68 protein-coding genes and 1 tRNA gene (2 of these 69 only partly in view) are annotated in these 50,873 nt (G+C 61.7%); 23 read left to right on the forward strand and 46 right to left on the reverse strand.

Annotation, left to right across the window (positions count from 1 at the left end):
• On the forward strand, window positions 1-662 hold the 3' portion of the coding sequence (locus HHL22_RS20385) for a TPR end-of-group domain-containing protein (protein WP_169533223.1). It extends 595 nt beyond the left edge of the window; only the last 662 of its 1,257 coding nucleotides appear in the window; its start codon lies off the left edge, out of view; the stop codon is at window positions 660-662.
• A 51-nt stretch (window positions 663-713) separates the two neighbouring features.
• Here the strand turns inward: HHL22_RS20385 and HHL22_RS20390 are convergent, their stop codons facing one another.
• The 5 genes from HHL22_RS20390 to rocD form a co-directional block, all read right to left on the reverse strand.
• Window positions 714-1,436, reverse strand: a complete 723-nt coding sequence (locus tag HHL22_RS20390; RefSeq protein ID WP_169533224.1) for a DUF92 domain-containing protein — start codon at window positions 1,434-1,436, stop codon at window positions 714-716.
• A 20-nt stretch (window positions 1,437-1,456) separates the two neighbouring features.
• Window positions 1,457-1,972, reverse strand: coding sequence for a GNAT family N-acetyltransferase (locus HHL22_RS20395; protein WP_241738190.1), 516 nt, complete (start codon window positions 1,970-1,972; stop codon window positions 1,457-1,459).
• Window positions 1,973-2,029: 57 nt separating this feature from the next.
• Window positions 2,030-3,022: a porphobilinogen synthase gene (gene hemB, locus HHL22_RS20400; RefSeq protein WP_195809340.1), complete on the reverse strand. Its 993-nt coding sequence runs from the start codon at window positions 3,020-3,022 to the stop codon at window positions 2,030-2,032.
• Window positions 3,023-3,104: 82 nt separating this feature from the next.
• Window positions 3,105-3,446, reverse strand: a complete 342-nt coding sequence (locus HHL22_RS20405; RefSeq protein ID WP_169533225.1) for a hypothetical protein — start codon at window positions 3,444-3,446, stop codon at window positions 3,105-3,107.
• A 344-nt stretch (window positions 3,447-3,790) separates the two neighbouring features.
• On the reverse strand, window positions 3,791-5,038 hold the full coding sequence (rocD, locus tag HHL22_RS20410; RefSeq protein WP_169533226.1) for an ornithine--oxo-acid transaminase: 1,248 nt from the start codon (window positions 5,036-5,038) through the stop codon (window positions 3,791-3,793).
• A gap of 141 nt (window positions 5,039-5,179) precedes the next feature.
• Here rocD and HHL22_RS20415 point away from each other — a divergent pair, with 141 nt between their 5' ends.
• The 10 genes from HHL22_RS20415 to HHL22_RS20460 all read left to right on the forward strand — a co-directional run bounded on the left by HHL22_RS20415 (window position 5,180) and on the right by HHL22_RS20460 (window position 10,685).
• Window positions 5,180-5,362, forward strand: coding sequence for a DUF5522 domain-containing protein (locus tag HHL22_RS20415; RefSeq protein ID WP_169533227.1), 183 nt, complete (start codon window positions 5,180-5,182; stop codon window positions 5,360-5,362).
• A 190-nt stretch (window positions 5,363-5,552) separates the two neighbouring features.
• Window positions 5,553-5,792 carry a 50S ribosomal protein L28 gene (rpmB, locus tag HHL22_RS20420; RefSeq protein ID WP_169533228.1) on the forward strand — a complete coding sequence of 80 codons (240 nt, stop codon included), beginning with the start codon at window positions 5,553-5,555 and terminating at the stop codon, window positions 5,790-5,792.
• 202 nt (window positions 5,793-5,994) lie between these two features.
• Window positions 5,995-6,177, forward strand: a complete 183-nt coding sequence (rpmG, locus tag HHL22_RS20425; protein WP_133659579.1) for a 50S ribosomal protein L33 — start codon at window positions 5,995-5,997, stop codon at window positions 6,175-6,177.
• An 8-nt stretch (window positions 6,178-6,185) separates the two neighbouring features.
• On the forward strand, window positions 6,186-6,338 hold the full coding sequence (locus tag HHL22_RS20430) for a DUF4295 domain-containing protein (protein ID WP_169533229.1): 153 nt from the start codon (window positions 6,186-6,188) through the stop codon (window positions 6,336-6,338).
• Window positions 6,339-6,449: 111 nt separating this feature from the next.
• Window positions 6,450-7,427: a signal recognition particle-docking protein FtsY gene (gene ftsY, locus HHL22_RS20435; protein ID WP_169533230.1), complete on the forward strand. Its 978-nt coding sequence runs from the start codon at window positions 6,450-6,452 to the stop codon at window positions 7,425-7,427.
• Window positions 7,428-7,488: 61 nt separating this feature from the next.
• The gene (locus HHL22_RS20440; RefSeq protein ID WP_241738191.1) at window positions 7,489-7,932 is read left to right on the forward strand and encodes a Rieske (2Fe-2S) protein; all 444 of its coding nucleotides are present in this window, start codon (window positions 7,489-7,491) and stop codon (window positions 7,930-7,932) included.
• Between the two features lie 95 nt (window positions 7,933-8,027).
• Window positions 8,028-8,101: transfer RNA gene (locus tag HHL22_RS20445), tRNA-Asn, on the forward strand.
• Window positions 8,102-8,257: 156 nt separating this feature from the next.
• On the forward strand, window positions 8,258-9,577 hold the full coding sequence (locus HHL22_RS20450) for a tyrosine-type recombinase/integrase (RefSeq protein ID WP_169533231.1): 1,320 nt from the start codon (window positions 8,258-8,260) through the stop codon (window positions 9,575-9,577).
• Window positions 9,578-9,642: 65 nt separating this feature from the next.
• Entirely contained in the window at window positions 9,643-10,434 is a 792-nt protein-coding gene (locus HHL22_RS20455) for a hypothetical protein (protein ID WP_169533232.1), read from the forward strand.
• 59 nt (window positions 10,435-10,493) lie between these two features.
• Window positions 10,494-10,685 carry a hypothetical protein gene (locus HHL22_RS20460; RefSeq protein WP_169533233.1) on the forward strand — a complete coding sequence of 64 codons (192 nt, stop codon included), beginning with the start codon at window positions 10,494-10,496 and terminating at the stop codon, window positions 10,683-10,685.
• On the opposite strand, the gene HHL22_RS20465 is transcribed toward HHL22_RS20460, so the two are convergent.
• Window positions 10,682-10,933 carry a hypothetical protein gene (locus HHL22_RS20465; RefSeq protein WP_169533234.1) on the reverse strand — a complete coding sequence of 84 codons (252 nt, stop codon included), beginning with the start codon at window positions 10,931-10,933 and terminating at the stop codon, window positions 10,682-10,684. The genes HHL22_RS20460 and HHL22_RS20465 overlap by 4 nt on opposite strands.
• A gap of 99 nt (window positions 10,934-11,032) precedes the next feature.
• On the opposite strand from HHL22_RS20465, the gene HHL22_RS20470 reads away from it, so the two are divergent.
• The 4 genes from HHL22_RS20470 (at window position 11,033) to HHL22_RS20485 (ending at window position 12,967) form a co-directional block, all read left to right on the forward strand.
• The gene (locus tag HHL22_RS20470; RefSeq protein ID WP_169533235.1) at window positions 11,033-11,788 is read left to right on the forward strand and encodes an NUMOD4 domain-containing protein; all 756 of its coding nucleotides are present in this window, start codon (window positions 11,033-11,035) and stop codon (window positions 11,786-11,788) included.
• Window positions 11,789-11,968: 180 nt separating this feature from the next.
• Complete coding sequence (locus HHL22_RS20475) at window positions 11,969-12,178, forward strand: hypothetical protein (protein WP_169533236.1); 210 nt, start codon at window positions 11,969-11,971, stop codon at window positions 12,176-12,178.
• Window positions 12,179-12,232: 54 nt separating this feature from the next.
• Entirely contained in the window at window positions 12,233-12,769 is a 537-nt protein-coding gene (locus HHL22_RS20480) for a hypothetical protein (protein WP_169533237.1), read from the forward strand.
• A 12-nt stretch (window positions 12,770-12,781) separates the two neighbouring features.
• Complete coding sequence (locus HHL22_RS20485; protein ID WP_169533238.1) at window positions 12,782-12,967, forward strand: hypothetical protein; 186 nt, start codon at window positions 12,782-12,784, stop codon at window positions 12,965-12,967.
• On the opposite strand, the gene HHL22_RS20490 is transcribed toward HHL22_RS20485, so the two are convergent.
• The 7 genes from HHL22_RS20490 to HHL22_RS20520 all read right to left on the reverse strand — a co-directional run bounded on the left by HHL22_RS20490 (window position 12,957) and on the right by HHL22_RS20520 (window position 21,257).
• Complete coding sequence (locus HHL22_RS20490; protein ID WP_169533239.1) at window positions 12,957-17,339, reverse strand: phage tail tape measure protein; 4,383 nt, start codon at window positions 17,337-17,339, stop codon at window positions 12,957-12,959. The two genes, HHL22_RS20485 and HHL22_RS20490, sit on opposite strands and share 11 nt — an antisense overlap.
• A 103-nt stretch (window positions 17,340-17,442) precedes the next feature.
• Entirely contained in the window at window positions 17,443-17,868 is a 426-nt protein-coding gene (locus HHL22_RS20495; RefSeq protein ID WP_169533240.1) for a hypothetical protein, read from the reverse strand.
• Window positions 17,792-18,163 (reverse strand): hypothetical protein, encoded by a 372-nt coding sequence (locus HHL22_RS20500; RefSeq protein WP_169533241.1) that lies wholly within the window; start codon window positions 18,161-18,163, stop codon window positions 17,792-17,794. The genes HHL22_RS20495 and HHL22_RS20500 overlap by 77 nt, the downstream gene beginning before the upstream one ends.
• Before the next feature lie 36 nt (window positions 18,164-18,199).
• A complete protein-coding gene (locus HHL22_RS20505; RefSeq protein WP_169533242.1) occupies window positions 18,200-18,793 on the reverse strand; it encodes a hypothetical protein in 594 nt (197 codons plus the stop codon).
• 2 nt (window positions 18,794-18,795) lie between these two features.
• Complete coding sequence (locus HHL22_RS20510; RefSeq protein WP_169533243.1) at window positions 18,796-19,500, reverse strand: hypothetical protein; 705 nt, start codon at window positions 19,498-19,500, stop codon at window positions 18,796-18,798.
• A gap of 81 nt (window positions 19,501-19,581) precedes the next feature.
• Window positions 19,582-20,304: a hypothetical protein gene (locus tag HHL22_RS20515; RefSeq protein ID WP_169533244.1), complete on the reverse strand. Its 723-nt coding sequence runs from the start codon at window positions 20,302-20,304 to the stop codon at window positions 19,582-19,584.
• A 62-nt stretch (window positions 20,305-20,366) separates the two neighbouring features.
• Window positions 20,367-21,257 (reverse strand): hypothetical protein, encoded by an 891-nt coding sequence (locus HHL22_RS20520; RefSeq protein ID WP_169533245.1) that lies wholly within the window; start codon window positions 21,255-21,257, stop codon window positions 20,367-20,369.
• Window positions 21,258-21,715: 458 nt separating this feature from the next.
• Between HHL22_RS20520 and HHL22_RS20525 the strand changes: the two genes are divergently transcribed.
• Window positions 21,716-22,864 (forward strand): acyltransferase family protein, encoded by a 1,149-nt coding sequence (locus tag HHL22_RS20525; protein WP_169533246.1) that lies wholly within the window; start codon window positions 21,716-21,718, stop codon window positions 22,862-22,864.
• Between the two features lies 1 nt (window position 22,865).
• Here HHL22_RS20525 and HHL22_RS20530 read toward each other — a convergent pair whose 3' ends face one another.
• Genes HHL22_RS20530 through HHL22_RS20545 form a run of 4 tightly spaced genes read right to left on the reverse strand, consistent with a single transcriptional unit; the run spans window position 22,866 to window position 30,437 of the window.
• The gene (locus HHL22_RS20530; RefSeq protein ID WP_169533247.1) at window positions 22,866-25,493 is read right to left on the reverse strand and encodes a hypothetical protein; all 2,628 of its coding nucleotides are present in this window, start codon (window positions 25,491-25,493) and stop codon (window positions 22,866-22,868) included.
• A gap of 1 nt (window position 25,494) precedes the next feature.
• On the reverse strand, window positions 25,495-26,619 hold the full coding sequence (locus tag HHL22_RS20535) for a hypothetical protein (RefSeq protein WP_169533248.1): 1,125 nt from the start codon (window positions 26,617-26,619) through the stop codon (window positions 25,495-25,497).
• Between the two features lie 49 nt (window positions 26,620-26,668).
• Window positions 26,669-28,213 carry a hypothetical protein gene (locus HHL22_RS20540; protein WP_169533249.1) on the reverse strand — a complete coding sequence of 515 codons (1,545 nt, stop codon included), beginning with the start codon at window positions 28,211-28,213 and terminating at the stop codon, window positions 26,669-26,671.
• 4 nt (window positions 28,214-28,217) lie between these two features.
• Window positions 28,218-30,437 carry a hypothetical protein gene (locus HHL22_RS20545; protein ID WP_169533250.1) on the reverse strand — a complete coding sequence of 740 codons (2,220 nt, stop codon included), beginning with the start codon at window positions 30,435-30,437 and terminating at the stop codon, window positions 28,218-28,220.
• 52 nt (window positions 30,438-30,489) lie between these two features.
• On the opposite strand from HHL22_RS20545, the gene HHL22_RS20550 reads away from it, so the two are divergent.
• From HHL22_RS20550 to HHL22_RS20570, 5 genes are read left to right on the forward strand one after another with little or no spacing between them, the layout of a single operon-like run.
• Window positions 30,490-30,915, forward strand: coding sequence for a hypothetical protein (locus tag HHL22_RS20550; RefSeq protein ID WP_169533251.1), 426 nt, complete (start codon window positions 30,490-30,492; stop codon window positions 30,913-30,915).
• The gene (locus HHL22_RS20555) at window positions 30,912-31,256 is read left to right on the forward strand and encodes a hypothetical protein (RefSeq protein ID WP_169533252.1); all 345 of its coding nucleotides are present in this window, start codon (window positions 30,912-30,914) and stop codon (window positions 31,254-31,256) included. Before HHL22_RS20550 ends, HHL22_RS20555 begins: the two co-directional genes overlap by 4 nt.
• Before the next feature lie 25 nt (window positions 31,257-31,281).
• A complete protein-coding gene (locus HHL22_RS20560; RefSeq protein WP_169533253.1) occupies window positions 31,282-31,452 on the forward strand; it encodes a hypothetical protein in 171 nt (56 codons plus the stop codon).
• A 1-nt stretch (window position 31,453) separates the two neighbouring features.
• Window positions 31,454-31,936, forward strand: coding sequence for a hypothetical protein (locus HHL22_RS20565; RefSeq protein ID WP_169533254.1), 483 nt, complete (start codon window positions 31,454-31,456; stop codon window positions 31,934-31,936).
• 4 nt (window positions 31,937-31,940) lie between these two features.
• The gene (locus HHL22_RS20570) at window positions 31,941-32,132 is read left to right on the forward strand and encodes a histone H1 (RefSeq protein ID WP_169533255.1); all 192 of its coding nucleotides are present in this window, start codon (window positions 31,941-31,943) and stop codon (window positions 32,130-32,132) included.
• A gap of 139 nt (window positions 32,133-32,271) precedes the next feature.
• Here the strand turns inward: HHL22_RS20570 and HHL22_RS20575 are convergent, their stop codons facing one another.
• The 22 genes from HHL22_RS20575 to HHL22_RS20680 all read right to left on the reverse strand — a co-directional run bounded on the left by HHL22_RS20575 (window position 32,272) and on the right by HHL22_RS20680 (window position 46,384).
• Window positions 32,272-32,565, reverse strand: coding sequence for a hypothetical protein (locus tag HHL22_RS20575; RefSeq protein WP_169533256.1), 294 nt, complete (start codon window positions 32,563-32,565; stop codon window positions 32,272-32,274).
• Between the two features lie 40 nt (window positions 32,566-32,605).
• Entirely contained in the window at window positions 32,606-33,247 is a 642-nt protein-coding gene (locus HHL22_RS20580) for a hypothetical protein (RefSeq protein WP_169533257.1), read from the reverse strand.
• 3 nt (window positions 33,248-33,250) lie between these two features.
• Entirely contained in the window at window positions 33,251-33,559 is a 309-nt protein-coding gene (locus HHL22_RS20585) for a hypothetical protein (RefSeq protein ID WP_169533258.1), read from the reverse strand.
• On the reverse strand, window positions 33,556-33,993 hold the full coding sequence (locus HHL22_RS20590; RefSeq protein WP_169533259.1) for a hypothetical protein: 438 nt from the start codon (window positions 33,991-33,993) through the stop codon (window positions 33,556-33,558). Before HHL22_RS20590 ends, HHL22_RS20585 begins: the two co-directional genes overlap by 4 nt.
• Window positions 33,990-34,358, reverse strand: a complete 369-nt coding sequence (locus HHL22_RS20595) for a GNAT family N-acetyltransferase (protein ID WP_169533260.1) — start codon at window positions 34,356-34,358, stop codon at window positions 33,990-33,992. Before HHL22_RS20595 ends, HHL22_RS20590 begins: the two co-directional genes overlap by 4 nt.
• The gene (locus HHL22_RS20600; protein WP_169533261.1) at window positions 34,359-35,501 is read right to left on the reverse strand and encodes a hypothetical protein; all 1,143 of its coding nucleotides are present in this window, start codon (window positions 35,499-35,501) and stop codon (window positions 34,359-34,361) included.
• Window positions 35,502-35,599: 98 nt separating this feature from the next.
• Window positions 35,600-36,664, reverse strand: coding sequence for a hypothetical protein (locus HHL22_RS20605; RefSeq protein ID WP_169533262.1), 1,065 nt, complete (start codon window positions 36,662-36,664; stop codon window positions 35,600-35,602).
• Between the two features lie 143 nt (window positions 36,665-36,807).
• Window positions 36,808-37,710 carry a hypothetical protein gene (locus HHL22_RS20610; RefSeq protein ID WP_169533263.1) on the reverse strand — a complete coding sequence of 301 codons (903 nt, stop codon included), beginning with the start codon at window positions 37,708-37,710 and terminating at the stop codon, window positions 36,808-36,810.
• A gap of 44 nt (window positions 37,711-37,754) precedes the next feature.
• Window positions 37,755-38,312, reverse strand: coding sequence for a hypothetical protein (locus tag HHL22_RS20615; protein ID WP_169533264.1), 558 nt, complete (start codon window positions 38,310-38,312; stop codon window positions 37,755-37,757).
• 72 nt (window positions 38,313-38,384) lie between these two features.
• A complete protein-coding gene (locus tag HHL22_RS20620) occupies window positions 38,385-39,074 on the reverse strand; it encodes a hypothetical protein (RefSeq protein WP_169533265.1) in 690 nt (229 codons plus the stop codon).
• The gene (locus tag HHL22_RS20625) at window positions 39,043-40,839 is read right to left on the reverse strand and encodes a hypothetical protein (RefSeq protein ID WP_169533266.1); all 1,797 of its coding nucleotides are present in this window, start codon (window positions 40,837-40,839) and stop codon (window positions 39,043-39,045) included. Before HHL22_RS20625 ends, HHL22_RS20620 begins: the two co-directional genes overlap by 32 nt.
• 11 nt (window positions 40,840-40,850) lie before the next feature.
• Window positions 40,851-41,042, reverse strand: coding sequence for a hypothetical protein (locus HHL22_RS20630; RefSeq protein WP_169533267.1), 192 nt, complete (start codon window positions 41,040-41,042; stop codon window positions 40,851-40,853).
• 45 nt (window positions 41,043-41,087) lie between these two features.
• Window positions 41,088-41,717 (reverse strand): hypothetical protein, encoded by a 630-nt coding sequence (locus tag HHL22_RS20635; protein ID WP_169533268.1) that lies wholly within the window; start codon window positions 41,715-41,717, stop codon window positions 41,088-41,090.
• Window positions 41,718-41,826: 109 nt separating this feature from the next.
• Window positions 41,827-43,389 (reverse strand): terminase large subunit domain-containing protein, encoded by a 1,563-nt coding sequence (locus HHL22_RS20640; protein ID WP_169533269.1) that lies wholly within the window; start codon window positions 43,387-43,389, stop codon window positions 41,827-41,829.
• Window positions 43,390-43,392: 3 nt separating this feature from the next.
• Complete coding sequence (locus tag HHL22_RS20645; RefSeq protein WP_169533270.1) at window positions 43,393-43,689, reverse strand: hypothetical protein; 297 nt, start codon at window positions 43,687-43,689, stop codon at window positions 43,393-43,395.
• The gene (locus tag HHL22_RS20650) at window positions 43,679-44,239 is read right to left on the reverse strand and encodes a terminase small subunit (protein ID WP_169533271.1); all 561 of its coding nucleotides are present in this window, start codon (window positions 44,237-44,239) and stop codon (window positions 43,679-43,681) included. Before HHL22_RS20650 ends, HHL22_RS20645 begins: the two co-directional genes overlap by 11 nt.
• Window positions 44,240-44,311: 72 nt before the next feature.
• A complete protein-coding gene (locus tag HHL22_RS20655) occupies window positions 44,312-44,530 on the reverse strand; it encodes a hypothetical protein (RefSeq protein ID WP_169533272.1) in 219 nt (72 codons plus the stop codon).
• Window positions 44,530-44,925 carry a hypothetical protein gene (locus HHL22_RS20660; protein ID WP_169533273.1) on the reverse strand — a complete coding sequence of 132 codons (396 nt, stop codon included), beginning with the start codon at window positions 44,923-44,925 and terminating at the stop codon, window positions 44,530-44,532. Before HHL22_RS20660 ends, HHL22_RS20655 begins: the two co-directional genes overlap by 1 nt.
• 62 nt (window positions 44,926-44,987) lie before the next feature.
• The gene (locus tag HHL22_RS20665; RefSeq protein WP_169533274.1) at window positions 44,988-45,431 is read right to left on the reverse strand and encodes a hypothetical protein; all 444 of its coding nucleotides are present in this window, start codon (window positions 45,429-45,431) and stop codon (window positions 44,988-44,990) included.
• Window positions 45,432-45,474: 43 nt separating this feature from the next.
• A complete protein-coding gene (locus HHL22_RS20670) occupies window positions 45,475-45,660 on the reverse strand; it encodes a hypothetical protein (protein WP_169533275.1) in 186 nt (61 codons plus the stop codon).
• Window positions 45,661-45,665: 5 nt separating this feature from the next.
• Entirely contained in the window at window positions 45,666-46,109 is a 444-nt protein-coding gene (locus HHL22_RS20675) for an ASCH domain-containing protein (protein WP_169533276.1), read from the reverse strand.
• A gap of 14 nt (window positions 46,110-46,123) precedes the next feature.
• Window positions 46,124-46,384, reverse strand: a complete 261-nt coding sequence (locus HHL22_RS20680) for a hypothetical protein (RefSeq protein WP_169533277.1) — start codon at window positions 46,382-46,384, stop codon at window positions 46,124-46,126.
• Between the two features lie 20 nt (window positions 46,385-46,404).
• Here HHL22_RS20680 and HHL22_RS20685 point away from each other — a divergent pair, with 20 nt between their 5' ends.
• On the forward strand, window positions 46,405-46,572 hold the full coding sequence (locus tag HHL22_RS20685; protein WP_169533278.1) for a hypothetical protein: 168 nt from the start codon (window positions 46,405-46,407) through the stop codon (window positions 46,570-46,572).
• Here the strand turns inward: HHL22_RS20685 and HHL22_RS20690 are convergent.
• From HHL22_RS20690 to HHL22_RS20700, 3 genes are read right to left on the reverse strand one after another with little or no spacing between them, the layout of a single operon-like run.
• A complete protein-coding gene (locus tag HHL22_RS20690) occupies window positions 46,569-46,832 on the reverse strand; it encodes a hypothetical protein (protein ID WP_169533279.1) in 264 nt (87 codons plus the stop codon). The two genes, HHL22_RS20685 and HHL22_RS20690, sit on opposite strands and share 4 nt — an antisense overlap.
• Complete coding sequence (locus tag HHL22_RS20695; protein WP_169533280.1) at window positions 46,822-47,040, reverse strand: hypothetical protein; 219 nt, start codon at window positions 47,038-47,040, stop codon at window positions 46,822-46,824. The genes HHL22_RS20690 and HHL22_RS20695 overlap by 11 nt, the downstream gene beginning before the upstream one ends.
• Complete coding sequence (locus HHL22_RS20700; protein ID WP_169533281.1) at window positions 47,037-48,083, reverse strand: phage Gp37/Gp68 family protein; 1,047 nt, start codon at window positions 48,081-48,083, stop codon at window positions 47,037-47,039. Before HHL22_RS20700 ends, HHL22_RS20695 begins: the two co-directional genes overlap by 4 nt.
• A 35-nt stretch (window positions 48,084-48,118) precedes the next feature.
• On the opposite strand from HHL22_RS20700, the gene HHL22_RS20705 reads away from it, so the two are divergent.
• A complete protein-coding gene (locus HHL22_RS20705; RefSeq protein ID WP_169533282.1) occupies window positions 48,119-48,646 on the forward strand; it encodes an NUMOD3 domain-containing DNA-binding protein in 528 nt (175 codons plus the stop codon).
• A 61-nt stretch (window positions 48,647-48,707) separates the two neighbouring features.
• On the opposite strand, the gene HHL22_RS20710 is transcribed toward HHL22_RS20705, so the two are convergent.
• The 4 genes in view from HHL22_RS20710 to HHL22_RS20720 are tightly spaced (at most 2 nt apart) and all read right to left on the reverse strand, a layout consistent with a single transcriptional unit that may run on beyond the window.
• Window positions 48,708-49,655, reverse strand: a complete 948-nt coding sequence (locus HHL22_RS20710) for a hypothetical protein (protein WP_169533283.1) — start codon at window positions 49,653-49,655, stop codon at window positions 48,708-48,710.
• Window positions 49,588-50,562: a DUF4373 domain-containing protein gene (locus HHL22_RS20715; protein WP_169533284.1), complete on the reverse strand. Its 975-nt coding sequence runs from the start codon at window positions 50,560-50,562 to the stop codon at window positions 49,588-49,590. The genes HHL22_RS20710 and HHL22_RS20715 overlap by 68 nt, the downstream gene beginning before the upstream one ends.
• Window positions 50,563-50,564: 2 nt before the next feature.
• Window positions 50,565-50,690 carry a hypothetical protein gene (locus tag HHL22_RS24290; protein ID WP_262888398.1) on the reverse strand — a complete coding sequence of 42 codons (126 nt, stop codon included), beginning with the start codon at window positions 50,688-50,690 and terminating at the stop codon, window positions 50,565-50,567.
• On the reverse strand, window positions 50,683-50,873 hold the final stretch of the coding sequence (locus HHL22_RS20720; protein WP_169533285.1) for a phosphoadenosine phosphosulfate reductase domain-containing protein. It continues 1,036 nt past the right edge of the window; the window shows 191 of its 1,227 coding nt (coding positions 1,037-1,227); its start codon lies off the right edge, out of view — the gene reads right to left on this strand; it ends in the stop codon at window positions 50,683-50,685. The genes HHL22_RS24290 and HHL22_RS20720 overlap by 8 nt, the downstream gene beginning before the upstream one ends.

A 50,873-nucleotide genomic window follows, 5' to 3' on the forward strand; every position in this document is an offset into this window, starting at 1 on the left:
ATTTGCTGCACTGGGTGCACAACCAGGTGCCGCACGACGGCCAGCACGGCAACCCCGCCTCGCGCAATGCCCAGGATTTGCTGACCGTGTGCCAGCGCGACAAGCGCGGCCTCAACTGCCGGGGCCTGGCCACGGTGCTCAACGAGGTGTACCTGGCCATGGGCTACCAGTCGCACTTCGTAACCTGCCTGCCCAAGGACACGCTTGACCCCGACTGCCACGTTATCAACGTGGTATACGCCCCCAGTCTGCGCAAATGGGTATGGATGGACCCCACCAACGATGCCTACGTGATGAACGAGCAAGGCACGCTGCTGGGCATTGAGGAGGTGCGCGCCCGCCTGCTCGACGGCCGCCCCCTGCTGCTCAACCCCGACGCCAACTGGAACCACCGCCAAAGCGCCACCAAGGAGCAATACCTCTACTCGTACATGGCCAAAAACCTCTATAAGCTGGAGATTCCGGTGGCCAGCCAGTACGACTTTGAAACCCGCCAGCCCGGCCGCACCTACGAGTACCTGCAGCTGCTGCCCCAGGCGGCCCTAGGGAGCGGGCCCGCCACCCGTACCCACCACTACCCCAAGGAGGACGTCACCTTCACCACGCACACCACCAGCGACCCAGCCGCCTTCTGGCAGGTGCCGCCGGTGGCAGTCCCCTAGGGGTTCCCCGGCCGCTGTCAGCCCGCTGGTGCTTTAGCCAGCACCTACCCCCTAGGGCAGCCAGTGCCCCAGCGCCCCCGCTACCAGCGCGCCGGTTAGGGTATTGAGAAAGTTGACCGCGTTGTTGCTTAGGTAACCCCGCCGCTCCAGCGTGGCGCCCAGCACCGAGTCGGCCAGGTTGCCGGCCGTGCCCGCCACCAGCAGCCACCCAAAAGCCGGCCCCCAGCCAGCGCCTAGGCAGTACGCCGCCGCCAGCACGGCGCTGCCCGCCAGCCCCAGCGCCGTGCCTTCCAGGCTCACCACGCCGTTGAGGCCGCGCGCATCGGGCCGCAGGGTGAGGATATTATAGTAGCGGCGGCCATACACGTTGCCCAGCTCCGAGGCCAGGGTATCGGCGGTGGCGGCGGCAAAGCTGCTGGCCAGCATAAAGCAGGCCAGTGGCGCGGCGGGCGGCCACTGCCACGCCAGCAAACCCAGCACGCCCGCCACGCCCGCATTGGCCACTACCTGGCCGGCCGTGCGGCGGCCCCGGTTTTCCTCAGCTAGCCCCAGGCGGCGCTTATCGGCCACGCGCCAGCCGGAAGCGGCCGTGCCCAAGCCAAAAAACAGAGCCAGCTGCGCCAGCCCCCCGAAGCCGCTGCCCAGGTAGATGAGCAGCCCTAGGGCGCCGCCCACCCACACGGCGGCCGTAGTCAGCTTGCCCGCCCGCGCGCTGTAGCCCATGCCCAGGCCGAGCAGCAGCACTACCAGGCCTAAGCGGAGCAAATCAGTCATGAAGTAAAATATGGGCTTGGCTAGTCCACCCGCTTCTCGTAGCAGAAGAATCGTAGCCCCGGCCGAAATGCCAGTTTTATTTCGCCCGCGAAGCGGTAGCCGAGCTTGGGAAACAGCCGCTGCGTGGCCGCGTTTTCCGAGTTGGTATCTACGCGCAGGGTGTGCAGCCCTAGGCGGCGCGCTTCGGCTTCGGCCTCCGCCAGTAGCGCCTGAGCCACCCCTAGGCCCTGCGCGGCGGGCGACACGGCCAGCCGGTGCGTCACCACGGCCGGCTCGGCGGCGTCCCAGTCGGCGTCGGCATACTCGGGGTCCTGGTCCTGGGTAATAGCGGCAATGCCCACTACGGTGCCGGTCTGCTCGGCTACCCACAACTGCCCTAGGGCAATATCCTGCTGAAAAACCGCTTCGTTAGGATACTCGCTAGTCCATTGGTAATTGCCGGCGGCGTTCATTAGCGGCACCACGGCTTGCACTAACGCTACTACGGCGGGTAGGTCGGCGGGCGTAGCGCGGCGAATGGTCAAGTCGTGGGTCATTTGGCGGATATGGTAGAGTTCACCGTCCACATTCCCTATATTTTCACAGTCAACGCTCTAGCCCCGGCGCAGCACCTCGGCCGCTTCCTTGGCGAAGTAGGTGAGGATGGCATCGGCGCCGGCGCGCTTGATGCTCAGCAGCACCTCCATCATGGTTTTTTCGCCATCAACCCAACCGTTTTGGGCGGCGGCTTTTATCATCGCGTACTCGCCGCTCACGTTGTAGGCCGTCACGGGCAGGGTGGTGTGGTCTTTCACTTCCCGAATGATGTCGAGGTAGCTCAGGGCGGGCTTAATCATCACCATATCCGCGCCTTCCAGCTCGTCGAGGGCCAGCTCGCGCAGGGCTTCGCGGCGGTTGGCGGGGTTCATCTGGTAGCTTTTCTTATCGCCTTTTTTGGGGGCCGAGTCCAGTGCGTCGCGGAACGGGCCGTAGAAGGCCGACGCGTACTTAGCCGTGTAGCTCATGATGCTCACGTGCTGAAACGCGTTGCTGTCGAGCACATCCCGAATCCAGGCCACGCGCCCATCCATCATGTCGCTGGGCCCGATGATGTCGGCGCCGGCGCGGGCCTGGGCCAGGGCCATCTGGCCTAGTATTTCCAGCGAGGCATCGTTGAGAATTTCACCCGTTTCCTGGTTCACCACCCCGTCGTGCCCGTCCGAGCTATAAGGGTCCATCGCCACGTCGGTCATCAGCACCACGTCCGGAAACTGGCGCTTGATGTCGGCCACTGCCCGCAGGTACAGCCCATCCAGGTTGGCCGATTCGCGGGCCAGCGGGTCCTTCAGCGCATCGCTGATGCTCGGAAACGGCGCAAACGTGTGGATGCCTAGGGCCACGGCCGCCCCTACCTCGTCGATAACGCGGTCGGCCGAGTGGCGGTAAATGCCCGGCATCGACTTGACTTCCAAACGTTGATTCTGCCCTTCGATAAGGAAGAGCGGGTAGATAAAATCGTGGGCCGTGAGGCGCGTTTCCTGCACTAGGTCGCGGATTACCTGGTTTTTGCGGTTGCGGCGCGGGCGGTTCGTGGGAATAATCGGCATAAGGCGAAAGCAAAAAGGCAGTCAAAGCTAAAGCTAGGCTAACCGCCCTGGGGCCGAAAAGATTTAGACCCCGCGCCGCGCCTTACTTCGCCGGCTTGCTTTTCTTCTTGCCCCCGCTTAGCAGGCTATACAGCAGAAACAGCACCAGCAGCCCCGCTGCCGCAAAGCCCACGCCCGTGAAAAAGCCCGTGCCGAAGATGACGCTCACCAGCGCCCCTAGGCCCGCCAGCAGCCCCAGCACGACGGCAAGAAAAAACAGCGCAATTCCCCCGAGGCCGTTTTCGGTGGTGTGGGCCGGGCCGGCCGTGGCGCGCTGGCGCAGCAGCGGCCGCAGCACCCACCGGCCAGCCCCGGCCAGGCGGCTGGGCGCGGCGGCTGGGCTAAGCGTAGGCAGTGTTTCGGGGGCTAGAGGCTGCGGAGCCATCGCGGTGCGGGCAGCTGCCGGGTGCCTGGGCTGCGGCGCTGGACTAGGCGCCGACGAACCCGCTAGACGTTCGGCTAGAACTGGCTGGCTGAGCGCCGCCGGTGCTTCAATTGGTGCCGGAGCGGCACTGGTAGCCACTGCTGCCTGGGTAGCTCGCGGGCCCGGGGTAGCAGTGGGCGCTACTGGCTGAAACTGAAATGCTACGCGTTCGGCCTGGCAGCCGGCGAGCAAAAAGGGAAGGGCAAGGAAGAGTTTTTTCATGAGCAAAAAGCGCGGCGCCCCGGCCAGCCGGCCAGCGCGCTGCGCCTAGTACGTGCCCGCCGGCCCGGTGGGTACGCCCGCGCTTAAAACCCGCGCAAAACCTCGCTAATCAGCGCGCAGGCCGCGCGCAGCTCACTTTCCGAAATCACCAGCGGCGGGGCAAACCGGATGATGTCGCCGTGGGTGGGCTTGGCCAGCAGGCCGCGCTCGGCCAGGGCCAGGCATACGTCCCAGGCGGTGCGCCCGTCGGGCGTGGGGCGGATAACCACCGCGTTGAGTAGGCCCCGGCCGCGCACTAGCTCAACCAGTTCGGGCCGCTCGGCCTGCACATGGCGCATTTCAGCCCGGAAAATCTCGCCCAACTGAAATGCCTGCTCGGCCAAATGTTCCTCCTCTAATACATCGAGCGCCGCTTGCAGCACGGCACAGGCCAGCGGGTTGCCGCCAAAAGTGGAGCCGTGCTGGCCGGGCTGAATGGTGAGCATTATCTCGTCGTCGGCCAGCACCGCCGACACGGGCAGCACCCCGCCGCTGAGAGCTTTGCCCAGTATCAGCACGTCACCCCGCACGCCCTCGTAGTCGGCGGCCAGCCGGCGGCCGGTGCGCCCCAGCCCGGTTTGAATCTCGTCGGTAATGAGCAGCACGCGGTGCTGGCGGCACAGCGCGGCCGCCTGCGCCAGGTAGCCCGCGCGGGGCACCACCACGCCCGCCTCGCCCTGGATGGGCTCAACCAAAAAGGCGCACACGCGGGGGTCGGCCAGGGCGGCGCCTAGGGCCTCCAGGTCATCGTAAGGCACCACTTGGTAGCCCGGCACGAAGGGCCCGAAACCGCCTGTGCTTTCCCCGTCGGTGCTGAAGGAAATGATGCCGGTGGTACGGCCGTGGAAGTTGTGCTCGGCCACCACAATGCGCGCCTGGTTGGGCGCAATACCCTTTTCCTGGTAGCCCCACTTGCGGGCTAGCTTGAGGGCCGTTTCTACGGCCTCAGCCCCCGAATTCATTAGCAGCGCCTTGTCGTAGCCAAACAGCTCGCAAAGCTGCTGCTCGGCCGGCCCCAGCCGGTCGTTGAAGAAAGCCCGCGACGTGAGCGTAAGCCGCTGGGCCTGCTCGGTGAGCGCCGCAATAATGCGCGGGTGGCAATGCCCTTGGTTCACAGCCGAATAGGCCGATAAGAAATCGAAGTAGCGCTTGCCGTCCACATCCCACAGGTAGGGCCCTAGGCCCCGGCTCAGCACCACCGGCAGCGGGTGGTAGTTGTGGGCACCGTACTGGTCTTCGAGCTGCATCAGGTGCTCGGCGCGGGTCGAGAGGGTAGGAGCGAGGGCAGACATAGGCGGGTGGAGCAAGGAATAAAGACCAAGAATAAAGCCGGGCGGCGCGAGCTTTGCAGCTGGGCGGGCGCAAGCGCTGCCACCGCCTTAACGAAAACGGCTGCCCTAGGGTGCCACCGCCCCCAGTCTAGCCCGCCGCCCATGCCCGCCCCCGACCCGCGCTTCGCCGCCTTCGCTAAGCTGCCCCTGCAGCCCGGCGATACCTACCACACGCCTGAGGGCTACCTCGTCTTCACCGAGCAGTACCACCTGCGCCGCGGCTTTTGCTGCGGCAGCGGCTGTCGGCACTGCCCCTGGAAAAATGGTCGGAATGTAAAAATGTGAGAATGTGAAAGATGGAGAAGTGTATAAAAGGAGCTAAACGTAGGCTGCTTCGCAGGGGGTGGCTGTTGCTTACATCCGCACATTTCACACATTCCCACATCTTTCACATTCTCACGTTTTTTACATTCCGACCATTTTTCCCTATCTTTGCGGCCCGTTTCGTAGTAGCATCATCTAACCCAACGATATCATGGCTCGAGTTTGTGATTTGACCGGCAAGCGTACCCGCGTAGGCAACAACGTATCGCACGCCAACAACAAGACCAAGCGCAAGTTTTACCCCAACTTGCAAAAGAAGCGCTTCTACATCCCGGAGCAAGACGCCTGGGTAACGCTGCGCGTAGCTGCCTCCACCATCCGCACCATCAACAAGAATGGCATCATGGCCACCTTGAAGAAGGCCAAGGAGCAGGGCTTCATCGTTTACTAAATTTACCAAGGGTAACTTTTTCGGGCCTGCCACAGCGCCGAAACCTGACTTTCTACCCGAAAGCCGGGTTCCGGCGCTGCTGCTGAAAGCTGGTGCCACCCGCCCTAGGGGCGTAGTAGGCAGGCTAGCAGCGTTTTGCGGTTCGCTGAAAAAGCCGTACCTTTGCAGTCCTAAATTCGAAAACTAATTCCCCCTACCCGCCATGGCCAAGAAAGGAAACCGGGTGCAGGTTATCATGGAGTGCACCGAGCACAAAAACTCGGGAATGCCGGGTACCTCGCGCTACATCACCACCAAGAACCGTAAGAACACCCCCGAGCGCATCGAGTTGAAGAAATTCAACCCGATTCTGCGTAAAATGACCGTTCACAAAGAGATTAAATAACCTGCGCTATGGCTAAGAAAGTAGTTGCTACGCTGAAAACTGCCACCGGCAAAGACTGGGCGAAGGTGATTCGCGCCGTGAAATCGGAGAAAACCGGTGCCTATACCTTCCGCGAGGAAATGGTGCCCGTTGACAAGGTGCAGGACGCCCTCAAGGGCTAGGCCCTAGCCTTCCTTGATGTTTAATAATGAAAAAGTCCCGCCTTCGTGGGACTTTTTTCGTGTGGTACGGCCAGCCAACGGCCGAACGTTCTTCTTTATTAACCAGCAGCTATGGGACTTTTCGACTTTTTTAAGAAGGACAAGGAAAATAAGGAGCAGCAGCAGGCGCTTGATGCTGGCCTGCAAAAAACCAAAACCAATTTCTTCGACCAGCTTAGCAAAGCGGTGGTGGGCAAGAGCACCGTGGATGAGGCCGTGCTCGACGACCTCGAAACCCTGCTGGTGCACGCCGACGTGGGCATTGATACCACGGTGAAGGTTATCAACCGCATTGAGCAGCGCGTAGCCCGCGATAAGTACGTGAACACCACCGAGCTGGACCGCATTCTGCGCGAAGAAATTGCCGACCTGCTCGACCGCAACGCTGGCACCACCGGCTCGCGCGCCATCCTGGACCGGCCCGATACCCCCGGCCACCCCTTCGTCATCATGGTGGTGGGCGTGAATGGAGTGGGCAAAACCACGACCATCGGCAAGCTGGCGCACCGCTTCCACAGCGCTGGCAAGAAGGTAGTGCTGGGGGCGGCCGATACGTTCAGGGCCGCCGCCGTTGACCAGCTCATCGTGTGGGGCCAGCGCGTGGGCGTGCCCGTTATCAGCCACGGCATGAACACCGACCCTGCGTCGGTGGCCTACGACGCTGTGCGGAAGGGTGTGGAGCTGGGCGCCGACGTGGTGATAATTGACACCGCCGGCCGCCTGCACAACAAAGTGAACTTGATGAATGAGCTAAGCAAAATCAAGCGCGTGATGCAGAAGGTTATCCCCGATGCGCCGCAGGAAGTGCTGCTGGTGCTCGACGGCAGCACCGGCCAGAATGCTTTTTTGCAAGCCAAGGAATTTACCCGCGCCACGGAGGTAACGGCGCTGGCCATCACCAAACTCGACGGCACGGCCAAGGGCGGCGTAGTTATCGGCATCTCCGACCAGTTCAGCATCCCGGTGCGCTACATCGGGGTAGGGGAGAAGATGACCGACCTGCAATTATTTGACCGCCACACCTTTGTTAATTCGCTGTTCAAGAAATAACGGCCCGGCAAACTACGACGGCGCGGCGCGCGTTGGAGCAGCGTACTTACGATACTTGCGTATGCGCTTTAGTTGGCTAGGGGTGCTAGCAGCGGGAATGCTGGCTGCCTGCAATTCGGGAACGGGTACGCAGCCGCTCATCCCTACGGTGCCCGTTAATGTGCAGCTCGACTTGCTGGACCAGCAAAACAAGGCCCTGCGCTTCGACAACGGCGTGGTGGCCATTCCGCCCGGTAGTGCCAACGGCCACGGTGGCATTAAGGGCATTTACGTGGTGCGCCAGAATGCTACCACGTACACGGCATTCGAGCGCAACTGTCCCTACCAGCCGCTTGATGCTTGCGCCACCGTTACGCTCGACCGGTCGTCGCGGCTGTTTTTTCGCGACTCCTGCTGCACCTCCCAGTTCAACCTGCAAGGCCAGGTAACAGGTGGCCCCTCGGCCCGCCCCCTGCGCCAATACGCTACCAGCCTCAGCGGTAGCCTGCTGACAATCACGAACTAAGCAGTATTTATGCAAAAAAATGCGGCCTAGGCTTGTTTTATCAAAAAAGCTATTCCTATCTTTGCAGCCCGAAAGCGCCGGTTTCGGACTTATTAGCTTCCTTAGCTCAGCCGGTTAGAGCATCTGACTGTTAATCAGAGGGTCCCTGGTTCGAGCCCAGGAGGGAGCGCTTAAACAAGACTCTACCCGCCCTAAACAGGCGGGTATTGTTGTTTCTAAGCCACTTGCGGGCTCTTTTTCAGGGCCGAAGTGTGATGAAGTAGGAAGAAGTCTAGTAGAAAACCGACCCCAAAAGCGGCCACCCGGCCGTCCACCCACCCGCCCCGTGTACGCCCCTGCCGCCTACAAGCGCAAAATCACGGTCAGCTTTAAGCCCCGGCGCGAGAAGCAGAACAAGCAAGGGCTGTGCCCCGTGCGGGCCATCGTGCGCTGGCACGGGCAGGAGTTTCTCTTTGCCACGGGCGAGATGGTGCCGCTCAGCCGGCCGGGTAAGGCGGGTAAGATGGAAGTACTCTGGACCGATGAGGGTTGGGTACAGCGGGGCAACGACCAGGCGGCCGCTATCAACGCCCGGCTCTCGGCCTGGGAGCTGCGCATCACCACCGTTTTTAACGGCTTGTTCGACGCGGCCCCGTTCACGCCCGTGCCGAAGGTCGAGCTACTGGCCGCCCTCTTCCCCGAGGGGACTACGGAGGCCGGCGGCAAGCCCGCCCAGCTGCGCACCTTCCGCGAAGTGCTGGAGGAATGGAAGAAGCTCAACCGCAACCTAGGGGTGGCTTCGCTGCGCAAGTACGACCAGATGGCCACCCGGATGGAGCAGTGGCGGCCCGAGCTGCGGCCGGCGGCCGTCACTCAAGGTGTGGCCCTCGAATACGTGCAGCACCTACTGGACCTGCAAAAGGCCGACGCGACCATCAAGGTGCACCTGCGCGCCATCAAATTCTGCCTCGAAACCCTCGGGTTGCCTAGCGAGCACAAGTGGCTGGAGTACTCGGCCAAGAACGCGCCGCAGCTGGACCTGGAGGTGCCCGAGCTGTGGGCCCTGCTGGCCCTGCGCCCGCCGAGTGAAGCGCACCGCATCGAGCGCGACCGCTGGGTGCTGCAGCTGCTCTGCGGCCGGCGCTACGAGGACATGGCCAAGCTAGACCCTCGCCAGCGCACGCCGCTCTACTTGGCCGACGGAAAGGTGGTGCCGGCGCTCAACCACGCGCAGGGCAAGACAGCCAGCGATACGCTCGTGCCCCTGCCGCCGCTGGCCGTGCGCCTAGGGGAGCGTTACAACTGGCAGTTCCCGGCGGCTACGCACATCGTGCGCAACCAGCTGATGAAGGAGGTGGCGCGCGCCGCTGGCCTCACCCGTGAGTTCGACGACCGCACCATCTCGGGCGGCAAGGCCATTAGCCACTGGCGGCTGGTCTGGCAGGTCATCGGCACCCACACAGCGCGCCACACGGGCGCTACGCTCATCAAGCAGGCCAGCGGCAACAAGTCGCTGGCGAAGCTGCTGCTAGGCCACGCTGACGAGGATGTGACCGATGTGTATGCCAAGGACCACGCCCGGCAGCTGGCGCCGGCGCTACTGGCGGCTTGGCAGCAGGTGCTAGGGCAGTGGTATGATGCAGAATTGCCTCTCGAAAAGCAATAAATTATTGCTCTAAAGTAGAAGTAAACTTAAAACCCTTAGCAATGTCGCTGCGATTTAATTTTAATATGGACTCGGCATTCGTGCGAGCAACCTATTCATTTGTTACTAAAGAAAATTCAATAGCTAACGAAAGATTTATAATTCTTGCATTGGATTTACAAAAAACTTCTCATGAATTGGAGCGTGTAATGATAAAATTAGGTCAAGGCACTGAAACTGAAATGGAAGACGTTTATTCAGCTATTATTAATATTTGGAATGTTATAAACATTTCTCATAAGATGTTTAATCTGAACGCATCTATGGGCATTATATTCAAAGATAATGCTTTAAAAAGGGTCGAACGCGTCACTAGATTTGCACATGCTTATGAAAACTTGGATAAATTGGTAGCAAGCCTTTTTTTAAAGGATGAAAATGGAGAATCTGTATTAGGAGATTTTACTTGGCGATACAAAGAGAAGAATGAAGATACTGTTATTACCTTTTTCCATAAGGGAGGCTCTATGAGAGGAGAAGGTCGTGGCATTATAATAAATATTAATCAAGATATTACTGATATGTACTACGGTCGCACGGGTATTCACAATTTAACATTGTTAGCTTATGAGCAAAGTGGCAATGGCGACTTCGTGCTTTCAAGTATTGATATTGATGATATTATTTATGGATTAACTGAATTGATTCATTCTATGAATACTGCATACAGTAAACTTGAAAACCAGCTTATGAGAACTGAGGTTGAAGGTGAATCCTTGATGCAAAGCATTGGCATGTTTAGATTCGTTGGTCCAGCTAGAAAGTTAGACGGCGGAGCAATTGCATATCCAGTAGTAGTTACTCACGTAAATGATTAAGCTACAAAATAATTCTAATTTCTCGGGTTCAGTTAAGCTATGATACTCTTGTATATTTCATGCCCACCCCAGTCGAGAACCCGCGCCGTGCCGAACTGCTAACTGCCCTTTCGGCCCTAGGCCTGGAGGAGCAGCGCGACTTCTGGCTCATCTACAACGGCACAAGCTGGAAGCTGCGCTGGTTTGCGCACGCCACGCCTGAGCAGCACGTGCAGGGCGACCAGCTGGTAAACTCGCTACTCAATAATTAAGGCAGGTCCGGCAGCCGCACATAGTGGCTATAATCCTCCAGCGGCACCGCACTCACGAAGCTGCGCAGCACCATCGGCTTATCATCCTCAATGCCCACCTCCACAAAGAAGCCGCGCCCCTCGTCGGCGCAGTGGTAGAGGTTGACGCCACCCTGGCTTTCCCAGCGCTGGGCCAGAAAGGTGCCGTACTTGAGCACCCAGTACACTTGCACCACGGGCGAGAGCAGGCGGAAGGCGTAGAAGCTCATGGGTGCTTAGTCGTTAGGAAAGGTTTGGCAGTATACTGCCTACTGCGCTTACCGACACCGGTAGGGTCGTCGGCAACTAGCCCTTCATACGCTATCCTAGTGGAACAGCACAGAATCCTTACGCCCTGGCTTGATACGGACCTGGCCGACATCGACGGGGAGGAGTGGCGCGACATTCGGGGCTACGAGGGGGCCTACCAGGTGTCCAGTTACGGTCGCATCAAGTCACTCGCCCGCCACGACCGGCTGGGTCGCTTCGTGCGCGCCCGCATCCGGCGCCTGAGTTTTCATCCGCAGGGCTTTACGACGGTGGGGCTGCGGCAAGACGGCCTGGAGAACTCCTACGCCATCATGCTGCTGGTGGGCAACGCCTTTCTGACCAAGCAGCACCCCGACCAGATTTATATGCACCGCAATAAAAACCAGCTGGATAATCGCGTGGCCAATATCCAGGTGGGCACCTGGGCCGAAAGCCACTCGCTGGACCTGGCGCTGGGCAAAAAGACGAGCCGCACCCCGACGCTGGTGGCCTACCAGCAGCAGCGCGCCGCGCAGCACCTGGAGCAGTTCGGCATACGCCAGCAGGGGCAGCTCAGCGCCAAAACCTGCCCGGTTTGCTTGGTGGCCCAGCCGCTCACGGCCTACTATAAAAACCATCACCGCTGCAAGGCGTGCTACCTGCAAAAACTAGGTATCAAATCCGTGGGTAAGCTGGCGGCCAGCCAGGCCCTAGGGGAGCAAGGCTTACGAAAATGCAGCAAGTGCAAGCAGATTAAGCCCTTCGCTGATTTTGGGAACAGCAAGCGAAACGCCTTTGGCAAACAGTACGCGTGCAAAGCCTGCCAAAAGGTCTAGCAGCTAGGGGCAATGAAAAGCCCCGGCCGGTTGGTCGGGGCTTTGGAGTTTGTTTAATAGAGCACGGAAAGCCTATAGCGCCCGACCTACGGTTAAGCTTACCTATCTGGATTGCTGCCCGCTAGTTTGCCAATATTATTGGGACTACTTAAATTAGCAGAAACAAGTCTCTTTTCCGCTATGGCCAAGCCCGACCGCAAACCCGACCCCGACTTTGAACCTGACTACGATACGGCCGACCCTGACTACGACGAGGGCGCGCAAGCCGAGTACAGCGACAGTAGCGAGCCCGACTATGATGAGGGAGCCCAGCCTGATTACGACGCTGATTTCCGCGACCCCGATGCGCAGGAGGGTAGCCAGGAATATTACAAGCGTAGCCAGAAATAAGCAAGCCCCGGCCATTTGGTCGGGGCTTTTGGCTTGTCACCTATCTTGGCAGGCATGAAAAAGCTATTATTCATGCTGCTACTGCCATTTCTTTCCTGGGGCCAAGCCCAAAAGATGGCTACCACCCATAGGCAAGTGCCAAGCTTATTGGGTATAGGACCATTCCTGATTAACGAAACCACCGAAGCAGACCTATCTAAAATTTGCCTTAGGGCCGGTATTTCACTGCAGGAAAGCTACAGTTTGCACCCTGAACGCGAGGCTGGAGATAGCATAATTGCTTTTAGAATTCCTTATGAATCGGAAGACACATATTCAGACGCCTCCTATTTAGCAAGTCCATCTAAACATGCTATCGTTTATTACTTGCCAGAGTTTACTGTTGGTGACATTAAAATAAACGAATTGTCACTTACTATCTATAATGGTAAGCTTGTTAAAATCTACACATCAAGGCTAGATGATTTGCCCGAGCTATTTAAAGCGAAATACGGCGTTCCAGTTGTGTCAAGCCTGAAAAGTGCAACCAAATGTGTTTATAAACTATCTGGGCGTACCGTGGCATATAATGATGAAAGTTTTTTTGAGTGATGGTTTAATGGGTTGATTGAAGCAGAGATATATTTTGGCAATACACGTGATAAAAATTGCCAGAAAACATTATTTTCTTCCCTTACTATTTCTGATAAAATAAAAACGAAGCAGCTTGAGCAAGAAGAAATATTAGTCAAGAAAGCAGAAGCAGCGGCAGCAAGTGATGCGCTTCGTCGTAGAGCATCTAAGCTTTAGAATTAGGCCGGTGCCTTTTATTAATAATATCACGGCGCTGTCTGTCAGCCTCTATCCGACGCACAAGGTCTCCTTGCTCATTCAGTCGGTTATACTCTTGTTCCTGAATGGCCCGGCGCACCTGCTGTAGTTCGATAAGCAGCGCGTTCGTATCAGCCCGTTGCATCAGCAGCGCTGCGGCCTGCTGCTGAGCGGCCCCGCGCTGGATGCGCTCGGTAGTGCGCTGCAAGTCGGTCTGCTGGGTGCGGTACTGGATACGCTCGACCGCCTGCGCCTGTTGAGCCAGGATGTTCCGGGTTTCGGGTGCAGTGTATACCACGTCGTGCTGTTGGAGCTGCACCACAGTTGGCTTGGTAGCCAGCTTCAGGCCAGTGCGGGCCTGGCCGTAGAGTTCGGGCCCCCGGTCGCCAACGATGGCCAGTTCGGCCGGGCCGCCCTCGCGCCCCTTGAAGTACTGGGGTAGGGGCTTACTTAATACGACAGCCGCCTGCACTGCCCCTAGGGCCAAGTCGGCCGCAATGAATGGCAGGGCAGCCGCAAACGTGTAGGTCGCAATTTCCTTTGCCACCGCCGCGGCCGTGTTGATAGCGATGCTGAAAAGAGCCCCATCCCGTTCGGCTTTCGCTTTATCGTAATTGAGTTTAGCCAGGCGCTTCTGGTGGTCCTTTTCAATTTTCTCTTTTAGCTCCGCATTGTCGCCTGCGACTTTGATGCTATTCTCATAGGCTGCGTTCTCGTCCTGAATCTGCTTATCAATAAGATTGCCCTTGATTTGGAAGAAACTCTGCTCGGCAAACTGCGCATATTCCGCTACCTTATCGATAATAGCTCTGGTGCGCTCTGCCGATTGCTTGCGTTGCTCTAAGCTTTGGCTATCGGATTCCTTTTGTCGTTCCAGAATGTCTTTATTCGCAGCAATCTGGTCTTCAATCGTGGTTTGGTGAAAGCTTTTGTCCAGCGCAAGAATCTCGTCGGTGTGCTTTTTCTTATTTGCCAGACTACGCCTGTCATATTGATTCTGCGTGATTTCACCACGCACCAACTGGCCCGAGAGTAGCGATTCTTGCGCGTCGCCAGCATGTAGAATTTCGTCTACCTTGTCTTTATAAGTTTTGACGCGAGGAATGAGGTCGGCCGTAAGTTGGTCGATATCAATCTTGGGCGCCTTAAACTCCAGCGGTTTCACTTCCAGCTTATCCTGCAAAGCCTGCTGCTCTTTAAGTACGTCACGGCCATACTGCTGCTGTACCGTTAGGCGCTTGATGGCGGCGGCCTGCTCAATGTCCGTAAGTTCGGCCGCGCTCACGCCCTTGGCCCGCTTTGCCTTAATCGCTTCGTCGTTAATGGCAATCAACTTCTCATCGCGCTCCGTGCGCAGAATGGCGATGCGCGTAGCCGCAGCTTGCCGCTCCAGCGCCGTAATCTGGTTCTGCGTCGTGGCCACCGAAACCCGAAATACTTCTGGCGAGAGTTGCTTATCATCGAAAAGCTTGCCCTGCTCAGTTTGCAGTTTTTTCAGGTCGTCAATGCGCTTTTGGGTATCGGATAGCTGGCCGGCCAGGCTAGTCCGGCGCTGCTCAGCCTGGGCCTTCGCCGCGCGGTCGAGAATGACTTCCGCGCCACCCGCCGCCGCACCCAGCCCGGTTTGTGCCTGCGCTGCCTGATTGGTAACGCCCGCGAAAAGGCCCGTTTCGTAGGCCGCGCGCGCATTGAGCTTGGCCAGGCCATCGAGCTTGGTATTATAGTCGGCTGTCAGCTGGGCCAGCTTGCCGCGCGTGGCGCCTAGCTCAATCTGGGCCCGGCTCAGCTGCTCGACGCCCGCGCTGAGTTCGCCGTAGCCCATGTTGTTGGCGAAGTCGTCGGCCTGGGCCCGCGCCTGCTCGGCTGTAATGCCAAGTAGCTTCTCGCGGGTACTGATTTGCTGCTCCAGGGCTTTAATGTTCAACTGCTCCTGCTGCTGCTGCGCCTTCAGGGCATCAGCTTCCAACACCAGCGTCGACACGGCTTGGTTGCTGAGCAACAGCTTCTGCGAAATCAGCCGTTTGGTCGCGGCTTCGTTGAGTACCAGCTGGCCCGTTTCCTTGTCGATAGCCGCCGCGCTCTCCCCTAGGCTGTCGCGCAGCTGCAAGGTGATGAGGTTCAGTTCGCCCTTCCCATCCTTAGCCGGCTTCACGCCCTTGGCCGTGAGGTCCTGGTAGCGCTCCAGCAGGGCCTGGGCCGTGCTGGCCGCCTGCTGGTTGGCCAGGCCGTTAGCTGCCGTGGCCGCCGTATTCTCCTGCACCGACTTGGTGTTGCCAGTGAGCTTGCTGAGCAGGGCGGAAAACTGGTTCAGGGTAGCGCCCAGCGACCGGCTCAACCCGTCCAGGTTGTTGATGATGATATTCTTTACCACCGCCCCAAAGCGGCTGCCGGCGGTACTGATGTTGTCGAGCTGCTTGGCCGCTTGCTCGTTGGCGGCACTCGTGCCCGTCACGGCCACCGTCAGGCGCTCCACCTCGGCCCGGTTGGCCACGAGCAGCTTGGCGCTGTTGGCATTCTCCAGCCCGAAGAGCTTAGTATACTGCGCCGTCGTCAGGTTTTGCTTGGCCAAATTATCCAGTGCCGTACTCAGGCCCACCACCTCCGGGTTGGTGTCCTTGGCGCCGGCGGCCAGCTTGGCCAGCACGGCGCGCAGTTGGGTGCCGGCCTGCTCGCCCTTGATGCTACGTTCGGCTAGCAGCTGAATAAGGGCCACCGACTTCTCCACCGAGATATTGGCGCTGGCTGCGTTTACCCCGAAGTAGCGCAGCGATTCGGCCGTCTGGGGAATGGTCGCCGCCCCTTCCTTGGCCCCGGCGGCCAGTGCGTTCACGTAGCGCCCGGCTTCCTGGGCCGAGGCAGAATACTGGTTCATTACGCCCGTGAGGGCTTCGGCGGCCGCGGGCAGCTCTTCCTTTGAGGCCGCGGCCAGCAGCAGCGCCTGCTCGGTGACGGCTGCCAGGTTCTCCTTGCTGTCGAGCAGCGCCGGCTGGGCCGAGCCTACTAACTCAAACGCCTTGAGAACTTCTGCGGCGCTCTTGCCGACTTTGGGCCCTAGGTCCTCGGCCCGGTCGGCCATGAACTGCAAGTCTTCGCCCACGGCGCCGGTAAGGGCCGAGAGGCTGCTCAGCGCCGATTGAAACTCCGCATCCGTGCTGAAGGCCGCCGACACGCCCCCCAGGATGGCCTGCACCCCAATCAGGCCCACGCCGAGTTGCGTGATAGCGCCCGTAAGGCCCTGCTTGCTGAAGCCTAACTGCTCGGCTACTTGCTTGAAGCCACCGCCCGCCTTCTCGGTGCTGGCCGGGATGCTGTCGAGTTCCTTCTTCGTGCTGGCAATTTGAAAGCCGAGCTTGCGGTACTCTTCCGAATCGGTGCCGGCCGATTTGGCTACGTCCTGCTGGGCTTTCTCCAGCCGCACTAGGTTGCTGACGGTCGGGTTGATAGCGGCCGTGTACTGTTCGATTTGACTGTTGGCCTGCTCGTAGCTCAACCCCGCCTGGGCAGCCGCTTTCTGGGCAGCCGTCAGAAAGCCGATGCGTTTTTGCTCCAATTGCTGGTAGCGTTGAGAATCCGCATTGAGGCCATTTTGCTGGGCCTGCACCTTGGCTAGTTCCTGCACTAAACTTGCAAACCCCCCTTTGTAGTCGCCCACCGACCGGGTGAAGATGCCTATTTGGGCATCGTAGGCCTTCAGCTTGGCCGTATTCTGGGCAATCTGGTTTTGCAGCGCCGCCACCCGCTGCTCGTTGCCCCCTAGGCCCCCGTCGAGCGCCTTGAGCGTGGCAATGAGGCGCTTGTTCTGGGCATCGAGCGCGTCGTAGCTGCCGCGGGCGGCGGTGAGTTCCGAGTTGGTACCGCGCAGGGCCTGCGAGAGGGCGGTGGTTTCGGTCTTGGCCGTGCGAATGGCGGTGGCCGCGGCCGTGATGCGGGCCGTGTCGCCGCTCTTGTAGGCTTCGCGCAGCTCGTTTTGCAGGGCCCGGCTGGCGCTCTGCGCCTGCTTGGTGGCGTCGTTGACCACCTGCTGCGCTTTGGCCTGCTCGGCCAGCTGCTGCTGCAGGCGCTGCTGCTCCCCGCGCAGGGCCACGATTTGGGCGTTCAGGGCCGCGAATACGACGCGCTCCTGCTCGCTGGCCATGTTGATGGCCCCAATCTGCCCGGCCAGCTGCCCACCCTGAGTGGAGATGTCGGCCAGCGCCGCCTTCACCCGCCCGCCGTCGGCCTCCAGGTTCTTGGCAAAATTGCGGTAGTTGCGCGAAAGGCCCTGGATGCTGGCCGTGAACTCGGCCAGCAGCTGGGCCCCCGAGCCCAAATTGGGGTCGAAGAACTCTTCGAGTGAGATTGGCTTTCCCATAATTATGCGTAAAGTACGCTACTAAAAGCACGAAAAAGGGCGGGCCATACGCCCGCCCTTTCGGGAAGTGAGTAGGGGCAGAGCCTGCCCCCGCCCAAGGGCCTTATCTGCTGCTGAAGCGGCTGTAGAGCAGCCCGGCCAGCAGCGCGCTCAGCAGCGCGTTGACGACGCCCTTGCGGTGGGCGCGGGCGCGGTACATGGCCGTTTTCTGGGTCTGGCTGGCGAGCTGCCGCTGGCTGCCGTCGTAGGCCACCCGTAGGCTGTCTGCCCCGCGCTGGCTGGCCCGGTAGGCTACATCTAGTGAATCCAGTGCCCAGTTGTAGAGGTGGCTGGCGTTGCGCCAAGCGCCCTGCTGCTGGTGGATGGATACGCGCAGCGCCCCGAGGGTTAGCAGGCTGTCGCGCACCTGGTTTTGCTGCGGCACGGTCAGGCAAACGGGGCGGGTCGGCAGCTTATCGACCAAAGAGCGTTGCCCAAAACTGGGCCAGGCCGCTAGAGTCAGCAGCAGGAGTAGATACAGGGTGCGCATGGCGGGCGTAGTAAGTGGCGGAATCGTCGTAGGCCCGGGCGGCGGCGCGTAGCGTGCTGGCGGCGTGCTCTGCGCTAGTGGCCCGCTGGTGGTAAGCGGCGGCGGCGGCCAGGGCCTTGTCCTGCTGGGCCTGCTGCTGGCGCTGCTCGCGCTTGGTCAGCATGCCGGCGGGCCGGGTGTGGCAGGTGGTCACGGCCTGGCTGGAAGCGATGATGAGCCCGGCGAGTAGGAGCGGAATCCAGGTACTGGGGCGGCGAAGCCAGCTTGTAAAGCCGGTGAGTAAGAGCTGAAGCATAGGGCAGGGTAGGGCGGTAGAGATGCTTCGGCAAGGCTATTTGTAGTCCCAGCGGGCGGCGGCCGTGACGGCGGTGGCGAAGTAGAAGGTGCGGTGCAGGCCCGCCTTGGCGCCGCGGCCCTCATTGCCCCCTAGGCAGTAGAAGCCCCTAGGGGGCCGGCCCTTGCGCAGCGGTGCTACTCGCTCGTCGGCGCGGGTGACGTGGTGAATAATGACCGAGGGCCGCCAGGCAAAGCCTACTAGGTCGCCGGGCTGAATGCTGTCGAGCACTCCACGCCGCCCCACATGGTAGAAGGTGCGAGGTAGCAGCACCTTGCCCGTGGCATCGGTAAACCAGCACCGCGCGGCTCCCTGCATGCCGGCGGCCGGAATGGGCAGGCCGTGGGCACGCTGGTTGGCCGCCTGTGTAAAGCCACACCACTCCGGGCGCTGAGCGGGTACCCCGCCGCCGGCCTTGATGATGGCGGCCACGGCCGGCCCATCATTGCGGCCGCTTGCTTCCCGCACACCCAGGCGGGCGCGCAGCCAGTCGAGAGTAGCCGCTTGCACCCTAGGGTCGCGGCGCGGCTGGGCTTGGCCTGTGAAGCAGAGTAGCAATGGCAGCCAGGCTAGTAGCAAGAGCTTTTTCATGGCTACTGCACGCTAAAGCCTGCCCACACGCTGATGCCCGCCGCTAGCACAAATAGGCCGAAGAAGCCCAGCAGCAGCTTTACCCGGTCGAGGTCACCCTGCCGCAGGAAGCTGCGCTTAAAGCCGGCCACCGGCGTCTCCAGCCCCACGGCGGCGGCGCGGGCCGGGTCGCTGTAGTCGCCTTTGGCCCAATCGGGCACCACCGGCATAGCAGCGTTGAGTGCGCCCCACCCGAGGCCCATAATCAGGCAGAATACCACCACGGCCACGGCTAGCTTGAGCAGCACCAGCGAGGGGTCAACCACCTTGGCGCTTTCCGCCGCGGCCGCGCCGGCGGCCTCCTTGGCAATTTCGGAGAGGCTGCTGCCCGCCGCGGCGGCCTTGCGGGCGGCACGCTCGGCGGCGGAGGTCACCAGCCAATTGAAGAGGGCTACGAAGCCGTAGAGCGCGCCGGCGCCCAAGTAGACCCAGTTCCAGCGCCGTAGCACCTGGCGCACGCGGCCCCAGGGCGTGCAGGGCGCAGGGCTGGCCGAATCGAGCTCGGCTGGCGTCGGCTCGGGGGCTAGGTAGGCGCGGGCGGCCTGGGCGGGGCTCGGGTCTACGCGGGCCTTGAGTTGGCCCAGGCGGTAGTAGAGGTGCCATACCAGCACGGCTAGCACGCCGATAATGGCCAGCAGGCCCAGGGCAATGTCGCGAAAATCCATCATACAGAAAAAGAGGGGGTTAGAATTAGCCAAAAAGAAAGTAGAGCACGTCGCCGCCGAGGGCCAGCACCAGCAGCCAGAAGGTTACCTGGCCGAGCCGGTCAAGGTGGCTTTCAGCTGCTGGGCTTGCGAGCGCGTCAAAAGCACGGTGGCACAGGTGACGCCAGAGTTGTGTAAGTCGTGCAGGTCGGCGGCCGTGAGCGCGTGCTGGGTCTGCCAGCTCAGGGCCAGCATCGTGAACTTTTGGTATTCCCCCTTCGGGTCGGGCATCACCTGGTAGTAGGCCGACCAGGCTCCCGAGGCGAGCAAGGCAGCCTGCACTGCTGCACTGTCGGCGGTGCGGGCATCCGGCACATACAGGGCCCTGCCAGGCAAGTAGGGTATGCGGCTTATTTCCAGCCACAGGGGCTTGGGCAGCGGCGTGGCCTGCAGGTCGGTCACGCTCTGCATCTCCGCTTCCCGTACCTCCACCACGCACGTCACGTGGGCGGAACCATCGGAGCACACCTCGTACTCGGTGATGCTCACCCGGTCGGGCTTGTAGTCCTTCTGAATGAGCAGCAGCAAAGTGGTAAGCCCGCGCATATTGGCCGTGAGCATGGCCTCTACTTCCTTGAGGGCGGCCTCCTGCCCGGCCCCGCGGTGCACCAACCGCCTGAGCCAGCCCAGCAAGCCAGTCCAGCACCAGGCGAAAAAGGCTTTGAAGCCCTCCTGGGCTTCTTTTTTGTAAATGCCCAGCAGCACCAGCACCGCCCCAATGGCTGTGTCTAGCAGCCCCTCGGGCGTAAGCAGTTTGTTCCAGTTCATTCGCCATGAGCGGGCGTTGGGGCTAGGTGAGCACGTAGCGGGTAGGGGGAAGGAGAAAGGGCTTACTGGCCGACGTACTTCTTGCGCTCGATGGCCGCGTTGTCGTACTCGGCGACCTCCACGTAAAAGCCGGGGCCGGGACCGGCCAACCGCTGGCCGAGCTGGTTGTAGTAGCTGCGCCGCACCAGGGCCGGGCCGGCCAGGGCGACAACTGGCGAGTAAGCCGCCTGGCCATCCGTGTCCACGCTGCGCAGGCGGTAGTAGACGGCAGCAGGGCTGGCCTGGTCGGGGTAGGAGTAGGCCGTGGCCCCGCGCGCGGTCACTTGCCCGATGGGCGCGAACTGCCGCCCATCCGCGCTGCGCTCCACCTCGTAGCGGGCGGCGTTGAGCTCGGAGGCCACGCGCCACTCCAGCAGCACCCCGTGGCCCACGGCGCGGGCCGTGAAGGCGAGCAGCGTGACGGGCAAGGGCACCTGGGTGCAGGGAATCTCTACGCCGTCGTAGTAGTAGCCGAAGTTGCGCGCCTGCAACTGCCCGCAGTTCTGCAGCTGCCCGGCCACCTGCAAGAGGTTGGTAACGACCAGCGTGCCCGTGGTGGTGTTGGTCAGGCGGCCCTTGGCGGCGACCGGCACGTCCTGGAAGGTAGCCTGGCCCTGGTTGACAAACAGCCCCTCGTTGATTTGGAGGAAGGTGGCCTCCAGCGTGCCGGCATTGAGCAGCTGCGCCCCGTACTCCAGGGCGCCCTGGGAGGGGTGCCAGGTGCCCTCGTTGACGATGCGCACGCCGGGGCCCACTACCTGAAACGTACAGTACGCCGTCACCCCCTTGGGAATGAGCAGGGACTCGCCCGCGCGCAGCTGCCGGCCCTCGAACAGGCCCAGGTTCTGGCCGGCGACGTAGGTGTAGTCCTGCCCGAGGGCCAGGTGGCCCGCCAGCAGCAACAGGGCGAGCAAACACGGGAACAGGGGACGCCCGTGCCGGGGGCGCCTAGCGTTGCAGTCGAGCGGGAGCATGCAGGAAAGCGAATGACTAAAATAATGCTTAAAATAAGCACATAAAAGTCATTCCTGCCGAGCTGATTTTGCTCAAATCGCCCTAGGGTGCTAATAGGCAGTAAAAAGCCCCGCCGGGTGGGGCGAAGCTTTTCTAGTGCCGACCTTTATGCCATGAGCACATTGGGTATTATCAGCCGCACGCGGCGCCGGAAGAAGCGCAGAAATCCAAACAAGGTCAAAGACAGCAATTTTTTGCCTTGGCTATTATTGGGCATACTAGCAGTATTTGTCTTGCTTGTCAAGTGCTTTGGCTAGGGATTTGACGCAAGCAAAAAGACGGATTATATAAAGCAGCCGCAAACAGATTTACCCCTTTAAAAACATTTAAGGGTAAGTTTGCAGCTTACTTTATATATATGGAGCCTGAAATTCGCAAATTGCCCGTACGTTTTTACGAAATTGATTTATTGCGTTTTTTGGCAGCGCTGAGCGTAGTATTCTACCATTACACTTACCGCAGCTATCACCAAGGGAATTTTAGCCCTGTTAATTATCCTGCCTTAGGGCCGATTACGAAATACGGCTTTTTGGGAGTACAGCTGTTTTTTATCATCAGCGGCTACGTGGTACTCATGTCTGCGCAGGGCAAAACAGTACGACAATTCTTTATCTCGCGGGTGACGAGGCTGTACCCTGCCTTCTGGGTGGCCTGCACGTTAACATTCGTGGTAGTACGCATCTGGGGACCAGCGCCGGGGTCGGTGGGTTGGTCTAGCTCACTCGATGTTTCCGTGCGCGAGTATGCGCTGAATATGACTATGCTACACGGATTTGTAGGGGTCGAGGACCTGGATTCGGCGTATTGGTCGCTGACAGTAGAAATCGGCTTTTATTTCCTGATAGCGGTGCTAGCCGGCTGGCGGCTGTTCTCCTACTTGCCCTGGGTGCTGGCTATTTGGCTGGCGTACTGTGCATTCAATGGGCCGGCCGGCAACGTGGACTCGCCGTTTTTCCAACTATTTTTCCCTAAGTACGCACCGTATTTCATTGCCGGCATGGTATTCTACTTGCTGCAAACCAAGGCTTTTCGCGCTAGTGTGCTTTACGCACTACTAGCAGGCGCCTATTTGCTAACCTTGCGAAGCGTGCGATTAGATATGGTACAAGGCCGCACAGTTTTTCAGGACCCCGATTTTTCCGTGGGCGTAGGTATAGCAGCGGTATCCGGTTTTTTTATGATTTTCTGGCTCCTGATAAAGCGGTATTTCGACTTGAGCCGCTACCAGTGGCTGAGTTATTGTGGCGCGCTTACGTATCCGCTCTACCTGGTGCACTCTTCTATTGGCTACGTTATCTACCAGCACCTGGGCTACAGTGTCAACCGCTATGTGCTACTGGCTGGGCTGCTGACTGGGCTATTGCTGCTGGCTTGGACTATTCACGTAGCTGTCGAAAAACGCCTGGCCAAACCGCTCGGCCAACGCACCAATCAGCTGCTTGATAAGCTGACTAATGCGTTGGCCGAGCGCAAACCGATTGCCTTACCTGCCGCGCCAGGCAAGTGAATTAGCTAAACACTGCTTCGTCCCGAATCAGGGCCGTGCCGCTGGTATTGACAATTTTCACCACGTCCCCGTCATTAAGGCCCATCAGGCTCACGTAGATTATTTCCTTGGCCCCGCCCCCGCTGCCCGTGTTGCACGTGCCGCTGGTTGTCTTCGTGCCATTCACGTACACGTCGAACGTGGCGGCGTACTCGTCGCCGTAGCCTTGCAGCGTCACGTTGCTGTAGCCCCCGCTCGGCATGGTGAACTGATAATAGCCCCCGTTATCGTTGCAGTAGCGGCAGCTGCCGGCGTAGGCAGCACTCGTGTCGTATTTGGCCCAGGTGCCCGACTCGGTAAAGGCTGCGTCCGTTTCCTCTATCGTGTACGCCGTTACCCCGCCCCCGGAGCTAGCCGGAATGGGCGAATAAATGGGCAGCGCCGCCAGGGAATTGTCATTCAAGGGGCGGTTGAAGACGTACCAATCATCTAGGGCTCCGTCCCAGGTCAGGGTGTGGCGTTGGTCGCTGCCAAAGGTCCAGTCCAGGGCCGAGTCGTCTGCCAGTAGGCTGGTTTGGGCGACGCCAATGTTGTTGCCCTTCTCCAAATTCATCCAGAAATTATTCTTGTCGAAGCGAAGCGCAACGGGTACCGTTTTGCCCGCATAGTCTTTTACCGGGCCAGTTAAGACGCTTATGTTGCCGTTAGCATCGGTGGAGAAGGCCTTGAACTGACCCGTCGTGCTGCTGGCCGTGCTGGCGCGAAAAAAGGCCAGCAAGACCTGACCATGGTCAGTGTTGAATTTGCCCAGCGTCAGCGTGGTGTCGCTGCTGCCGCCGTTATTGGGCCCGACGGTCAACCGCCCCGCTACCGTAAAGCCGTTAGTCAGGGTGTCAGGGTTTTGGTGCTGGCGGCGCACATATTGCCCGCTGGCGTGCGAGAGCCGCAGGGCGCCCGCGTTTACCGCGGCCCCCTTGAACGCCGTAAGGGCCAAGCCGAATGGCCCGCTGTCGTTGAGGTCGGAAAACTTATAGTTGCAAATCAGGCCGGTGGTAATGTCCACCTCATTGGCAGCCGTTACCCCAAATAGATTGCCTGTTTTAGTGGTAATGGTGCCCAGCAGCGTGCAGGCCGTAAGGGGCGAACTGATGCCGTCCACTGCAAAATTATTGCCGCGCAGGCTCGCTATGGCACTATCCGCAGTTTGTAGTAGGGCGGGGTAGTTGCTGGCATTGCACCCGGCAATAAAATTATTTTCCAACGTGAAGCTGTTGGACACACACTGCAAGAATATCCCCGCCCCATCTATACCACTAATGTTAGCCTGGTATTTTACGTACGGATTTACCGTGGCATTCTGCTGCACGGAAAACGAGTTGTTGCGTATGACTACGTCGTTAAACGTGGCCGTAGTCGAGCCGCCCGCATAAAAGCAGCTGCTCGCAGTAAAGCGGTCGAAGACAGCCACAAACTCGCCACAGCTACCGGTATTGCCTTCAATCAGTATGCCGTTTAAGCCCTGGCCCACGTCTAAGAAGCGCAGCCCGTGCTGCCCCACGGGACCGTCGGGGAAATAATTGCGCCGGATAATGGTGTTGGTACCCACACCGTAGCAGGCGTATAGGTCGTAGCAGTCGGCTACGCCGTTGTTGTGGCCCGGCGTGGGGAAGTATCCGTCCACTGCGCACCACGAACCTCGGTCATCCCCTTTGTTATCAATAACGCAGTCCTGAACGATACAGTTGGCGTAAGGGCCCATGTGCTTGGGTCCGTCAATGCAGAGCTGGCCTGGCTTGATGGTAGGGCTCTGCTTGTACTGCACGTTGCTCAACAGCCAGTTCGTGAAGTTGGCAATGCTACCCATGATGCTGGCAACGTTGCGAATTTCACAGTCCCGAATGGAGAAGTTATCTACCCCGCGGAAGTAGTAGGCGCTGCAAAAGCCCGTATTGGTGGCCGCAATGGGCCGCAGCAAGTTGCCATTGGCGTCGCGGCCGTTGCCGTTGAAGATGCCACCGCGGAAAGTCACGTTCTTATCGCTGACGATAGGAGCTGTACCCCGCGCGTAAGCCGGGTTCTTGTTTTGCAGCAGTGACTCGGCGACGCCCACCCGCTGCACCACCCCGCAGTTGGGCATATTCAGCCAATCCAGGTTCGAGGAGGCGACAAGGCGGTCCGTTGAAAAGGCGCAGTCGTTGATGACCAGCGTCATCGTGTTGTGGTCGAGCCCGTCGAGAATGGCGGCTATTTTGGCCGTTTGGTCGTTGCCCGTCGTGGTCGGGTGCATCGAGAGGTCAGCGTCGGAAACGATGCCCAGGGTGCTCAGCAGCTTAACGTTACCAGGTAAGCTGCCGCCGTTGATGGGAATGTTGTCCACCAGCACGCTATCGGGGATGCTCCAGCTCCCGTCATACAGCCCCACAATAATGCGGTAGCAGTAGCCCGGAACGAGCGTGGTAACGGAACCACCGGCCGTCTGTCCGCCGTAGGCGCCTGCGTAGCTCTGCAGGGCCGTGGCCTGGCCGCTGGACTCGCGGTAGAGGCGCAGCACGTTGCTTTGCCAGGGCGTGGTACTGGCGCCCAGCGACAGGCTAGCGCCGCCCCGGTACTGGAAAACGAAGTTTTTCCTGGTTACTACTAAATCTGCCATCTTAATACGCTAGCGTCGTGTTGGAAGTCGGAAAATTTGCCGTGTGGATTGCCCCGGCGTTGTCGGTAAACTCGAACTGCTGCCCACCGAACTCGCTGGGATAGTCCACATAAATGGTGTAGCCGGCTGCCGTAAACACCACGCTGATAGTCGGTCCGCTAGCCGTGGGAATGTCGTTGAGGCGCAGCTTGGCCGTACCCGTTGCCGGGAACGATACCCCACCGGGACTGAACTGATTGCTGGCGGTGAGCGCCGTGTTGTAGCTGGCCGGCACGTTACACACAATGCCCGCCAGCGCTGCGTTCTTGGCCGCCAGGTCGGCGGCAGCTTGGCTTTCCGTGCTGGTGCGCGTAGTCAGCTGCCCCGTGCCCCCGGCGCTGCCGCAGGCGGCGGCAATGTCCTGGGCCGTGGGGGTATAGTTGCCGGTGTAGGTGGTAGTTGCAGGGGGCGGACTACCGGTGCCCGCCCCATCGGAGGCCGTGAAGCGCTCGGTGTTCAGCAGCCACTTGCCAGCCGGACGGTTGCCACTGGCCGTCACGCGAATACCTACCGTGCCTAGGGCGCGCTCGCCGGTAATGCCACGCGCGTACACCGTGCCGACCTGCACGTCCCCACCGGTAGTAGCCAGGTTTACCACGCCGGGGAAACCTGTCACGCCGGTTACCTCGTAATCGGCGGCGGCCGGGAAGCCCGGTACGATGTCACCGTAAAGCGTATTGCCTTGGTCATCGACGTGGCCGTTAGCGGGCGCCTCGGGCTGGGCGGGGCTGGCCTGACTGAGCAGGTGGCGCAGTTGCTCAACCGCCCAGTCCATTGCCCCACCTTGCTGGGTAACAGTACTGAAGCCAGGAAAATCTCCTTCGGGGTCAATAACATAGTGGTCGAGCAGTTGCTGCTGCTGCTCGGCGCTGCCGGCCGTGAGCAACGCCACGCCCGCAGGCGTGGCGTCGAGGATGTCCTCGGCGCTTATCTCGGCAGGGCCCGGCGCCTCAACCGGGGGCGCCAGTTGCTCAGGCAGTACCTTGAACTCGGTATCGTGCTGGGGCGAGTAAAAGAAAAATATCCCATCCCCCGGCAAGGGCGAGCCTTTCGGCCAAAACTGCTTGATGTCGCGGAGAAACCCCATAGCGGCTGCTTATTTATTGCGTAAAGTAAGCATATAAAAACAGCCTGCCCTAGGACTGGAAGCTGCGCAGCAGCAGATACCCGGTTTCGTGCAGCTGCAAGGCATTGGCCGGCACGGTGTCGCTCACGCCCGCGTCGTCGCCGTTGCCGCCACTGCCCAGCCAGGCGACCTGCTCCAGGCTCACCCGCCCGCCCGAGAGCGAGTAAGCGCGCTCGTCAGCCGGCTCGTAGGCTTGGTCGGTCTGGCAGCGCACGCCGCCCACCGCGAGGTAATCCAGGCGGCAGGCCAGGGCCAGCTTCTCGTGCATCCAGGCGGGCTGCAGGTAGGTTTCGAAGCTGAGCAGGCGCTGCGCGGTGGCGCTGAGCACCGTGAGCTGGCCAGCCGAGTCGCGGTAGCCGCTGCTGCTGCCGCCGGGCTTCTGGCGAAAGCACGTAGCCGTCACCCGCACCCGCGGGGTGAAGCCGGTGCTGAACACGGCCCCGAAGCAGTTGTCGGCGTTGCGAAAGTCCACGGCCAAGGTCTTGGGCCAGCCGGCGCGCACGCTGAGGGGCTCCGAGTCGGCTACGGCATCGGGCCAGCCGGCGCGCGTGGCGCGCAGCTGCACCTGGTAGTAGCCGGTGGCGAGGCCAGCCACGGGCAGGTCGGCCTCGAAGACGTTGTAACCGGGCCCGGTGAGCTGCCAGCTGGCGGAAATAATACCGCTCACCGCCACCCAGGGCCGGTTGAGTAGCACCGAGTCGGCGGGGCTGGCCACGGTGCCGAGCAGCGCCTGCTGGATGCGGTAAGTGCCGGTGGCCGCACCGGCCAGCGTCAGGCGCGCGGCCTGCAGCAAGCTGGCCGGCAGGCCTAGGCCCACGGCGGGCGTCAGGCGGGTGAGGCCGGTAGGCTTGTCTTCGCTGAGCACCACCCCTAGGGGCGCGGCGCTGCCTTCCAGCGTCAGCACCTGCACAAGGGCCACGGGAGCACCAACCTGGCTGCCCCCGTGCCGGCGCACGGTGGCCGTGACGGCTGAATAGGAGGTGAGCACCTGCACCCGCACCTGGTCGCCGTTCTCCACCAGCTGGTAGTAGGCGGGGCGCACCTGCTGGCCGGGGCGGGGCTGCTCGCAGAACAGGGTACTGTCTACCCCTAGGGCCCCGCCGTCGCCGCGCACGACGAAGCGCAGGCTCTGCAGCAGCGGCGCGGCGAAGAAAGGCTCTAGGGGTGGGGGCGGGGTGTACACGCACGAGCCGTCGTCGTCGGTGGTACCGGCCTGGTAGTTGGTGGCCAAGGGGTCGGAGCAGCCGCGCACGACGGGCGGGGCGGGGTCCACGGTGAACTCCACCGTAAAGGAGGGCAAGTGCGCCGGGCTTGCATCCGAGATAGTGGCCTCGTAGGTCGCGCCAGGCGTGATGCCGCTTTGCTCGTAGGCGTACTGGCCGGGGCCCGCGCCGGGCGCGTCCATGCTGGAAACGCCCGCGAAAAGGCCCGGAATCTGAATCGTGAGCGGCCCCACTGAGTCGCCCTGGGCCGCTACGATGCGCAGCGAGGCCGTGGGCACCTGGCGCGTGGGCTGAGTGACGAAGTAGGAGACGAGGGAGGGAGCCAGGGCCATAGGACTAGGATGCGCAGAGCAAAAGGGTAAAGTCGGCCGTTTCGGCCGCGGCCTGGTGGGCGGCGTCGAGCAGCCAGCCCTCGCGCACCTGGCCCTGGGCGCTGCTGCTGCGGTAGCGCACGCGGCCCGTGGGGGCGGCCAGCAGGGCCCGCAGCTGGGCGCGGGAGAGGGGCACGCCCTTCACGTCGGCCTGCTCAGGCTTCCAGAGCGGGGCCGGCAGGTCGGCCGGCGCTACGTCGGCATTTTCGGCTACCAGCGTCGCCTCACTCACCAGCTGACTGCGCACGGTGACGTTGCCTTCCCCACTCTGGTAGCGCAGCCCTAGGGCCGCACCCGGCGGCCGGCCCGCCCCGAAGGCCGCGGCGTGGGCGCGGGCCACGCGGGCCGGCGTGAGGGCCACGTTGTAGATAGTAGCCGGCGAGAGTACCCCATCGAGGCGCGCCACGCGCTGCAGGCGCTCGGTTTCGTAGGCGGGCCGGCCGCCGGTGGGCCAGAGGCACACCAGGAAGTTGGTGGTGTCCTGGCTGGTGTCGGTGGTGGCCGTGGCGTCGTAGCGGTTGCGGCGGGTGGCTTCCAAGAGGCTACCGCTCGTCGAGTACTTGCTCAGCGCCTGGTAAGCGTTGCTGGTGACGGTGAGCGGGGTGGTGAACTGACGCTTGCCGTTCACCTCGTCGAGGCCATTAGCGGCCTCGGGCTGCCAGCTCTCGTTGCCGACCTCCACCGTCTGGTAAAGCCGGCTCTCGACCACCTTCACCGAGTCGGCCAGCACGCCGGCGCCCGTGAGGTCGAGCACCACATCCGTCCCGTACCAGTAGGAGAGGGGTTCCACCCGGTACACCAGCTTGTCGCCCTCCCATTCGGGCCCTGCCCCGAGGGCCCAGGTAGCGGCCGCTGATGAAAATAGCTCGTCCCAGCTGGCAAACAAGGTTTTGCGCAGGTCAGTGGCGCCGGCGGCCGGCGCCGGGGCCGTGAGTAGCGGGAAGCCGCGCACCTGAAAGCCGCCGGTGAGCAGCGTGTGGGCGCCGGGCCCGTCCTGGGCATAGCCGCGGTCCTGGCGGCCGAAGAAGTCGCTACGAAACACGTCCACCTCATCCGAGAGGGCCTGAGCAAGGCGCTCGAAGGCCTCGTAGAGCAGTAGGCCCGTGGCCGGGCTCGGGTCGGTGGTGGTGGTCGAGCGCAGGTTCAGGTAGGAGCCCGGCAGCATGGTAGCCGTAATCGTGGCCTGGTACTGGTCCACGTCCAGGCCCGTGAGCTCGTGCACGTAGTAGTCGGCGTAGAGGTACACCGCGTCGTTTTTCTTGAGCTGCCAGGTGCGGGTAAGGGGCGGCACCTGCACCAGCGCGTCGTAGAGGCTGTCCACTCGCACGTCGGTGGGTGGCAGCAGGTCGATGGTTTCGTTGACGGAACCCACTATTTTGAGCCGATACTTGACCTCCACGCGGCGAAACTTGCGGAAGTAGAAGCCGGTGGTGCGCTCGGCGTGCACCTGGTAGCGCAGGGCCAGCTCCAGCGTCAGCTCCCCGTCGCCCGGCATGCGGTGGATAGGCACGGCGTCGGCCTCGCCGCCCGCCACGAAGCCGCCGGCCACGGCCCCCAGGTTCACCTCGTTAAGTTGCGGGGTGTTGAAGCCGAAGTAGAGCAGCTGCTCGTGACTGGCGTCGCCGTTGCCCCCGTACATGTTGCCCACGGTAAGCTCGGTTTCGGCACCCAGTTGACTGGCGGCGTAGCGCTGCAAAATGGCCCGCGAGTGCAGTTGCACCGTCGTTTGGGCGGGCGTGGGCCCGGTGCTGCCGCCCACGGTGGTACCCGCAAACAAATCCACCTTGACGCTGCTGCGACTCAGAAACTTCTGCAGCCAGCTTTGCTGCTCCAGGCTTACCTTGACGGCCGTATCGGTGAACTCGGCGCTGGTAAAGTCCACCCGGCCCCGGTAGTAGGGCTGCCAGAGAAAGTCGTTGGGCGCGTACTGCTCGATGAGCACCCGCGCGTCGGCCTCCACTCCGCCCGCCTGGTAGGCGCGGGTCAGGTAGGCCTTGCCGTCCTTCACGAAGCCCAGCTGGGGCGAGTACTCGCCGCTGACGCCGTGGTTCTTGGGGTCGCGGTGCAAATTAACCGTCGTGCCGTCCCAGCCGGTGGGCTCGTAGCGCAGGCGCTGGGGCGCGAGGTAGCCCGCCCCGGTGCTGAGCGTGTAGCGAAACTGCGGTCCGGCGGAGAGAGGGGACATTCGGCGTTTTTATGTGCGTAAAATAAGCTATAAAATCCCGTAGCTTTGCCCTATGCGCTTAGTACTCCTCGCCCAGTCGCACGCGGTGCTGCTCTACCAGACGCCGCAGGAGCTGCCCGCCGGCCTGCACAACGAGTTTCAGCACTGGTGCCTGCGGGCGGCGGGCATCGGCAGCGGGCCGGGCGCCATCGACGCGCACTTCGCCACCACCACGGCCCTGCTGGCGGCCGGCCGCACCGAGGAGGCCGCCGATGCGCTGGCTTTGCTGCACTACAGCTTCGCCGACTCGTTCGACAGCTTTAGCTCGCGCCAACTGGCCTTCGGCTGCCTGGTAGCGGAGGTCGATGGCCAGCCCTGGACGGACAGGAGCGAAGCGGGCCTGCAGCGGCTGCTGGCGCTGCTCAGTAGCCTAGGCCTCACCGAGGAACTGGTAGCCGCGGAAGTGGCCGACGTAAAAAAAAACTGGCGTCGGCATTGAGTTCCCTCTTTCCTACCCGCTTCGGGGCGGCCGACACCGAGGCCCAGCGCCTCTACCAGCAGCAGCAGCGCCGGGCCCTGGCGCTGTGCCAGCTGGTAGCTACTGGCGAGGCCCGCTACCAGCAGGAAATCGACCTACTCGACGCCTGGCTGCTCGACCAACTGAAGCCCGAGGTCTATGACGACGACTCGCCCGAGAACGTGCTCACCCTGCACCGCCGGCAGTTCGGGGCTACCTGCGCGGCCATGGCGGCTCAGGGCTTCCCCAGGGCCCAGGAGCTGAGCCTGGCCGACTTCCACAGCGCCTTGGAGCACCTGCTGCAAAAGAACCAAGCCGAGTAAGTTTTTTACCCTTTTTCCCTCTCTTATGCAACGCTTTAGCCTCACCCTGCTGGTAGTCCTGCTGCTGGTCGCCTTCGTGGGCATCCTCACCCAGCACGGCCGCGCCACGACCGTCACTTACCTGAGCCTCGTGCCCCTAGGGCTGTACGTGCTCTATGGTATCGTTGGCCTCATCGTAGCGGCCCTGCGCAAGTAGTATGCTGGCGCTTACCTATCAACTGTTCGCGGCCCTGGCCGGCTGGCTCGAAGCCATTCTCTACGCCCGCCGCGGCGCCGAGTCGTTCAGCAGCAACGAGCACGGCGGCATGACGTGGCAGCGGCTGGCCGTGCTGCTGGTGGGCGCGGCCGCCGTGCTAGTGTTTCGCTGGCACGGGGCCTGGCTGCTGCTCATCGAGGTGCTGCCCACGGCGCTACTGTTTCCGCTCTGCCACGACGAGGCCTACAACTTCACCCGGCTCTGGCTGCAGTGGGCCGCCCCGCCGCTGCTGCCCGGCGCACAGCCCGGTGACTGGACAGCATTCGCCTACGCCTGGCGCGAGTACCGCTACGGCTACCAGTCGCCGACTACCACGGCGCGCAACGACTTCAACGGCCCGCAACGCACCTGGCTCGCCATCGCGGGCTTGGTGCTGCTGCTGGCCCTCTACCTAGTCCCCTTCATTTTTCACCTTCACTTTTAATCCCATGGCCGTACCCCAGATTACCAACATAGACAAACCCTTCGGCAAGCTCAAAGCCGACATGCTGGCCCTCGAAGAAGATGTGCTCAAAGCCAACAAGGGCAACCGCGCGGCCGCCACCCGCGTGCGCAAAGGCATGCAGGCGCTGAAGGTGCAGGCGCAGGATATTCGCATCGCGCTAGTGCCAAGTAAGTAGGCGCGGTAGAGATGCTTCGACAAGCAAAAAGCCCCGTTAGCATTGCGCTAGCGGGGCTTTTTGCTTGCTGTAATTGTACAGCACACCTTGCTTTTAACTACTTCTGAGCGGGTTTTTGCTGCTGTAATTTTACAGCACTTCACTGCAAGGGGCCCGCCACCGCTCGGCACACGGCAGCCGCCGGTAGCCCTAGGGGCAGGGCAGCCAAGATGCCCCAGGTAGGCAGCTTGAACAGGTGCACCCACATGGCCAGCCCTAGGACCAGCAGCAGCACCGAGAGCCAGTAGCCTAGGCAAAACAAACAAAGCTTAGGCGCCCACGACGGTCGGTGTACCTCCCAGGCAGCGAGTACGCCCCACTTGGCCAGGCACACGAGCAATGAGGCAGCCGTGAGGCCGGTAAGCAGAACGATGGCTAGGGGATTCAAGAGCATGACGAATATTTTTCAGAGGTTTTGCGGAATATTTTTCAGTCTATTTGCCGCTTAGCTTTAGGTACCCGCCTTGAGTAAGCTGCAAGCCGTCACCAGGCACGAATTCGGGCTCGCAGAGCACGTTGAGCGCCTGCACTTCCAGCGAGAGGCGGAAGCCGGCGTAGGGCTGGCGCAGGGCCGACTCGCTCTTGACTAGCTCCAGCGAGAAGCCCTTAAACACATCCTCGGCCGCCGTGAACACGCGCAGGATGCGCGCCTGGCCGTCGTCGTTGAGCACGCGCGCCACGTCCACTAGCAACTCGCTCTCGAAGCGATACTGCTTAGTCGGGTCGATGCGCTGCAGGTTCATCCAGAAGATGACATCAACTGACTGCGTAAACCCGAGCGTGCCTGGTACTGGCTCACGTTCGGGGTTGACGGCGGGCCCGGTGGGATAAAAGAAGCTTTGCGCCTGCACGTTGTCGTTGGGCAGCACGTCGCGGTACTCGCCCTCGCCGGCATACACCTCGGGGTAGTACTGCACCTTGCCGCCCACCTTGCGGCTGCCGCGGTAGGCCTTGCCGTAGCTAAGCTGCAACCAGGGCAGCCCGGCCAGCAGCAGCAGCTGCAGCCGCTGAATCTCGGCATCCAGGCCCACGGGGCGGTCAATGGTGGGGGCGAAGGGGTCGGCGTAGGAAACCATAGCTCAGTTCATTTGGGTAAACGTGAGGAAGTAGCCCGTGTACTTGCGCCGCCAGGCCCGCCAGGCGGCCAGTACGGCGTCGTGCTCGGCGCGCAGGTAAATCCAGCCGCCCTGGGCCTGCACGGCGCAGCGCGGGGCATCCAGCTCCTTAAATTGTTCGGGGTCCAGCGTTTGCACCGAGCCCACATCCTCCCAGCGCCAAGTGCCGATGGCCGTGCGCAGCGACTTGGTACCGGTGGTGTCCTCTTCGTGCAGCCAGCAATAGGTAGCCGTAAACAGCGTGTTGTCGTCGAGCGTGTGAAAGGGCGTCATAGGCCTAGGGCGCGGCGCGCCTGCTGTTCGAGGTCGGGGCGCACCACTTCCTCCTGAAAAGTTTCTTTGGCTTCGGGGCTGAGCCCGAGGATATCCTCGCCGTACTTGCCGGCCAAGTCGTTCGGGTCGTCGGCCTGGAAGTCGAGCTCCTGCCCGCGCACCTGGGCCACGATGCTGGCGTAGTAGGCTCCCGTATCGCGTAGTGTGACCTTGGAAGGGTCCAGGCCCTGCTCCTGCTTGAGCAGGCGCGTAAGGGGCGCGTACTCCGGCGTGATGGGCCGGTCCTGGCTGTCGAGGCCGGCTGCGAGCTGCTGCTGGTTGTCGAGCTCCAGCAGAAACGCATTATCCTGCACCACCTGCTCGGTGGCGTAGGTCAGCAGTTCGGGCAGGGCCCCGAGGGCGCGGGCCAGGTTGTCGAGGCGGTCGGTAATCACAGCACTTTGATAAGTTGCTTGTACCCCTCTTGCCCGGTGATATATGGCAGGAAGCCTAGGCGCTCATACAAGCGTTGCGCGCCCTCATTCTTCCGATTTACAGAGAGCCCTACTGTTTTGAGGCCGGCGCGGCGAGCTAGTTCAAAGGCCTGCGCCAGTAGCTTTGACCCTAAGCCACACGAGCGCCAGTTTTCAACCACAAATAGCGGCCCAATCCATCCCGGATTACCCTCGGGGTCTAATTCTAGTTTCAGTAGTGCCACGGGCTGCGGCTCACTAGCGTGGTGGGCTTGCAGATATACGGAGGTTACGACTTCGCTATCAATCGTAACAGGTAATTCCGTGAAGGTGAATTGCTTTTCCATCTATACAGCCCCTACTTTATACCCATTGGTTTTGCACGGCAAGCAGGGCTTCGAAATGCCCGACAAGTCCACATCGAGCGCGCCGAGGGCCTTCTCCAACCGGCTGAGCAGGCCCGGCTGGTAGTCGGGCCGGTTGTTGAGTTCTACTAGGGCCAAGGCCTGCACACCCGACGCTAGCCCGTTGTTGCGGGTGGTATTGGCCATCTGACTCAGCAGGTCCGCAGCCAGCTGCAATTGCAGGGCCTCGGCAAACAGGGCCTTGTGCCGGCAGAAGTACTCGCTCAGGTCGCACACGACCGACACTTGCAGGTTCAGCCCGAAGTTGGAGTCGCTCACGTAGCTCACCCGGCCGTCGCCGGGCAGCACGTCGGTGCCCTCCTCGGCGGGCGTGGTGAAGCCGCGCACCTGCACGTAGGGCGCGTAGGCATCGAAGAGTAGGTAGTCCGAGCCGCAGCACGAGCCGGGCCGCTGGCTGAAGTCGCGCTGCAAGTCCACGGCCTGGCCGACTAAATCGTCTTCGAAGTAGCCTAGCCGGTACTCGCCCACGTCGGCCCCTAGGGGCAAGGCGATGGCAATGGGCGTCCACTCGAAATACACCTTATTCGCCCGCGGCACCTCGTACTGGGCCACCGGCTGCTGGCTGCTGCTGTGGTAGAGGTAGAGCCGGAAATTGGGGTTCAGGTCGGTGAACTGCGTGCCGAGGCCCGTCACGCTCACCAGCACGTCCTTGCCGGCGGCCGGCCGTAGCGCCAGGCCCACGAAGCGGCCCTGCTTGATGACTTTGCGCCGGTACTCGCCGTGCTGGCCGGTGAGCTTGCCGTCGGCCAGCAACGTCTTGCCGGTGCCCGTGAGCTTTTTGCGCGCCGTAAAGGCCGCCAGCACCTTCGCTACGGCCGCCCGGCGCGCCTGGTCGAGGTAGGCGCTGAGCTGCGCGCCGATGTCGGTACCGGCCCCTGGCACCTGCGGGGCTACGGCGCGCAGATTGGCCAGCGTCAGCAGCGGGTGCACATCCTGCACGGCCACCTGGCCGTCGGCAATGAGCAGGCCGGCGGCCAGCTGCGGCTCGTCGGGAGAAGCTTCGGGCGGCTGCCGAAACGCCAGCAGCGGGGCCAGGCAGGCAGTGAGGGTGAGCAGGTTGTACATGATACCAAGGCATTCAGCCAAAAAAGGCCGGCCCAGCGAGCCGGCCCTTTCTGAGCTATGAAAACACGAAAAACTCCCGCAAGCGGGTACTTTAGCTGCTAGGCTAGCAGCAGCTCAGCCTTGGTGATGGGCGTGTAGCGGGTGCTGCCATCACTGTTGTAACTCTTAAGTAGGGCCACGTCCCAGCTCCACTCGAACGACTCCACAAACGTGCGGGTCAGCCCGTCGAGGCGCTCGGCTGCTAGGCGCACGCTCTCGTCCGAGCATTTGGCCTGGTAGTAAAGGCCCACGGTACCGAGGCCCGGCAGGTCCTGGGTGGTCCACAGGTTGCTAGGCGTATCGCCATTGCCGATTTGGTGGCCGTCGTAGGTGTCGGGGTCGAGGCGGGTTTGAATTGCCACGGCGCCGTCGCCCACTAGGTACTCGGTGCTCTTTACGCCGGCGCCGTTCAGCACCCGGTTCGACTGGAAGAAGTCACCGAGGTTTTCCACCTGGTAGGCCAGGTTTTCGGCGTTCATCGTGCCCTGGGCTTCCAACTTGCGCACGTAGGCCATGCCCATGGGGTTGGTGAGCACGTCGGGGCGGCCGCCGAAGTCCTGGGTAGCCAGGATGCTGGGCACGTAGTTGAAAAACTCCTTCGAATCCTCCAGACTCACTTGCAGCGCGTTACCCGACACGGGGTAGTACGCCGTCATGCCGGCCGGGAAATAGGCGTTCTTGTTCAGGTTCAGAAAGTCCACGCACTTGCCATCCAGGAATTCCAGCGCCTTGAGGCGGCGGGCTTCCAGGTTGCGGGCGAAGTACTCCTGCATGCCCAAATCGTTGTTGCGGTGGCGCGAGGGCACCATCGGGAAGCCGAAGGCCATGGTGAACAGCACCACGGTCATCAGCTTCGAATCAGCCCCGCCGGTCTGAATTTCGCAGGTCCGGAGGTTGCCAATGGTGATGTTTTCGAAGTCGAGCACGGGAATCTGCACCTCGTTACCAAACGAGTTAACAATGGCGTCTTTGATTTCGGGCGTCAGAATCGACATTGCCGAGGCCGACTGCTTGCGAAACAGGTTGAGGGCGCCGTACTCCGACGGGCGCAGTTCGTTGCGGTCAATCCGGCCCTTGTATTTGGTGCGGATGTACTGCTTGAGAGTGGCTACTAGGGTGGCCATATGGTGATAAGGGAAGAAAAGTGATGGTAAAAAGGTGGCGTAAACAGTTGAGTAATCGTCCCTTAATCACTCAGGCAACTTGGGGTACAGAGTGGCCGCCGGGGCTCGTCACGTGAGCACCCAGCGGCCGGTAGGCAGTAGTCTTAGCGAATCGGCAAGCCTTTGCCCAGCTTGTCGAAAGCGGTATCGAATTCGTCAGTCTCCTGGGCTAGGCCCAGCTTAAGCAGGTAGTCGATTAGCTGGCTTTGGGTCTTCACATCGCCCGGCAACACCTCGGGCACGCTCACCTTGCCGCCTTTGCCGCCCTGGCCGCCAGCGCCCGCGCCGCCGCCTTGGCCCTGCTGGCCAGCGTCCAGCACATCCGTCAGCTCCTCGGTTTCGAGCAGGTACTTGGCCGTGGCCGGCTTGCCATCTTTGTCAAGCAAAACCTTACCGTCGCGCACGTAACGGATGTTCTCGTTACCCGCCGCGTCCTTCTCGACCGTGGCCAGGGCCATGATGTTGGCTGTAGCGTTGCTGATGGCCAGCTTGCGCAGCGACTCCTTCACGGTGGGGTCGAACTTCAACTCGCGCAGCCCGTCGCGGATGTCTAGGGCCACGTCCTTTTGAAACAGCTTGGTATCGCGGTCCTTGAGGTCGGCCTGGTACTGCGTTTCCTTGTCCTTGAGCTGCTGCAGCTGCGCCCGTAGCGTGGCGTCCCCGCCGCCATTTTTGATAGCGTCTTCGAGCTCCGTAATCTTGGTTTGCAGGGCCGTAGGCGCGGATTTGAGTTCGCCAACTACCCGCTTGAGGTAATTGTAGGTCTTCTCGGTGCCGCTGGCCTTGGCCATGCCACTGGTTTCGAATAAGTCTTTGTCCAGACCTGAGTAAATCTCATTGGTCTTTTCATCAATTTTGGTGCTGAGCGCCGCGTCGTACTCCTGCTGGGTGTAGGGCGTCAGCCCTAGGTGCTTGACACTGGCAATGGCCACGTCTTTGAGCGCGGGGTTTTTGGCTACTGCAGCCTGAAATTCCTCTACGGTGAAGGTGTCGTCGGTAAGTGCCATCTGAGTCCCGTTCAGTGGGTGGTAAAAAGGTGAAAATGAAAAAGCTAGTTTTGCTGGGCTGACAAGTCGGTGAGCGGATTTAGCTCAGGCTCAGCAGCTGGTTCGCTGAAGACAATGGGGTTGCTGGCGTGCACGCAGATAGGCGGGTGCGTGACGCCCAACGCTTTGACGAATACCCGTCCGGTGCTGCTAATCTGGCGTAGCTCAGTCTCTGTAAACTCGAAGCAGCCCACGGCGCAGGGACGCGAATCAGCGGGCAGTTGCTGGCCCGGTAGCGGCTGCATGAAGACAAACGCGCCAGCGTTGGCGCCGGGAAAGCTCACCAGCATGGGCGAGGCAACGTGGGCGTCGTAGAAGTCGGCCATCATGGCGAAGTGGCGCAGGCACTGCTCATAAGCGGCGGCAGTAGTGCCGGCCTCGCCATCGATTTGCAAGTACACGCGGCCACTGGCCAGTATTTGGGCTAGCTCCTCGGCATCGAAGTCTACCGCGCTCACCACGTAGGGCTGCGAGCGGAAGATGTAGAGGTCCTGCACGTAGTCTTCGGTGCCAGGAGCGGCCCGTAACACATCGTTTGCTTGGGGGAATTGAGCGAATTTCATAGTAGGTTGATAGGAGTAAGCCCTAGGGGCCGGCCACTGCTGCCAGTGGCCGGCCCGGGCGGATGGGAATGACTAGGCCTTGGCGGCCTCCAGGTCGGCCGCGCCCTCGGGGCTTTCAAAGTGGGTGATGGCCTCCTTCAGCTCGGTGAAGCTTTTGTCTTCAGGCGCAGCTTTGCCCACGAGCTCTTTGTAGCGGTCCTGGGCGTCTACCAGGCTGCGCAGCGGCTTTTTCACGGCGCCGCCGGTGGTGGACTTGGCCTTGAGCTGCGCTTCTAGGGGGGCAATCAGTTCCAGCAGTTCCTCGAAGCTCTTGTCGGTCGGGGCATCGTGGTTGGTCAGCTCGCGGTAGCGCATCTGCGCGGCCTGCAGCGAGGCAAGCGACGTTTTGGGGTCCGAAGGAGTGCCAGCGTCGATATCGCCCGTCTTGCTGGCCTGCTGCACCGACTTAGGTCGCGGGTCATGGAGAATCTCCTGCTTCTTATAGCCATTGAATGAGCCGTTGCTCTTCATGCGCTCAAACTCAGCCGGCGACAACTCCATAATCTCAGACTTCCACTCGTAGTCTTCTTCTGCGGGAAGGTGGACTTTCCGGCTCAGTTTGATGTGAATGCGGTGGGCAGCGTGCTTGGGCAGCTTGTAGCTCTTGTCTACGTTGCCGCTTACCTTCTCCTCCTGAGAAGCAGCGAAGTTGCCGTCGGCGTCAATTTGCTGCTGCTGCAGCGCCTTGAGGTCAACTTTTTGGGGTGTTAGCGAGGCTGACATACGAAAGTAAAATGGTGGTGATGAGCTGAAGCTTGAGGTAGTAGGGCTGCAGGGCAGCGAACGTGCGCACGTCGGTTTGCTCGGATTCGAAGCGCGTGATGTAGCGGGCGAAATCAGCCTTGAGCGCCAGTTTCTCGGGGGCGTAGATGTTGAGCAGGTAGCTGCCGCCCTGGTTGAGCGAGGCGGCAATCATGGTGGTAATCTGCTCAATCGAATACTCCGGATAAGGCTCCAGGTCCGAGAGGATGCGCATGCGGTCGAGCAGCGGCGGGTTGTTGCGGTACAGCGTGAAGTAGCGCATCTCCCGGTACTGGCTAAGCTCGAATACCGGGCGGCCGGCCTTGCGGGCCTCCACTTCTTCCTGGCTCAGCTGGGTGGGCGTTTTGAGGTAGAACTGCTCGCCGGAATTGACTACCGCCCGCCGGAAAAGCGGGCCGTAGCGCAGCTTGCCCTGGGTGGTGAGCGTCCAGGTGCGCGCCTTGTCGAAGTTGCGCTTTAGGCCCAGCAGCACGTCCTGCTGGTTTTCGAAGCCGGCGCGCACGTCCTGCTCGTTGCGCGGCTGGTCGGTGGTAGGCTCCCCACCGCTGCCCAGGCAGCTGGTGATGATTTCCTGCCGCTCCTCCTTCAGGCTCAGGCGGGCGTCCTTGAGCGCCTCGATGTCCACCTTCACAAACGCCAGCGGGTTGCGCGTGTCGCCCGTGTCCTTGGTCGGGGCCGGTACTTTGAGGTGGGTGCCCGGTCCTAGGTACTTGTTGGCCTGGCAGGTCGGGCAGGGCTTTTCGCGGTAGCGCGCTACGCCTGGCGCGTCGGCGCCGTTGGGGAAGTCGTAGCCGGTAATAACCTGAATGAAGCCCCCGTGGCACTTTTCGCCACCGGGGCCCTCGTAGGCGCACTCCTCTTCCACTGACCACAGCGGCGGAAACATGCCGTAGGTCTTGAAGTACTCGATGCTGGCGTACCAGTACACGTAGCGGTCGAGGTCGCCCAGTTCGTTGGTCAGGGGCCCGAAGCGCAGCAGGCCGGTGGCGGGCCCTAGGGCATCGCTCCAGAGCATGCGGGCCGGGCAGTAGCCCAGCACGTGCGCGTTTTCCAGCACCGGCTCCAGCGGCCACTCGCTGTCCTTGCTCAGCTTCTCGAAGATGCGGTAGTAGCCGTCGTCGTACACGGCCACGCGTTGCACTTCTTCATCTGTATCGGTGCGGCGCGAGGGCAGCCAAAACGCCAAGTACTCGCAGCTGGCGTCGGCCTTGATGTCCACGTCCACCACGCTGGCGATGTCGAGGGCGAAGACGTAAGGCTCGGGGCGGGGCGTGGTTTGCTCGGTGGCCATGTCCACCACCAGAATCGAGTGCAGCGCCCGGGCCATGGCTTCGAAGGCGGTGCCGGGCCAGAAGTCGGCCTCGGCCTGCGCGGTGCGAAACGTCTCGAAGTCGGTTTCGAGCTCAGCCGTGGCCAGCTCCACCGTTACCGAGCCGTCCTGCGCCTCGAACACGCGTGAGAGGCCATCCTTCACCTTGCCCGTGATTTTCACCGTGGGCAGGGGCGAGGGGATGAAGGCGCAGAACTTCTCGTACTTTTCGGTGGGCAGCACCTTCTTAGGCAGCGCCAGCAGCGTCTCCATGCCCGCCGGCTGCACGGCTGGGTTTACCTCGGCATCCACGTGCAGGCGTAGGCGCTGCTCGTAGTTGACGCACGCTGCTAAAGCCGCCCCGTTACGAGGCGACTTTAGCAGCTGCTGAATGTCGGGGTAGCTGAGCAGGGCCACGGAGGCGGGGCTTAGTCGTTGGTTTTGGGCGCCTCGGTGACGGGCTGCCAGCTGTCGTCACCTTTTGCTTGCTGGAACGCCAGCAGGCGCTTGGCGTGGGCGGGCGTGAAGTCCTGCGAATCGATATTGAGCGACTTGCACTGCAGTTTCACCATGTCGGGCGCGGCGGCTTCGGGGGCGGGTGCCAGTTGGGTTTTTGCCACGGGAATAGGCTTTAGGAAGTGGAAAAATTCAGGTGGGAGCACGGCCTAGGCGGCCAGCTTCAGGCGCGCGTTAAAGCTGGGCGTGAGCACCTGCAGATTCTTATCCCAATCACCGGGCAGCGAGAGGCCGAAGTCGTTGGTATTGTTGGCCTTGAAGCCGTCTAACTTCAGCGAAGCCATATAGAAGTTGGTGAAGGGAATGCCGCCGATGGCGCTCGACGTGGGGTCCTTCTGGTAGACGATGCGGCCGTCGTTGAGCAGGATGTAGGCCGTCATGCCGGGGTCCAGGCCGGCGGCGCTCTCCTCCTGGTAGGTGGCCAACTGGGTTCGGATGTCCGAGGGTAGGCCGATGAACTGGCCCTTGGCCTGCACCGAGTTAAAGCCAGTGAAATAGCCGAGGCCGTCGATGCTGTTGTTGGTGTTCTGCTCGGCGTACTGGGGCTCGGAGCCCGGAATCTGAAAGCCCGCAAACTCGGGCGTCTTCACGATTTTGGTGCCGTCGTCGGCCGTGAGCAGAGCCGACCACGCCGCCAGGGTTTTCATGGCCGCCTCGTTGGCGAAGGAGGGCGTGTCTTGCGCGCGCTGCAGCAGCAGGGCGCACATTTGGTAGAAGTGGACCGCGCACGCCACCTTACTGATGGAAGCGATGGCGTCGGGGCGAACACAGTTAGCCATTGGAAATGAGGGAAGGGGTGAAAAAACCGGAAAGGATGCCCGGCCGCCGTCCCGTAGCTGCCGTATTTATTGCGTAAAGTAAGCATATAAATGGCGCTTGCACCAAGGCTTAGTTCGCGCGCCTCATAAACCAGGGCTTGGCGGCCCTAGGGCGCACGTCGAAGTAGCAGCGCATCATGGCCGCGTCGCCGAAGTCGGGGCTGCGACCCAGCAGTATCTTCTGCTCCTCCTTGGTATTGATGAGCAGCTTGCCTTCGCGGTCGGGCTTATCGCGCTTAATAGCCTTCAAATCGCCCCGTAGCATGTCGGCCACGGTCACCACCTGGCCGCTTACCTTGAGCTTACTGGTGCGCGTGCCGTCGATGAGCCAATTATCAGTAGTGACTGTTACGGCCAGGCTGGCCGTGTTCACCAGCAAGGCCAAGCGGTAGTAGCACTGCGTCTTAAGGTTCTTGTAGTTCTCCTTGATGCCGGTTTCGGGGTCTTCGAAGGCGGGCGCGTCGTTCTGGAAGCCCGCGTAGCCGCCGAGCTTCACCACGCCGCCGCCCACGCCATCCTGGTCCACCACCACGTCCGAGGCAGCCACGCGCCAGGCCTTGCGCTGCACCTCAATGGCCGTAAAGATTTCGCGGTTGTCGCTGGTGCTCAGCACTACGCCCGCTACGCATTCGTAGCCTACCCAGACCAGTATCACGCAGCGGTCACGGCCGAAGCCGGCGGCGTCGCACGTGATGCAGCGCAGCGGGGTCGTGTCGGTCAGCAGGTGGTTGCTGAAGAGGTCGAACAGGCGCTGGTGCTCGAACAGGGCCAGCCCGTCCACCTTCACTTTCCAGTTGCCCTCCAGTAGCTGGGCGCGGGTTTCCACGTCCTGGGCCATGAGGTTGCCCAGGTACTCGGGGTTTACTTCCAGCAGCTTGCGGTTCTCGTAGATGCTGCCCGGAATGAAGGTGAGTGACTTGGGTCGGGTCTGGGCCAGCTCGCCCGCGAACAGGTGCGGGGCCTTGGCCACGACTTCCTCGGCCGTATCGCCCCAGACCATGTGCTCGCCGTCGCGGGTAAAGTAGCGCAGCCGGCCGGCGCGCTCGGGCAGCGGGTAGCCGTCCTCGCCAATCCACCAGGCGATGAGCTCGGCTACCCACGAGTCGGGGTCGGGGTTGCAAGAGGCCCGCACGTAGGGCCGCACGCCGCAAGTGCTTCGGTTGCGGCTGAGCATGTACCAGAACTGCTTGCTGGTGAAGTGGGTAAGTTCGTCGAAGATGAGGAGCGGAATCTGCGAGCCCTGCCAGTCGAGCACGGTGCGCTCGTACTGCAGGTGGCGGAAGGTCACGGAGGCGCCGGCGGGAAACTTCCAGTCGAGCTGCTGCTCCCGAGGGGTGGCGCCCACCAGCGGGTAGAGGGCCTTGCTGGTATCCCAGAGGCCGCCCTCGTTCATAATCATGGGGTAGGAGCGCCGAAACACCACGGCCCCGAAGTCGGGGTTGTACTGGTGGCGACTAGCCTCCATGAGCAGGGCGTAGGTCTTGCCCCCGCCGGCCCCGCCGCCGATGATGGCGATGTCGGCCGGGGTGCTCAGGGCCGCGAGTTGGAAGCCCGGCTGCGGGTAGATGCCGGGCGGCCGCTCGGTCGGCGCTTGGCGGCTGCGGGGCTTGGCGATGCGGGGGCTAGCGGGCATGCCTTACCAGTGCCGGCGGCGCGCGCTGCGGCTGTTGCTGTAGCCCACGTAGCCGGCGGGCTTCAGGGCCTGCGCAACGTGGTGCTTGATGTCGTGTTCAGGAATGAAAGCGCCATAAAGCGACTTTGCGCTGGGCGGGCAGTACTCAGGCTCACTAGCCAGCGCTGGGTCGTTAGAGCAGCCCGCAGCGAGCTTTTCAACTGTGGCAGCTTCCAGTTTCTGGGTGAGCCGCCCTAGGGCCGCGTGCATAGCAAAGGCATGGCTAGCAAGCAGCAGGATACGGGAGCGTTTAGCGTCCATTGTCGGGAACGAAGATGTTGGATTGTGGTGCGGGCAGGGCCTGCCCTAGGGTGGTGTGGTCTACCTTCTGCGGAGCATAGCGGCCGTGCAGCTGCAGAATCTTATGCACCGCGTCCTTGGCGTCGTAGAGCTCGATTTCGGTGGTGATGTCCTCAAATTCACCGTGCTCTGTCCGCGTAATGCGCCGCTTCTGCTTCACTTTCTTCAGCAAGTGCAGGTTCTCTTGCGCTTCGGCATGGGCCAGGTTGATGACCATCTTGCCATCTTCCTGCACTTTCAAAAAGCGTTTAACCGTGCCGCGCCCCCAATCGGCTAGCAAACCAATCGCTTCGCTGGCCCGCATCGCCTTCTCATCCAGTACCTTGTCGATGGCCGCCATAATGCGCTCATCCTGCAGCAAATCGTGAGCTGTTTGCTTGCTGCATTTGGCCGAATAGCCGGCCCGCTCAGCCGCTGCTGCACCGTTTTTATCCAACAGGTACTCGGTCACAAACTCTTTCTGTTTGTTAGTCAGCGGCTTTGGTTTCTTTTTGGGCGCAGCAGCGGCCATAGAAGTAAGGAAAAGTAATGCTTAATATATCGTAAAATACGCACTTTAAAGCCGGACACGACGAAAGGCCACTCAGGTTCCTTTAGGCTCGCTCTGGCTACTGCTCTGGGTGAGCCAGCCGTCGGTCGAGGTGGGCTTGACCCCGTGCTTGCGGGCCACGGCGCAGAGCTCGGCCACGCAGGCCACGGACAGGGGGCCGAAGGCGATAAATCGCTTGTGGCCCCCGTCGGCGTACTCCACCACGCCGTAGCCGGGCTCACCGGGGCGCCAGGTGGGGGCGGGGGCGGGCATTAGAGGTACGGAAGCTTGAGTGCTGCTTGGCAAAGGGCTAAGGGTAGGTCAGCTAACGTACCCTCCCAAGCGGCGGCAACTCCATCCACGCCTCCTTTGCCTCGGTCGAGAAACGTCAGCCTTACCGTGCGGCCACTGCTGTCAATGTGCACATCAATATTTTTGTCGAGTAGCAGCTGTAGTACTTCTAAGCCGGCGACCCCATCCACTGAGTAGCGTGGCAATGCCACAAAACCGCGCTTACCCGTTTTGCGGATATAGCCGGGCACATCGGGCTGAGCATGTGGCGAATAGGCAGCTAGCCGAAACAGATGTTTGGCCACAAGCAGGTCGGTGGCAGGGCCAGGCACCAACTTATCTACTTGGTCGGAGGTGAGATTGGTGGTGAGTTGCATAGCAGCAGTGGCCCGAGGGCCGATGGGAGCCCACCGGGTGGGGTGGGCTCGGGGTGGGTGGATTAGTTTAAGTCCTTCACGTCGAGTACCACCCCACGGCAATACAGCCCGCCATCATCCAAAATATCGAATGTGGCGTGGGGCAGGGAAGTAGTAATCAGCCAACTGGCCTCTGGCTGTTTGGGCGCCCATTCGGCGGCAACCTTTTGGTTGGTTTTCTGCGCGGCTAGAGCAGCCATCATTGTATCATCATCCTCTATTTCGCGGATGGTAGCGCGGTCATCGGGAACCACATCCCAGCCGCGCTTGCCCTTGAACAACACAGCAACAGCGCCATCCCACGCCCCTACTTCGTCGTAGATAGCGCCCCGAAATTCCAGCAGGTCATCGGAGGCGCCAAATACAACAACCAGCCCGGCAGCCTTTGCTTGCGCCGCTTCGGCGTTATCAATTTCTTCGCGGTAGTCACGGCCGTTTAAAAGCGCCGCCAGTGATTCTTTGGTCATAGGGTTTTGAGTTGGTGGTTGAAGGATGTGGTTTTAGTAATACCTACGCCCGCCCATTCCACGCCGCCGCCGCCTGCTCGGCCGTATCGAAGGGCCGGGTCTCGGGCTGCACGGGGCACTCGTAGGCGTTGCAGCTGATGGTGAAGCCGTGGTGCACGGCGGGCTCCAGTTGGGGCAGGCTCCCGCAGAAGAGGCAGCCGGCGACGGGGAGGTCTTCTGGTTCTGGCATTGGGGCTAGTTGTAAATGGCTTCGTATTCCACCTCTTTAGGCACTGTCCACAGCCGCTGGTAGCCTCGGCAGTGCACGGGCGCCCCGTAGGCCTGCCGGTCTTCTAGCTGCCAGGCATAGCGGCCGGGCTGCCAGTCGCCAGTAGCCAACTCGGTGGGTGTCTGCTCGGCGATATAAGCCGGCGTCATCTCGTGCACCTCGCGCAGCTCGACCGTGCCTAGCAGGGCGCCGTAGGGCAGCGTGTCGTAGGTGAGGCCGTGGGCAGCTAAGGCCTCGGCAATGAGCGGGTGCTGGGCAGCGGCGCGCGCGTAGGCCTGCTGCCCAGCCGCCGCGTGGATAGCCAGCAGGCCGCGGTGCTTGGTGGACCACGAGCGGGTTTCGTGCCACTTGATGTCGTAGCCCAGCATGACGAGCGTGGCGTAGGGCTGGTGCAGGGTAATTGCTTTCATTAGTTGGGGCGGCCCTAGGCCTTGGTAAGTGATAATTGCCCGACGGGCACAGTGTGGAGTTTGAAGCCCAGCCGCTGCAGCTTGTGCAGGCTGTACCACTTCTCGCTGGCCAGCCGGCCGTTGCGGGCGTAGAGCTGGCAGTGGTTGACCACGTTCATGTTGCTGTTTCTCTTAGTCGGCGGGCCGAGGCGGTAGATGCGGCCGGTTTTGGTACTGCGGACGAGGGCGGCTGAGGTCAGGTCCACGGCGCGCAGGTTCTGACGTTCTCTGGGCATGGTTGGGATTACTTTTGGGTATGCTGATTTATCTGACTTCCGAAGTGTTGCTGGCGGGCTGGGGGGACTTCTGGCTGTTTCTACTTGGTATGCTGGGCCTTTTTGGGCTGGCTATGTGGCAAAAGGTGAAGCGAGTGAAGGCCGACGAGCAGGCGCGCATTCGGGCATACAGAAAGCGTAAGGACTAGGCCGCTTGTAGTGGAGTAGCAGGTTTGCCCGTGCAGGGCGGACGCAGCTCGGTCTGCTGCCGGCCGCCGGGTGCCACGTAGAGCACCGTGTAGTCGCGGCGCTGGGCCTTCTTGCAGCCGCACTTGAGGCAGTGCACCGGCGGGCCGCCGCGGGTGGCCGGGCCGCTCCAGCGGTGGATGGTGCCGGCGGGGGCGGGCCGGCGGGGCTTGGCCAGGTTCAGGTGCACCACGCCCACGCCGGGGAAGAATTCAAAGCTCATCGGATGCGGGGCCTAGGGCCGTTGGGGTGGAAGAATCGCCGCGGCGTAGGGCGCGCAGCAGGAAGCCTCGGTACTTCTCGGCATCGGCCAGCGCTGCGGCGACGGCGGCTTCGGCCTGGGCCAGCGGCACGAAGGGGATGCCGCCGGTGGGCCAGGGGTCCGGTTCGGGTTGCCAGGCGGCTTCAAGGTATTCCGCGGGGCTTTTCACAGCGCCACCTCCTTTCGTTGGGGCAGCTCGTCCCAGGTGCGGCCGTCGAGCAGGCGGCCGGCGGCGTGCTTGCCCACGCGCCGCATTGCGTAGCCGTCTGGAAACACGAAGAACTTAGTGGGCTCCCCGGTGGGCTCGGTGGCCAGCGTCATGCAGAAGTGCTCGTATTCGCCCCACTGCTTGAAAAAGAAGGCCACACCCGCCTTCTGGCATTGGTCACGCAGGCTCTCTACCCACAGCGGATGCACGGCCCGGGCGCCGGGACCCGACTCGCCGCCGACAATCACCCAGTCGATGCGGAAGATGTTGGCCCAGCGCGTGAGGTCCACCGCCTCCAGCAGCGGCTCGCAGCTCAGGAAACGTACGGTAGCAGGTACGCCGGCCAAGGCCACGATGCGCGTGTCGGCTTGCTCCTGGTTCTCGACCGACGTGCCCAGCCAGACGTTGGCAGGCGGGGTGCCTTGCAGCCAGGTCATCAGCCAGCGCGCTAGGTCGCGGTCGGCGGCGGGCCACTCGTCGAGGGGTTGACCGTTGAGGCCATTCACCAGCGCCAGGCTCGTAATCAGGCCCTGCAGGATGGGGCGGATGTACTCGGGGCGCTTGGTGAGCAGTAGCCAGTCGAGGTGCGGCGTGGCCAGGATGAGGCGTAGCAGGCGCAGGCGCTCGGTTTGCAGGTTAACGAAGCGCACCGTGCGGGTGCGGCCGTTACCACAGGGTACCTCGGCCGTCTGGCCCGCGTAGGCAGCGCTCAGGTGGCTTTGCGGCTCGAACACGTCGGCCATCGAGGCGCAGAACACGCGGGCCCGCACGCCGACGGCCTGGGCCTGCTGATTCCATTTGAGCGGCTTCTTCCAGTTCTCCTCGCTCTTACCCAGCCGCGGGGCGTTTACGCCCCAGCACGTGCCCTGCTGGCTTTTCAGGCTGCTGTGGTGCAGCTGGTGCTGCGTGTTGGCGTAGCAGTTCTTGCAGCCGGGGCTCACCTTGGCACAGCCCTCCCAACAATTAAAAGTATGCGTAGCCCACTCAATCTTAGTATTTTCCATTTGGTTTGCAAGGTTTGAATGTGTATCTTAAGGGTATGAACCACACCGAAGAATCACGCGCCAAGATGAGCGCAGCCTGGGTAAAGCGGAAGGAAACTTTTGTCCCCCCGATGAAGGGTAAAAAGATGAGCGACGAGGCCCGCGCCAAGATGAGCGCAGCCGCTAAGGCCCGGCCTAGCAACCGCTTGGGCAAGAAGCATTCGGAGGAAACCCGCGCCCGAATTGCCGAGGTGACGAAGGAGCGCACCGCCCGCGGCGAGAATCACTACGCCTACATTGACGGTCGCAAGGCACGCAATCAGGATGTGCGCCGTTCCACTGAATACACAGCTTGGCGAGTGGCGGTATTCACCCGCGATAACTTCACTTGCCAGGACTGCGGCGATAAGCGCGGCGGCAATCTGCAGGCCCATCACCTCAAGCCGTTTGCCGATTTTCCGGAGCTGCAGCTTGACGTTGATAATGGCTTGACGCTGTGCGAGGATTGCCACGAAAAACGCCATCTCAAGCAGGAGCTTGTAGCTAAATGCCGCCGCAAGAAGCACGCACCACCGCAGGCCTAGGGTGTGCGTAGTCCATTCAATTTTAGAGTTTTCCACAACGAAGAAGTTGATAAGTGATTAATTAGCCGCGGCGGTCGGGCGCGGTCTTGGGGAAGTCGATGATGTTGAAGAGGCCGCGGGCCCGAGAGCGCCAGCGCGTGCCGTAGATGGTTTCCAGGCCGGGCCGCTTATCTTCTTTGGCGGCCTCCTTCGGGTAGTCGTCGAAGGGCACGTTGGTGGTGGCGTGGGTAGCCCAGCGCTCCAGCGAGCCGGCCACTACCTGGTCGTCGCGCGAGCTCAGGATGTGCTCCACCACGTTGAGCTGCTGGCCGTAGTGCTTGGCCTTCCAGTTCTCGGTGCCGATGTCGTCGAGCGCCAGCCCGGCGTGGGTGCGGTAGTTGAAGTGGGCGGCGTCGCTTTGGGCCAGCTGGATGCGCTGGCAGTAGTAGCGCAGCGCTTCCTCGCCGCCGGCCGAGTTGCCCGGCTCGCCTTGCCGGGTGTAGACCCCCACCAGGTCCCGGCAGGGCTCCACCAGGTAGGGCAGGCGCGGGTTGTGGGAGAAGATGGTGAGCAGCGTCGTTTTGCCGCAGCCCACGCCGCCGCGCAGCAGCAGGCCTTTCTGCAGCGAGTAGGCCCGCCCACCGTGGCCGTGCTCCTCGAAGCGCGGGTCTTCGGCGAAGTAGAGGCAGAGCAACTCCAGGATGGGGGCGTTGAACTCATCCACCACGAACGGGCAGCCGAGGCGGCGCTGGGCTTCCTTGTCGAACCACTGGCGAATCTGCTCGGCCGTGAAGGCCTGCGGCTGCTTGGGCCGGTTGATATCCCAGCGGTACCACTGCTGGTAGGCCAGGTTGTACTTGAGGTAGCTCAGGTGCTCCAACCAGGCGCGTACCTCACTTTCGTTCAAGGGCAGGCGCTCGGTGGCTTGCTTGCGAAAGTCTTCGGGCCTGGGCAGCTCGAACTTAGGCTGCGTCTTGGGCGAAATCGTGCTGGGCGGGGATGTTGTGCCGCTCGGTGGGGTCGGCAGCAAGGAGGCCAGGGCGGTTGGTTCGGCGGTTGAGTTCATGCGTGGGCTTGTTGAGCGACTTCCAGCCGCAGCTGATGGAGGTGGAAATGATGTGCAGGGCGAGCTCGTGGTCGGTGCCGGCGAGCTGGCGCAGGCGCAGCAGGTCTTCGTCTTCGCGGGTCGGCCCGCCGTGGCCCTTGTCGATTTCGGCCAGGTACTTGCCCCACTTGGCCCAGGCGCTGTGGAAAGCCGGCGTGCCGAAGGGCGGGTGTACCTGCTCGGGCCAGGGGCCGTCGTAATCGCGCCAGGTCTCGAAGCGGCGCGGCGCTGGGGGAGCGGGGGGCGCCGCGCAACCGGGGGGTGAGGGGGCGGGCGTCTGGGCCGGTAGCGAATCGGTAGCCGCGTTTTCAGCCCCCTCCATTTTTTTTTCGGGCTCGCCCTCGCCCGAAGAGCGAGAGCTTTCCATTTCCTTTTCCGTTTCCTTTTGGGATACGCTAGTATCCTTTCCTTTTCCTTTTGTGTACTTTTCCGCCGGAAAACCCTCGGAAAACTCGGGTTTTCCTTCTGTTTTCCGGCGCCTATCCTTGGCGCGCAAGTCGGCTACCTCCTTGATTCTCTTGTGAATGCCGTTAGAGGTGAGTACTTGGCGCTCGGCAAAGGCCGCCGAGTCGAACAAGGCTATTTCGAGCATCGTCTCGACGGTTTTCCGGAAGTTTTCCGCCGGAATACCCCACTGTTTAGGCAGGGTTTTCCAGCGGAAAACCACCGACATATCCAGCTCGCCGGCCTCGGTCTGGTAGATGTGCTGCAGCAGCTTGAGGTAGATGGCGAAGCCTTCGAGGCCGTGCTCGGCTTCGAGCATCTCGATTTTATCATCCATCTGGCAGTCCAGCGGGAAGTAGGTAAGGCCGGTTTTTTTCGGGCGGGCCATAATCAGAGCGGGAAAAGGCGGGTGGGCGCGACCGGCCGGCCCCACTTCCACAAGCAGGCCCAGCGGTGCTGGTAGTGACGGGAGAGGCGGGGCAGGCCCGCGCCCCGGCGGCGGGTGGGCTTATTCATAGCCTATAGGTTGAGAAAAGTCCAGTAGGGGTAGCACGGAGCCGTCGGCGTAGTGAATGGGCAGCAGCGTGTCGCCCGTGGGCTCGTCGCCCGTCCAGCGCTGGGGCCAAGTGCCGGCGGCAATCAGCTCGCGAATACGGGCCTCTTCCTCGGCGTTGAGAATGTCCACCTGGGGCCGCCCTA

Origin of the sequence: Hymenobacter polaris, assembly GCF_012927305.1 — a bacterium.
GTDB lineage: Bacteria > Bacteroidota > Bacteroidia > Cytophagales > Hymenobacteraceae > Hymenobacter > Hymenobacter polaris.

Bases quoted from the DNA above. Each gene is read 5' to 3' on its own strand.
- HHL22_RS20390 (WP_169533224.1), bottom strand. From the start codon at position 1,436: ATGACTGATTTGCTCCGCTTAGGCCTGGTAGTGCTGCTGCTCGGCCTG.
- HHL22_RS20395 (WP_241738190.1), bottom strand. From the start codon at position 1,972: ATGACCCACGACTTGACCATTCGCCGCGCTACGCCCGCCGACCTACCC.
- hemB (WP_195809340.1), bottom strand. From the start codon at position 3,022: ATGCCGATTATTCCCACGAACCGCCCGCGCCGCAACCGCAAAAACCAG.
- HHL22_RS20405 (WP_169533225.1), bottom strand. From the start codon at position 3,446: ATGGCTCCGCAGCCTCTAGCCCCCGAAACACTGCCTACGCTTAGCCCA.
- rocD (WP_169533226.1), bottom strand. From the start codon at position 5,038: ATGTCTGCCCTCGCTCCTACCCTCTCGACCCGCGCCGAGCACCTGATG.
- HHL22_RS20415 (WP_169533227.1), top strand. From the start codon at position 5,180: ATGCCCGCCCCCGACCCGCGCTTCGCCGCCTTCGCTAAGCTGCCCCTG.
- rpmB (WP_169533228.1), top strand. From the start codon at position 5,553: ATGGCTCGAGTTTGTGATTTGACCGGCAAGCGTACCCGCGTAGGCAAC.
- rpmG (WP_133659579.1), top strand. From the start codon at position 5,995: ATGGCCAAGAAAGGAAACCGGGTGCAGGTTATCATGGAGTGCACCGAG.
- HHL22_RS20430 (WP_169533229.1), top strand. From the start codon at position 6,186: ATGGCTAAGAAAGTAGTTGCTACGCTGAAAACTGCCACCGGCAAAGAC.
- ftsY (WP_169533230.1), top strand. From the start codon at position 6,450: ATGGGACTTTTCGACTTTTTTAAGAAGGACAAGGAAAATAAGGAGCAG.
- HHL22_RS20440 (WP_241738191.1), top strand. From the start codon at position 7,489: ATGCGCTTTAGTTGGCTAGGGGTGCTAGCAGCGGGAATGCTGGCTGCC.
- HHL22_RS20455 (WP_169533232.1), top strand. From the start codon at position 9,643: ATGGACTCGGCATTCGTGCGAGCAACCTATTCATTTGTTACTAAAGAA.
- HHL22_RS20460 (WP_169533233.1), top strand. From the start codon at position 10,494: ATGCCCACCCCAGTCGAGAACCCGCGCCGTGCCGAACTGCTAACTGCC.
- HHL22_RS20465 (WP_169533234.1), bottom strand. From the start codon at position 10,933: ATGAGCTTCTACGCCTTCCGCCTGCTCTCGCCCGTGGTGCAAGTGTAC.
- HHL22_RS20475 (WP_169533236.1), top strand. From the start codon at position 11,969: ATGGCCAAGCCCGACCGCAAACCCGACCCCGACTTTGAACCTGACTAC.
- HHL22_RS20480 (WP_169533237.1), top strand. From the start codon at position 12,233: ATGAAAAAGCTATTATTCATGCTGCTACTGCCATTTCTTTCCTGGGGC.
- HHL22_RS20490 (WP_169533239.1), bottom strand. From the start codon at position 17,339: ATGGGAAAGCCAATCTCACTCGAAGAGTTCTTCGACCCCAATTTGGGC.
- HHL22_RS20495 (WP_169533240.1), bottom strand. From the start codon at position 17,868: ATGCGCACCCTGTATCTACTCCTGCTGCTGACTCTAGCGGCCTGGCCC.
- HHL22_RS20500 (WP_169533241.1), bottom strand. From the start codon at position 18,163: ATGCTTCAGCTCTTACTCACCGGCTTTACAAGCTGGCTTCGCCGCCCC.
- HHL22_RS20505 (WP_169533242.1), bottom strand. From the start codon at position 18,793: ATGAAAAAGCTCTTGCTACTAGCCTGGCTGCCATTGCTACTCTGCTTC.
- HHL22_RS20510 (WP_169533243.1), bottom strand. From the start codon at position 19,500: ATGATGGATTTTCGCGACATTGCCCTGGGCCTGCTGGCCATTATCGGC.
- HHL22_RS20515 (WP_169533244.1), bottom strand. From the start codon at position 20,304: ATGAACTGGAACAAACTGCTTACGCCCGAGGGGCTGCTAGACACAGCC.
- HHL22_RS20525 (WP_169533246.1), top strand. From the start codon at position 21,716: ATGGAGCCTGAAATTCGCAAATTGCCCGTACGTTTTTACGAAATTGAT.
- HHL22_RS20530 (WP_169533247.1), bottom strand. From the start codon at position 25,493: ATGGCAGATTTAGTAGTAACCAGGAAAAACTTCGTTTTCCAGTACCGG.
- HHL22_RS20535 (WP_169533248.1), bottom strand. From the start codon at position 26,619: ATGGGGTTTCTCCGCGACATCAAGCAGTTTTGGCCGAAAGGCTCGCCC.
- HHL22_RS20540 (WP_169533249.1), bottom strand. From the start codon at position 28,213: ATGGCCCTGGCTCCCTCCCTCGTCTCCTACTTCGTCACTCAGCCCACG.
- HHL22_RS20545 (WP_169533250.1), bottom strand. From the start codon at position 30,437: ATGTCCCCTCTCTCCGCCGGACCGCAGTTTCGCTACACGCTCAGCACC.
- HHL22_RS20550 (WP_169533251.1), top strand. From the start codon at position 30,490: ATGCGCTTAGTACTCCTCGCCCAGTCGCACGCGGTGCTGCTCTACCAG.
- HHL22_RS20560 (WP_169533253.1), top strand. From the start codon at position 31,282: ATGCAACGCTTTAGCCTCACCCTGCTGGTAGTCCTGCTGCTGGTCGCC.
- HHL22_RS20565 (WP_169533254.1), top strand. From the start codon at position 31,454: ATGCTGGCGCTTACCTATCAACTGTTCGCGGCCCTGGCCGGCTGGCTC.
- HHL22_RS20570 (WP_169533255.1), top strand. From the start codon at position 31,941: ATGGCCGTACCCCAGATTACCAACATAGACAAACCCTTCGGCAAGCTC.
- HHL22_RS20575 (WP_169533256.1), bottom strand. From the start codon at position 32,565: ATGCTCTTGAATCCCCTAGCCATCGTTCTGCTTACCGGCCTCACGGCT.
- HHL22_RS20580 (WP_169533257.1), bottom strand. From the start codon at position 33,247: ATGGTTTCCTACGCCGACCCCTTCGCCCCCACCATTGACCGCCCCGTG.
- HHL22_RS20585 (WP_169533258.1), bottom strand. From the start codon at position 33,559: ATGACGCCCTTTCACACGCTCGACGACAACACGCTGTTTACGGCTACC.
- HHL22_RS20595 (WP_169533260.1), bottom strand. From the start codon at position 34,358: ATGGAAAAGCAATTCACCTTCACGGAATTACCTGTTACGATTGATAGC.
- HHL22_RS20600 (WP_169533261.1), bottom strand. From the start codon at position 35,501: ATGTACAACCTGCTCACCCTCACTGCCTGCCTGGCCCCGCTGCTGGCG.
- HHL22_RS20605 (WP_169533262.1), bottom strand. From the start codon at position 36,664: ATGGCCACCCTAGTAGCCACTCTCAAGCAGTACATCCGCACCAAATAC.
- HHL22_RS20610 (WP_169533263.1), bottom strand. From the start codon at position 37,710: ATGGCACTTACCGACGACACCTTCACCGTAGAGGAATTTCAGGCTGCA.
- HHL22_RS20615 (WP_169533264.1), bottom strand. From the start codon at position 38,312: ATGAAATTCGCTCAATTCCCCCAAGCAAACGATGTGTTACGGGCCGCT.
- HHL22_RS20620 (WP_169533265.1), bottom strand. From the start codon at position 39,074: ATGTCAGCCTCGCTAACACCCCAAAAAGTTGACCTCAAGGCGCTGCAG.
- HHL22_RS20635 (WP_169533268.1), bottom strand. From the start codon at position 41,717: ATGGCTAACTGTGTTCGCCCCGACGCCATCGCTTCCATCAGTAAGGTG.
- HHL22_RS20640 (WP_169533269.1), bottom strand. From the start codon at position 43,389: ATGCCCGCTAGCCCCCGCATCGCCAAGCCCCGCAGCCGCCAAGCGCCG.
- HHL22_RS20645 (WP_169533270.1), bottom strand. From the start codon at position 43,689: ATGGACGCTAAACGCTCCCGTATCCTGCTGCTTGCTAGCCATGCCTTT.
- HHL22_RS20650 (WP_169533271.1), bottom strand. From the start codon at position 44,239: ATGGCCGCTGCTGCGCCCAAAAAGAAACCAAAGCCGCTGACTAACAAA.
- HHL22_RS20655 (WP_169533272.1), bottom strand. From the start codon at position 44,530: ATGCCCGCCCCCGCCCCCACCTGGCGCCCCGGTGAGCCCGGCTACGGC.
- HHL22_RS20660 (WP_169533273.1), bottom strand. From the start codon at position 44,925: ATGCAACTCACCACCAATCTCACCTCCGACCAAGTAGATAAGTTGGTG.
- HHL22_RS20665 (WP_169533274.1), bottom strand. From the start codon at position 45,431: ATGACCAAAGAATCACTGGCGGCGCTTTTAAACGGCCGTGACTACCGC.
- HHL22_RS20670 (WP_169533275.1), bottom strand. From the start codon at position 45,660: ATGCCAGAACCAGAAGACCTCCCCGTCGCCGGCTGCCTCTTCTGCGGG.
- HHL22_RS20675 (WP_169533276.1), bottom strand. From the start codon at position 46,109: ATGAAAGCAATTACCCTGCACCAGCCCTACGCCACGCTCGTCATGCTG.
- HHL22_RS20680 (WP_169533277.1), bottom strand. From the start codon at position 46,384: ATGCCCAGAGAACGTCAGAACCTGCGCGCCGTGGACCTGACCTCAGCC.
- HHL22_RS20685 (WP_169533278.1), top strand. From the start codon at position 46,405: ATGCTGATTTATCTGACTTCCGAAGTGTTGCTGGCGGGCTGGGGGGAC.
- HHL22_RS20690 (WP_169533279.1), bottom strand. From the start codon at position 46,832: ATGAGCTTTGAATTCTTCCCCGGCGTGGGCGTGGTGCACCTGAACCTG.
- HHL22_RS20700 (WP_169533281.1), bottom strand. From the start codon at position 48,083: ATGGAAAATACTAAGATTGAGTGGGCTACGCATACTTTTAATTGTTGG.
- HHL22_RS20705 (WP_169533282.1), top strand. From the start codon at position 48,119: ATGAACCACACCGAAGAATCACGCGCCAAGATGAGCGCAGCCTGGGTA.
- HHL22_RS20715 (WP_169533284.1), bottom strand. From the start codon at position 50,562: ATGGCCCGCCCGAAAAAAACCGGCCTTACCTACTTCCCGCTGGACTGC.
- HHL22_RS24290 (WP_262888398.1), bottom strand. From the start codon at position 50,690: ATGAATAAGCCCACCCGCCGCCGGGGCGCGGGCCTGCCCCGCCTCTCC.